Raw genomic sequence first — 56,347 nt, forward strand, 5'->3', positions numbered from 1 at the left:
ACACTCGTCGTACCCAGTGGCGGTCGGCGCGCCCGCCTCACCCAGCTCAGCCACGGTCTCGGCGTCGATGACCCCACACGGATCCACCTTGCGCAGCCTGTCCGGCGCGAACGCCGGATCCACCGGTTTGCCCTCCGGCACCCCGGAGCCACTGCTGCCCCCGGAGGACTCGGCGGCCGGGATGGTCGACCGCGAGAAGTTCGTCTTGGCCAGGTCGACTTCGGCGCCACAGGCGGCCACGCTCGCCAGCAGGGCGAACGCGGCGAGCAGGGAGGGCACGGGCTTCACGCGGGACACGAGGTGCACGGTAGCGAGCCCATGCCAGGCCCGTGTGCCGAACCCGCCGAACAGGGGCGACTCAGGCGAGGGCAGGGGGCGGGCGAGGGGCTGGGCGGCACGGATTCGGCTGGTGGCGGGCGGCGGGTGGTGGGGCGAGGTGAGGTGGGCGCGCCGGGTGGGCGTGGTGTCCGCTCCGCGCAAGCAATACCGACATGTCGTGCTCCTCGACTGGCTGGCACTGGCTGGGGTCCGTGGCTTTCCGCGCCACGGCAACGACGCTGCCAGACCGGCCGCCCCGGCAACAGCGACCTCGCCCCGACCTGTGGACAACCCGTCGGTTGTGGACAACTCGCCCGTTTCCCGGGCCGGAGCGGCGTTCCTGTCGGTGGCGTGTGCTAGCGGCAACCTCGCGATCCGGTTACCGCAAGTCAACAGACGCGTAAAAACCCCAGCTCACCGGCCGTGCGCCAGATCACGGACCGTTTCGGGAACGATCCAGAAGCCTGGAGCGATTAACTAGGTGAGCGGATTGGCCGCTCGACGAAGAGGAACTCGAGAAGGAGAAAGATGAGCGACCGCAACACCAGGAACGCCGCGACTCGCACCCGGCCGGTGCGGGCCAGGCTGGGCCGGGCGGTGCGGTGGGTGGACGCCTGGACGCTGGAGGCGTTCAACCCGGTCTACCCGCACCGCCGGACCAACCGTTGAGCCAGCGGCTAGTGCCCGCCGGCGCCAGTGGCGTCGTCGGCGGCTTCCGCCTCCGTCGGCACCCGCAACGGGCGCGCGACGGTCCAGATCACGAAGAACGCGGTGACCGCCAGCATGGACACGCCGGTCCACAGGTTGATGTTGATCCCGCCGGTCTTGGCCAGGTCCGCGGCCGTGGTGTCGAACAGGCCCACGAAGGTGAGCACCACCCCGTAGATCCCGAACAACAGCGCGATGATCAGGCGCAGGTCGAACAGACCCGCCATCCCGGTGGCGCGCTTGGTCTCGCTTGCTTGTTCAGCCATGGTCCCTCCCTCAGCCGACGAAGATGTTGAGCAGGATGGTCAGCACCAGCACCCCGCCACCCAGCAGCGCGGGCGAGCGGTACCAGCCGGCGTCGTCGCCGGTCGTGGAGTGGGTGCGGGTCTCCTTCGGCGTCAGGCTGTAGACCAGACCGGTCAGTTCGGCGTCCGGCTTGGGCTTGGTGACCAGCGAGACCGCCACGCTGACCAGGATGTCCACCACGAACGCCGCGCCGGCGCCGATGAAGCTCGCGCCCTGGCCGGGCAGGTCGAGCACCTGGATGCCCAGCTTCGGTTCGGCCAGCAGCCACACGGTGACCGCGGCCAGGGTGCCCGCGACCAGGCCGACCCAGCCCGCGGTCGGGGTCATCCGCTTCCAGAACATGCCCAGGATGAACGTGGCGAACAGCGGTGCGTTGAAGAAGGAGAACAGCGCCTGGATGTAGTCCATGATGTTGGACCCGCCCAGGTTGGCCGCGATGAAGGCGGTGCCGATCGCGATCACGCACGCGCCCACGGTGGCCAGCCGGCCGATCCGCAGGTAGTACTCGTCCGGCCGGTCCTTGCGGACGTAGTCCTGCCACAGGTCGTAGGTGAAGACCGTGTTGAACGAGCTGACGTTGGCCGCCACACCGGCCATGAACGAGGCCAGCAGACCGGCGATGGCCACGCCCAGCACACCGTTGGGCAACAGGTCGCGCATCAGGTACAGCAGCACCTGGTTGTACTCCGCGCCCGAGCTGTGGTCACCGGCCTTGATCGCGGCGATGTCCGGCACCAGCACCGCGCCGATGATGCCGGGGAGGATGATGATCGCCGGGATGAGCGCCTTGGGGTAGGCGCCGATGATCGGGGTGCGCCGGGCAGCCGACATGCTCTTGGCCGACATCGCGCGCTGGACCTCGGCGAAGTTCGTGGTCCAGTAACCGAAGGACAGCACGAAGCCGAGGCCGAAGACCAGCCCGATCACGCTGAGCGTGCCGTTGGCGATACCGGTCAGATCGCTGGCGGGCCAGGTGGAGAGGTTGTTCGCGCCGCCGGTGCTGGCGGTGACCTTGGCGACCAGGCCCTCCCAGCCGCCGATCTTGTGCAGCGCGATGATCGTGATCGGCGCCAGCGCGGCGACGATGACGAAGAACTGCAGCACCTCGTTGTAGATGGCCGCGGACAGCCCGCCCATGGTGGTGTAGGCGAGCACGACCACCGCGGCGATCACGATGGACAGCCAGATCGGCCAGCCGAGCAGCACGTTGATGATCACCGAGAGGGCGAACAGGTTGATGCCCGCGATGAGCACCTGGGCCACCGCGAAGCTCAGCGCGTTGACCAGGTGCGCGGGCCTGCCGAAGCGGCGCCGCATGAACTCGGGAACGCTACGGACCTTGGAGCCGTAGTAGAACGGCATCATGACCAGGCCGAGGAAGACCATGGCCGGGATGGCGCCGATCCAGTAGTAGTGCACCGTGGCCAGGCCGTACTGGGCGCCGTTGGCCGTCATGCCCATGAGTTCCAGGGCGCCCAGGTTGGCCGAGATGAAGGCCAGGCCGGTCACCCACGCCGGCAGCGAACGGCCGGAGAGCAGGAAGTCGAGGCTGGTCGACACCGAACGCCGGGCCATATACCCGATTCCCAGCACCAGCACGAAGTACACCGCGAGCAACGCGTAGTCGAGCAGGCTTGCGTCTAGACGCAGGCTCGAAGCGGCGAGCGCTTCCACCCGGGCTCCACCTCCAAGGTCAGCACGGTCGTCATCCGACGTGACGGCGGTACCGTAATCCCTCCTTGACAAAGCAGCGACACAGAGGTCAGAGGCATCTCCATCGATGCAGGTGAGAGCGCTTTCAATTTTTTGCCCGGTGGATGCCTCCACCACATACGCGCCAAAGCTGCGTAACCTTGCATATGTGATTTGTCCGAAGTGCCAGAACGTGATGCAGACCGTGGACCGCGGTGGGGTGCACATCGAGCAGTGCCAGGGCTGTCGGGGGATCTTCCTCGACCGCGGCGAGCTCGAGCAGATCGCCGGCGCCGAGCGCACCTACTACGCCGCCGCACCGGTCCCGCCGCCGCCCCCGCCGATGCCGGGCTACCGGCACGACTCGCCGCCGCCGTATGGCCACCGCGGCAGTCACGGCCACCGTGACTCGCCCCCGCCCTACGGCGGACACCGGCCAGGCCACCGCGATTCGCCGCCCCCCTACGGCGGCCACGGCTACGGCCACAAGCGGAAGAAGAGCTTCCTGGAAGGGCTGTTCGACTGATTCCCGGCCCCAGCCCCGTGGACCTCAAGATCTGCGTCAACTGCGGCGACAAGGCCGAGGTCCCGGTGGTCCTGCCGGGCGACCCGGTTTTGCTCTGCGTGCGGTGCGGGCATCGGCAGCCGTTCCTGCGGCTGCCGATGTTCGCGCTCACCGGCCCCAGCGGCACCGGCAAGTCCACCGTGGGCAAGATGCTGACCGCCGAACTGGGTGACGCGGTCGTGGTGATGGAACAGGACGTGCTGTGGTCGGCCGGGTTGCAGGACCCGGCCGATGACTACCGGGTCTTCCGCGCGACCTGGCTGCGCATGGTGGCCATGGTCAACCAGAGCGGCCGCCCGGTGGTGCTGTGCGGCACCGTGGTGCCGGTGCAGTTCGAGCGGCTGCCCGAACGCGCCTTCCTCGGCGACATCCACTACCTGGCGCTGACCTGCGCGCCGGACCTGCTGGCCAAGCGGTTGCGCGCGCGACCGGCCTGGCGGGAGTGGGACGACGCGGACCGGATCAGCGAGATGCTGGAGTTCAACGAGTGGGTCCGGGCCACCGCGGCCACCATGGAGCCACCGATGGAACTGCTGGACACCACCGACATCAGCCTGGCCGAGTCGGTGCGGGTGGTGGCCGACTGGGTGCGGCGCGGGCTGGCCGAAAGCTGAGTCCTCAGCTCCGCCGGGGCACGCGCGAGCGGCGCCCCGGCGGAGTTGTGGTCAGAACAGGCGGAACTCGTCCGATTCGATGCCGCGCAGCGCGTCGTAGTCCAGCGTGACGCAACGGATCCCGCGGTCCTCGGCCAGCGTGCGGGCCTGGGGCTTGATGATCTGGGCCGCGAACACGCCCTGGACCGGGGACAGCAGCGGGTCCCGGTTGAGCAGCTCCAGATACCTGGTCAGCTGCTCCACGCCGTCGATCTCGCCGCGGCGCTTGATCTCCACGGCCACCGCGCCGCCCTTGCCGTCGCGGGCCATGATGTCCACCGGGCCGATCGCGGTCGGGTACTCGCGGCGGACCAGGGTGTAGCCGTCGCCGAGGGTCACGATGTGCTCGGCCAGCAGCTCCTGCAGGTGCGCCTCGACGCCGTCCTTGACCAGGCCGGGTTCGGGGCCCAGCTCGTGCGCGGAGTCGTGCATGACCTCCTCGAGGGTGATCACCAGCTTCTCCCCCGCCTTGTTCTGCACGGTCCACACGCCGGGGTCCTGGATCAGCCAGCAGGGCGGGCTCATCCAGTTCAGCGGCTTGTACGCGCGGTCGTCGGAGTGGATCGACACCGAACCGTCGGCCTTGATCAGCAACAGCCGATTGGCCATGGGCAGGTGGGCGGTCAGCCGTCCGACGTAGTTGACCTGGCAGCGGGCGATCACAAGGCGCACCGCGACAGGTTAGTGACTGCCTGGCACAGCCGTTCCACCGGCGCTCCGGTGGGGCTCGCCGCACCCTGGATCCACCGGTCTGCCACATGGTTCCGGAACCGGCCGGCGGCCAGGCTGAGCTGCCATGACGACACGATTGGGCAGGCGGGCCAAGCGGTGGTGGGACATCCTGCACCTGGGCAGCGGGGTGGGCTGGTTCGGCGTGGCGCTGTGCCAGCTGGTGCTCAACATCATCAGCCGGACGACCGCGGACGCCGGGGTGCGGGTGGCCGCCCACAAGATCGGGCACACGCTGGACATCTGGCTGCTGATCCCGCTGGTGCTGCTGGCCCTGGTCTCCGGCGTGGTGCTGGCCTGGCGGTCCAACTGGGGTGTGTTCCGGCACTGGTGGATCGTGGTGAAGCTGGTCGCGACCATCCTGCTGATGGTCTTCAGCGCGATCTGGCTGGGCGGCTGGATCGGCGCCGCGGTCGAACTCGCGCCGGCCCAGGGGCCCGCCTACTTCGAGGTGCGCAACAAGCTGCTCGGCGGATCGATCTTCAACAACGTCTCCATCCTGCTCATGGTGGTGATCTCGGTGTTCAAGCCCTGGGGCCGTATTCGACAAGTCACACCGGACTGGAAGGCGGCCCGGACCGGCCGGTAGGTTCGCGCCTCGTGCCGCCAAACAGTCAGCGCAGCCTGTTGCGCACCAAGCCGGTCGAGCAACTCACCAGCGAGGGCGCGCACAGCGGCCTGCGCCGCAGCATGGGCCTGATCTCCCTGGTCTCGCTGTCGGTGGGGGCCACCCTGGGCACCGGGATCTTCGTGGTGCTCGGCGAGGCCGCGCCCAAGGCCGGGCCCGCGGTGGTGGTCTCCTTCGCGCTGGCGGCACTGGCCGCGTTGTTCTCCGCGCTCTCCTACGCCGAACTGGCCGGCGCGGTGCCGGTGTCCGGTTCCGCCTACTCCTACACCTACGCCACCCTGGGCGAACTCATCGCCTGGGTGTGCGGCTGGTGCCTGTTGCTGGAGTACGGCGTGTCGGTGGCCGCGGTCGCGGTGGGCTGGGGCGGCTACCTGAACGTGTTCCTGGAGGCCACCGTCGGGGTGCGGATCCCGGAGGAGCTGGCCGCACCGCCCGGCGCCGGTGGCGTGGTGAACATCCCGGCGGCCGTGGTGGTGCTGCTGGCCACCGCGGTGCTCATCGCCGGGGTCCGGGAGAGCGCGCGGGCCACCACGGTCACCACGATGATCAAGGTCGGAGTGCTGATCTTCTTCGTCGCGGTGGCGGCCACCGCGTTCAACTCCGGCAACATGACCCCGTTCGCGCCGGAGGGCCTGGCCGGCATCGCCGGTGGCGCCTCGGCGGTGTTCTTCTCCTTCATCGGCTTCGACGCGGCCTCCACCGCGGGCGAGGAAGCGCGCAACCCGCAGCGCGACCTGCCGCGGGCGATCATGATCTCGCTGGGCATCGTGACCTTCGTCTACGTGGCGGTCGCGCTCACCGCGATCGGCGCGATCGGGGTGGACCGGCTCAGTGCCAAGGGCGCCTCGCTGTCCACGGTGATGGCCGAGGTGACCGGGTCCAGCTGGGCCTCCACCGTGCTCGCGGTGGGCGCGGTGATCGCGATCGCCTCGGTGGTGCTGACCGTGCTCTACGGCCAGACCCGGGTGCTGGTCTCGATGTCCCGGGACGGCCTGATGCCGCCGGTCTTCGCCAAGGTCGGCGCCCGCTCGGTGCCCACCACCAACATCCTGGTGGTCGGCGTGCTGGTCGCGGTGCTGGCCGCGCTGGTCCCGCTGGGCGAGCTGACCAACGCCACCAGCATCGGCACCCTGGTCGCCTTCGGACTGGTCAACGTGGGTGTGCTGGTGTTGCGCCGGACCAAACCGGACCTGCCGCGCTCCTTCCGCACCCCGCTGATGCCGGTGGTCCCGCTGCTCGGCCTGGCGCTGTGCGTGATCCTCATCGTCGGCCTGGGCGCCAAGACCTGGATCGCCTTCCTGATCTGGACCGCGGTCGGCCTGGTGGTCTACTTCGGTTACGGCAGGCGGCGTTCGCGGCTCAACCAGGACGCCTAGTCTGGGCGGCGTGGACAAGGTCGACACCCGCGAGGTCTACGCGAACGCCTGGATGACGGTGCGCGAGGACGGCATCCGCCGCGCCGACGGCTCCCTCGGCATCTACGGCGTGGTGGACAAGCCCGACTACGCCCTGGTCATCCCACTGGAGGGCGAGCGGCTGCACCTGGTCGAGCAGTACCGCTACCCGCTGGGCCTGCGCCGCTGGGAGTTCCCGCAGGGCACCGCGCCGGACCGGGTCGAGCTGGACACCGCCGAGCTGGCCGCCAGGGAACTGCGTGAGGAAACCGGTCTGCGGGCCGGGCGGATGGTCGACCTTGGGCTGCTGGACGTGGCGCCGGGCATGTCCAGCCAGCGCGGCCGGGTGTTCCTGGCCACCGAGCTGACCGCGGGCGAACCCGCGCGCGAGCTGGAGGAGCAGGACATGCGCACGGCCTGGTTCGCGCGGGCGGAGTTCGAGGAGATGATCGCCTCGGGCCAGGTGACCGACGCGCAGTCGATCGCCGCGTACACCTTGCTGCTGCTGCACGAGCACCGCGGCTAGTACACGCCGATCGGTTGCTCCAGCGCGACTTCCTCGATCTCGGTGAGGCTGACCGAGACCCAGTGTCCGGGTGCGTAGATCGCCACCACCACACCGCTGGCGTCGGAGATCAGCAGATGTCCGTCGGCGACGCTGGCGGTGACGCCGTCCTCGATGACGGCCCGGTGGTACTTGCTGACGCTCACAGTTGCGGCCATGCGCTCCAGCGAAGCAGGCGAAACTCGCTGTTACCAGCGACGATACCCAACCGAGTCGGCAAAGCGGACCTGGCCGCAACAGGTCACGACTTCATGTCCGGCGCTAGGCGCCAGGGCCTAGTCCGGCCAGACCGGTTTGCGCTTCTCCAGGAACGCGGTCATGCCCTCCTTGGCGCCCTCGGTCTGCGAGGCGGCGGCCATGACCTCCAGCGCGATCGCGTAGGCGTCCGCCTCCGGCCGGTCCAGCTGGGCGTAGAGGGTCTGCTTGCCCAGTGCCTTGCTGGCCAGACTTCCCCTGGTGGCGCGGGAAAGCAGGTCGAGCACGGCCGCGTCGAGTTCGGCGTCGGGCACCACCCGGTTCACCAGGCCCCAGGACTCGGCGGTGCGGGCGTCGATGGCATCGCCGGTGAGGGCCAGTTCCATCAGGCGTTTGCGGCCGACCGCGCGGGCCACCGGCACCGCCGGGGTGTGGCAGAACCAGCCGCCTTTGCCGCCGGGCAGGGCGAATCCGGCCGATTCGGCGGCCACCGCCAGGTCACAGGAGGCGACCAGCTGCGCGCCAGCGGCGGTGGCCAGGCCGTGCACGCTGGCGATCACCACCTGCGGGATGGACTGCATGGTGTGCATCAACTTCGTGCACAGCCGCAGCATTTCCCGCACGCCCAGCAGATCCCGGTCGACCAGGTCGGCGAAATCGTGGCCGGCGGAGAACACCGGGCCGTTGCCCGCCAGCACGATGCCGGTGGCCGCGGTGTCCGCGACGCTGACGAAGGCGTGCTGCAACTCGGCCAGGTGCTCGCCGGAGAGCGCGTTGCGCCGGTCCGGCCGGTTCATGGTGATCCGCGCGATGTTCCCGTCCAGCGAGACCAGCAGGTTGCGGTAGTCGGCCATGCCGCCGACGGTAGCGCCTCAGCCCGCCGCGGTCAGCGTGGCGCCGAACCAGGTGTCCAGCGCGGTCAGCAGGCCCTCCTGGTCCGGCCGGTCGCGGTCGGCGGCCCAGGCCACGTAGCCGTCCGGGCGGATCAGCACCGCGGCCAGTTCCGGCCGGAGCGGATCGCGGGCGGGGAACACCCTGATCTCCCGGCCGGCCAGCTCGGCCAGCGCCGGATCGCCGGTCAGGTCGGCCAGCACCCAGCCCGGGTGGATCGGCAGGTCCAGCGGCGGGGCGAACCGGCCGGTCAGCTCGTGGCCGCCGCCCAGGTCGTAGCGGGTGTGCTGCCCGGCGATGAACTTGGTCAGGTACTGGTTGCCGTCCACGGTGTCCATCAGGTCGGTGATCACCTCGCGCAGCGCGCCCGCCTGCGGGGTCGGCCGCATGGCCGCGACCTGCGCCCTGGTCATCCGCAGCACGAACGCGGCGGCCGGGTGGCGCTCGGCGGTGTAGGTGTCCAGCAGCGCGTCCGGGGCGGTGCCGGTGGCCACCGCGGCCAGTTTCCAGCCCAGGTTGGCCGCGTCCTGCAGGCCCAGGTTGAGGCCCTGGCCGCCGAAGGGCGCGTGCACGTGCGCGGCATCGCCCGCCAGCAGCACCCGGCGGTCGCGGTAGTCCGGGACCTGGCGGGCGTTGTCGGTGAACCGGGTGGCGGTCTTGACCCCGGTGACGGTGACCTCGGTGCCGCTGACCCGGCGCACCGCCCTGGTCAGCTCGGCGGCGGTGATCGGCGCGTCCCGGTCGGCGGGCGGGCCGTCCAGCTCCACCGTGAGCAACCGGCCCGGGGTCGGGCCCCAGACCAGCACGCCGCCCGGAAGGTGTTGCCAGCCAAGGGAAAGCGCCGCCGGATCGTCCAGTTCGACCATGGCCTGGTAGGCAGTGATGGTCGCCGGCGTGCCGGGGAAGGCGAAGCCGCCCTGCTTGCGCACCTGGCTGCGACCGCCGTCGCAGCCGACCAGGTGACTGCCGCGCAGCCGCTCGCCGGAGGCCAGCGTCACGGTCACCCCGTCGGCGTCCTGGCTGAACCCGGCCAGCTCCACACCCCGGCGCACCGGCACGCCGAGCCGGGCCGCCCAGCCGCCGAGGATGGCCTCGACCTCCTGCTGGGTCATCGGATACACGCCCTCGGCCGACCGCGGGCTGAGGTCGGGATCGGTGAGATCCAGCCGGGCGAGGTCCAGCCCGGTCAGCCCGGCGAAGTGACCGCCGAAGGCGGGTGGGCGGTAGTCCTCGGGCAGGTCCGGATCACGCGAGCGCAGCAGCTCGATGAACTTGGCCAGGTTGACCGCGACGGCCCTGCGCACCTCGCTCAGCAGACCGTGCCTGGCCAGGGTGTCCGCCGTGCGGGTGTTGATCGCGCCCGCCTTGATCACCTGGCTCGGCTCGGCAAGCCGTTCCAGCACCAGCACCTCCGCGCCGTGCGTGCGCAGCTCGCAGGCGAGCATCAGTCCGGTCGGGCCTGCGCCGACCACGATCACCGGTTCGGTCATGTGCCCAGAGTCCAGCGAAACTTTTACCGAGTCAAATTATATGTTTGGTACATTTCCGGCATGGACATGGGGCTGCGGGAGCGAAAGAAGCGCGAGACCCGGCAACGGATCTCCAACGTCGCCACCGAGTTGTTCATCGCGCGCGGCTTCGACGCGGTGACCGTGGCCGAGATCGCCGAGGCGGCCGAGGTGTCCAAGATGACCGTGTTCAACTACTTCCCGCGCAAGGAAGACCTCTACCTCGATCGGCACGAGGAGATCATCGAGGTGCTGACCACGGCCATCACCGGCCGCGGCGAGCTGTCGGTGACCGCCGCGGTGCGCCGGATGTGCCACCAGCTGACCGCGGCCAACCACGCGCTCTCCGGCGCGGTGGACGGCTTCGGCCGGTTCTGGAGCGTGATCAACGCCAGCCCCGCACTCCAGCTGCGGCTGCTGGAGCACCTGCGCGACACCGAGGAGGCGCTGGTGGATCTGCTTGGCGGGCAACGGGATCCGCGCGCCTGGCAGATCGCGGGCATGCTGCTGGCCACCGTCCGCGCGGTGTTCTACGCCAACGCCAGGGCGATCCTGGACGGCACCCCGGCCAAGACGGTGGCCCGGCGGCGCGCGCACATCGACCGCGCCTTCGACCTGCTGGAATCCGGGGTGGGTCAGGACACCTGATGGGTCCGGCGATACGCGGCCGGGCCCACGCCCAGTTCGGCGTGCAGGCGGCGGCGCAGGTTGGCCGCGGTGCCCAGGCCGGCCCGCTGCGCCACCCTGGCCACCGGCAGCCCGGTGGTCTCCAGCAACTGCCGGGCGAAGCGCAGCCGCTCGGCCAGCAGCCAGCGGCCCGGCGTGGTGCCGGTGGCGGCGGCGAACGCGCGGTGGAAGGTGCGCTCACTCATCCCGGCCCGCTCAGCGAGTTCCGGCACACCAAGGGGTTCGGCCAGCCGCCGCCGCGCCCAGTCCACAGTGGACGCGATGTCCGGCCCCTCCGGGCGGCGCGGCAGCGGGGTGTCCACGAACTGCCGCTGCCCGCCGGAACGCGCCGCGGGCATCACCATCCGCTTGGCCAGCCGGGCGGCCTGCGCCGCGCCGTGCACCCGGCGGACCAGGTGCAGGCACAGGTCGACCCCGCCGACCACACCCGCCGAGGTGAGCACGTCGCCGTCGTCGGTGAAGAGCACCTCCGGGCGAAGTTCGGCCGCCGGCGCGCGTTCGGCCAGCGCGGCCAGGAACCGCCAGTGTGTGGTGGCCGGGCGGCCGTCCAGCAATCCGGCGGCGGCCAGGGTGAACGCGCCGGAGCACAGCGAGGCCAGGGGGATCCCGGCCGCGTGCGCCTGGCGCAGCACCCGGATCGCGCTCGGCGGCACCGGTGCGTGCGGGTCGGCCCGGCCCGGCGCGAGCACCAGATCGCAGTCCAGCAGGCCGGAAAGCCCATGCGTGGCCCGGATTTCACCGACCGGGTGCATGGTCACCGGCTTGCGACCAGGGGTGCAGGTGCGCAGCGCGAACGGACCGATCGCGCCGTCCATCCGATCCACGCCCCACACCTCGGCGGGCACCGCGACGTCGAAGGTCCGGGTGCCGGGCAGCACGAGCAGGCCGACGGTGTACATGGCAGAAAAGTAGCGCATCGTGCCAGTTCTGCCACTCCCCTCGGGAAGCGCCCGCCCCGCAGACTCGATGCCATGACCACCGCACTCATCCTGATCGACGTGCAACGCGGCTTCGACGACAGCGCCTACTGGGGCCGTCGCAACAATCCGTCCGCCGAGGCCAACATCCGCGCGCTGGCCACCGCCTGGCAGGACGCCGGACTGCCGATCGTGGTGGTGCACCACGATTCCGCCGTGCCGGGCTCACCGCTGGCGCCCGGCACTCCCGGCAACGCGCTCAAGCCCGAACTGGACGGCATCGTGCCCACGCTGACCGTGCGCAAGAGCGCGCACTCGTCCTTCCACGGCGATGTGGACCTGCACAAGTGGTTGCAGGACAACGGGATCCAGCAGGTGGTGACCACGGGCGTGCAGACCAACCGGTGTGTGGAGACCACCAGCAGGGTGGCGGGCGACCTGGGTTACCGGTTGCGGCTGGCCCTGGACGCGACCTTCACCTTCGACGAGACCGCGCCGGACGGTTCGGCGATCACCGCGGCGGAGTTCACCAGGGCCACCGCGGCCAACATCCACCACAACTTCGGCGAGGTCACCACGACCGCCGCGGTGCTGGCGAGCCTGTGATGGAACCGGTGGCCTCGTCGGCCTGCGAGCCCGACGAGGCCACCGGAGTTCGTTACCTGGCAGGCAATCCGTGCGCTTCCCGGACCACCGAGACGATCTCGTCCATGATGTCGGTCAGCTCGTAGTCCTTGGGGGTGAACACCCTGGCCACGCCCTTGCTCACCAGGATCTCGGCGTCCGCGGGCGGGATGATGCCGCCCAGGATCACCGGCACGTCCTCCGCGCCGGCCGCGCGCAGGCCCTCGACCACCGCGGGCACCACCTCCAGGTGCGAGCCGGAGAGCACGGAGAGCCCGACCACGTGCACGCCCTCCTGCACCGCGGCGGCCACGATCTGCGCCGGAGTGAGCCGGATCCCTTGGTACACCACCTCAAAGCCGACGTCCCGAGCGCGCACCGCGACCTGCTCGGCGCCGTTGGAGTGCCCGTCCAGGCCGGGCTTGCCGACCAGGATGCGCAGCCGGGAACCGATGTCCTCGCCCGCGGCCAGCACCCGCTCGCGCACCTTGGCCAGTGCCGCGCCCGCCGGTCCGGCGGCCGAGGCCGCGGCCACCCCGGTGGGCGCCCGGTACTCGCCGAAAACCTCGCGCAGCGCACCGGCCCACTCGCCGGTGGTGGCCCCGGCCTTGACGCAGGCGATGGTGGCCGCCACCAGGTTGGTCTCGGTCTTGGCCGCGTCCCGCAGCTCGCCCAGCGCTTTGTCCACAGTGGACTGATCGCGGTCCGCCCGCCAGGCCGCGACCGCCTCGGCCGCGTGCCGCTCGACCTCGGGGTCGATGGACTCGATCGCCTTGGCGCCCTCGGCCTGCAGCGGACTCGGCTCGGTGGTGGTGAACTTGTTCACCCCGACCACCACGTCCTCGCCGGACTCCACCTTCCGCCGCCGCTCCACCAGCGAACTGACCAGCGCGGACTTCATGTAGCCGCTCTCCACCGCGGTCACCGCGCCACCCATGGCCTGCACCCGGTCGATCTCCGCGCGCGCCCCGCTGACAATCTCCGCCACCTTGGCCGCCACCACCGGCGAACCGTCGAAGAGGTCCTCGTACTCCAGCAGATCGGTCTCATAGGCCAGCACCTGCTGCATGCGCAGCGCCCACTGCTGGTCCCAGGGCCGCGGCAGGCCGAGTGCCTCGTTCCAGGCGGGCAGCTGGATGGCGCGGGCGCGGGCGTTGCGGGACAGGCTCACCGCGAGCATCTCCAGCACGATCCGCTGCACGTTGTTCTCCGGCTGCGCCTCGGTCAGCCCGAGCGAGTTGACCTGCACGCCGTAGCGGAACCGCCGCTGCTTGGGATCGGTGATCCCGTAGCGCTGCTCGGTGATCTCCTCCCAGAGCTGGCCGAACGCGCGCATCTTGCACATCTCCTCGACAAAACGCACCCCGGCGTTGACGAAGAAGGAGATCCGCGCGACCACCGCGCCGAAACGCTCCGGCGGCACCTGCCCGGAATCGCGCACCGCGTCCAGCACCGAGATCGCCGTGCACATCGAGTAGGCGACCTCCTGCACCGGCGTCGCGCCAACCTCCTGCAGGTGGTACGAGCAGATGTTGATCGGGTTCCACTTCGGCACGTGCTGCACCGTCCAGGCCACCATGTCGGTGATCAGGCGCAGGCTCGGCCCCGGCGGGAAGACGTAGGTGCCGCGGGAGAGATATTCCTTGATGATGTCGTTCTGCGTGGTGCCGGACAGCTTGCCCAGCACCGCCGCCGGATCCTCACCCGCCTCGACCGCCTGCTCCTGGGCGACCGTGACGTACATGGCGAGCAACCACATCGCGGTGGAGTTGATCGTCATCGAGGTGTTCGCGGTGTCCAGCGGGATGCCGTCGAAGAGCTGCCGCATGTCGCCGAGGTGACTGACCGGCACACCGACCTTGCCGACCTCGCCCTTGGTCAGCTCGTGGTCCGGGTCGTACCCGGTCTGGGTCGGCAGGTCGAAGGCGACCGAGAGCCCGGTCTGGCCCTTCTCCAGGTTCCGCCGGTAGAGCGCGTTGGACGCCGCCGCCGAGGAGTGGCCCGCGTACGTGCGCATCACCCACGGACGGTCGCGCTCGCGATCGGTCGGGTACGGCATCTCGCCACCTCGCTCACCACTGTGTGTGCGAGTTAGCGTACTGGCCGGTAACCACGCTGCACCGTGCAATTCCTCACAGCGGGTGACACGGCGGAGCGGTGCGGCGCCGGGCTCAGCGCTCTGGGTCGGCGCTGACCCGCTGCACGTCGGCGCCCAGGCGCTGCATGTTCTCCACGAACCGGGGGTAGCCGCGGTCGATGTGGAAGACGTCCCAGACCTCGGTCACGCCCTCCGCGACCAGACCGGCGATGACCAGGCCGGCGCCCGCGCGGATGTCGGAGGCCCAGACCGGTGCGCTGGAGAGCTTCTCCACGCCGCGGACCACGGCGTGGTGGCCGTCGGTGCGCGCGTCCGCGCCCAGCCGCATCATCTCCTCGATGAAGCGGAAGCGGGCCTCGAAGACGTTCTCGGTGATCATCGAGGTGCCCTCGCAGACCGCGGCCAGCACCACGGCGAAGGGCTGGTTGTCGGTGGCGAAGCCCGGGTAGGGCAGCGTGACGAAGTCGACCGCCTGCGGGCGGCCGTCCTGCACCACCCGGAAACCCTCATCGGTCAGAGTGACCTCGGCGCCCGCGGCGCGCAGCTTCTCCAGCACCAGGTCCAGGTGGTGCGGGTCCACGCCCTTGATGTGCAGGTCACCACGGGTGGCAACGGCGGCAAGGGCCCAGGTGGCGCCGACGATGCGGTCACCGATGACCCGGTGCTCGGTGGGCTCCAGCTTCGAGACGCCGTGCACGGTGAGGGTGGAGGTGCCCGCGCCCTCGATCTTGGCGCCCATCTGCTGCAGCATCACGCACAGGTCGACGATCTCCGGCTCGCGCGCGGCGTTGTCGATCAGTGTGGTGCCCTCGGCCAGCACCGCGGCCATCAGGATGTTCTCGGTGGCGCCGACGCTGGGGAAGTCCAGCCAGATCTGCGCGCCGTGCAGGTTCTCCGCCTCGGCCACCACGCAGCCGTGCTCGATGCCGCTGGTGGCGCCCAGCTTGCGCAGGCCGGCCTGGTGCATGTCCAGCGGCCGGGAGCCGATCGCGTCCCCGCCGGGCAGCGCGACGACCGCCTTGCGGCAGCGGGCCACCAGTGGGCCCAGCACGCACACCGAGGCGCGCAGCTTGCTCATCGAGGCGAAGTCCGCGCGGTGGTTCAGCTCCGCTGGCGTGGTGATGGTGGCCACGTCGCCCACGATCTCCACCTCGCAGCCGAGGCCCCGCAACACATCGCCCATCAAGGGGACGTCCAGGATCTCCGGGCAGTTCGTGATCGTTGTTGTGCCCTCGGCCAGCAACGCGGCCGCCATGAGCTTCAACACGCTGTTCTTCGCGCCTACGACGTCGACCTCGCCGACCAGTCGTGCGCCACCCGTCACCCGGAAATGCTCACCCACGATGACCCATCGTATGGGCAACCCGGAGCGTGACCGAAACCCGTACTGTGCAGGACATGTCGGTGCACCTCACGCGTATCTACACCCGTGTCGGCGATGACGGCACCACCGCGCTCGGCGACGGCGCCCGGGTTCCCAAGACGGACCCCCGGCTGGCCGCCTACGCCGATGTCGACGAGACCAACGCCTCGCTCGGTGTGGCCCTCGCTCTCGGCAACCTGGCCGAGGACGTGGCGCCGGTCCTCCAGGCCATCCAGAACGACCTCTTCGACGTCGGAGCGGACCTGTGCGCCCCGATCGTGCCCGATCCGCCGTACCCCCCGTTGCGCATCACCCAGGCCTACGTGGACCGGCTGGAGGGCTGGTGCGATGAGTTCAACGGCAGGCTGGGCAAGCTGAACTCGTTCATCCTCAACGGCGGCACCCCCGGCGCGGCCCTGCTGCACCAGGCCCGCACCGTCTCCCGCCGGGCCGAGCGCAGCACCTGGGCGCTGCTGGAGGTCGACGCGGAGCGCACCAACAAGCTGGCCGCCAAGTACCTGAACCGGCTCTCCGACCTGCTGTTCATCCTGGCCCGGGTGGCCAACCCGGACGGCGACGTGCTGTGGGAGCCCGGCAAGAACGGCTGACCCCCGGCGAGTTGGCCCAACTCGTACGCCAAATTGGCCCAACCGGGCGTACCGGTTGGGCCAACTTGTCAGTGCGGGTGGGTCAGGAGGCCCAGGGGATGGAGCGGCCGGGTGGGGCCGATTCCAGCCAGGACAGGAAACCGGTGAGCGCGTCGGCCGGCATGGCCAGCTCCAGCTCCAGGTCCTCGCCCCGGCAGCGCAGCACGGTGGACCCGGCCGGGACCACGTAGGTCTCCGACCCGGTCGGCTCGCGCCGGGTGTCGATCTCCAGTCCGGCCCGGCTGATCACCTTGTCCGGACCGGACCGCAGGCTGAGCACCCGGTACCAGGTGAACTCGTCCCCGCGGTACTTGCCGATGCCCAGGTGCCAGCCACGTTCTTTCTCACCCAGCTGGTCGCGCAGGGCCACATCGATGCCGCCCTGGCGCAGCAACCGCAGTCGCCGCCAGGCGAGCAACGCGATGGCGATGGCCACCGCAGCCAGGACCAGTCCGATGATTTCGGCGATGTCCACGGCTGCGTCCACCCGTCCGTTCGCGCGTCAGACCGGCTGGCCGGCGGCCTTGAGGCGGGTCGCGGCCCGTGCCCTCGCCTGCTCGTCGGAGTGGCTGAGGTCCTCGCGGGCCTGATCCACGTCAATCTCGTGACCCAGCTCGGCGCTCTCGGCCAGAATGCTCACCGTGTCACCGGTGACGGAAAGGAAACCGCCGTGCACGGCGGCGGTGACGGTCTCACCATCGGTGGTGGTGACTCGCACCACACCACCCTCGACCAACTGACCCAGCACCGGCTCGTGGCTGGGCAGGATGCCGATCTCGCCCTCGGTCGTCTGCGCGACCACCATTTTCGCGGTCCCGGACCACAGGCGGCGCTCGACAGCGACCAACTGGACGGACATCTCAGCCACGGGCATCTCCTTCGCGTGCTCGTTGGAGTTCAGTTTAGTCGGTGCCTTGGCAACTTGGTGGGGCGGGCCGGTGTCAGAAGTACTGAGGAGACGAAAGAACTGGGGAGGGGGGCTCATGAGGCAGGCCGAGGAGGGCTTCGACGCGTTCGTCGAAACCCGTTCGACCGCCTTGCTGAGGACGGCGTACCTGTTGTGCGCCGGTGACCGGGGAGCGGCCGAGGACCTGTTGCAGGAGGTGCTCGAACGCACCTACGGGAAGTGGCTCAAGATCAACTCCGCGCCGGAAGCCTACGTGCGCGCCGCACTGGCCAACGCGGCGGCCAACCGCTGGCGGCACCGTTCCCGCCGGGTGCGGGAAGCGCCGCTGGAGGAGGTGATCCCACCGAGCGAGCCCGGCCACGAGGAACAGGTCGCCGACCGCGACGCGCTGTTGCGGGCACTGGCCGAGCTGCCGCAGAAGATGCGGGCCGCGGTGGTGCTGCGGTACTTCGACGATCTGACCGAGGCCCAGGCCGCGCACGCGCTCGGCTGCGGCGTCGGCACCATCAAGAGCCAGACCTCCCGCGGTCTCGCCCGACTCCGAGACCTGCTCGCCCCCGTGGGGGCCGACACCACCGCCGAACAAGACCGGGGTAGCCGATGCGCACCGACGAGCTGAAGGAAGCACTTACCCAAGTGGCGTCCACTGTGGACACTCTGCCCGGGTTCACCGAGCGGGTGGTCCTCGGCGGCCGTCGGCGCAAGCGCCGCAGACTGGTGGTGCTGGCCACCGCGCTGAGCACGGTCGCCGCCCTGGGCTTCGGCACTCTGGCGTGGAGCTTCCTGAACCAGTTCCGCCCGGAGCAGTTCACCGCCGACGCCCGCTTCGGCCAGAACGCGCTGGGCCCTCGGGCCGGGGACGACCCGCTGCGCACGGAGGCGCTGGCCGTCTTCGCCAGGGACTGGGCCAAGAGCCTGCCGCAGCCAGGACCGGCGCTGATCCTGCACGGCCAGCCGCACGTCTACTGGGCGGGCGAGACACCCGCCGGACCGGCCGTGGTGCTGCTGCAACGGGTCGTCCGGAGCAGCGGGGAGATCACCATGCCCGCGCTGGTCGGCCGGGTGCCGGGCGACCCGGCGCTGCGGCTGCTCGCGGTGGACCTGCCCGCCAAGGAGGGCGCGCCGGCCGGCGCGTTCCTGTTCGGTCAGGGGGACCGGACCCTGCTCGCGCTGGCCCAGCAGCACGAGGTGCGCTGGTCGCCAGGACTCCGGGTGGCCGGGGACGGCAAGGTGAGCCGGGACTTCCAGCGGCTGGACCTCGTCGACGGGGTCGCGCTGGCCCAGGTCCCGCCGGAGACGCACCCGGCCGGCGCGGTGGTCACCACCGTGGGACAGGCGGACCAGCTCGTCTCGCTGCGTCCCCGGCTCGCCTCGGCGCATCCCCGCGAGCTGGCCGGCCTGATCGGACCCGCCGGCCGGGCGGACGACGCGGATCCAGGGACCGGCACCGGCATCCGTCCGGACGGGGCCCGGCCGCGCAGGCTCATCGCGGCGCCGATCCTCCGGCCGCCGGATGAGATCAGCGCGGCGGGTGTGGTCTCGCTGATGCACACGGACTACCTGGACAAGTTCCTGCCGAAGAAGCGGAATGCCTGGGAACTGCTGGCTGGACTGCCCAGCGGCCGCTCGCTCTACCTCAGCGAGGTCGACGAGGGCGGCCCGACCCGGCTCTACGGCGTGCTGATGGGCGCACGGAACAAGACCGAACAGGTGATCTACGGCGGCCCCGGCGAGCCCTCGGCGCTGCCGGTGCGGGTCCGGCTGCCAGGGGAGGACGGCTGGGTGGTCGCGGGGCAGGACGTGCGGCTGAGCTGGCGCACCGGGCCGTCTGCGGCCTGGCAGGACGCCGGCCAGGACGCCGCGATCCTGCCCGCCACCGCCACCGAGGTGCAGGCCGTCACCAACGGCAAGACCGCCGAGTTCAAGCTCGGCTAGTCGGGGACACACGAAGACCGGGCCTCCTAGGGGGGAAGCCCGGTCTTCGTGGTGTTCAGGGTGCTACCGGTCAGCCCTTGAGCTTCTGGTAGTTCGCCTCGAGGTCCTCAAGGCCACCGCACATGTAGAAGGCCTGCTCCGGCATGTGGTCGAAGTCGCCCTTGGCCAGCTTGTCGAAGGCCTCGACGGTCTCCTTGACCGGCACGGTCGAACCGGCCTGGCCGGTGAACTGCTCGGCCGCGTACATGTTCTGGGACAGGAACCGCTCGATCCGGCGGGCCCGGTTCACCAGCACCTTGTCCTCTTCGGACAGTTCGTCCATGCCGAGGATGGCGATGATGTCCTGCAGGTCCTTGTACTTCTGCAGGATCCGGATGACCTCCTGGGCGACGCGGTAGTGCTCGTCGCCGACGATCGCGGGGTGCAGGATCGTCGAGCTGGAGGCCAGCGGGTCCACCGCCGGGAAGATGCCCTTGGAGAACACCGCGCGAGAAAGCTCGGTGGTGGCGTCCAGGTGGGCGAAGGTGGTGGCCGGCGCCGGGTCGGTGTAGTCGTCGGCGGGCACGTAGATCGCCTGCATCGAGGTGATCGAGCGGCCCCGGGTGGAGGTGATGCGCTCCTGCAGCTCGCCCATCTCATCCGCCAGGGTGGGCTGGTAACCCACGGCCGAGGGCATGCGGCCCAGCAGCGTGGAGACCTCGGAACCCGCCTGGGTGAACCGGAAGATGTTGTCGATGAACAGCAGCACGTCCTGGTTCTGCACATCGCGGAAGTACTCCGCCATGGTCAGCGCGGACAGCGCGACCCGAAGCCGGGTGCCCGGCGGCTCGTCCATCTGGCCGAAGACGAGCGCGGTGTCCTTGAGCACGTTGGACTCGGTCAGCTCGGCGATGAGGTCGTTGCCCTCACGGGTGCGCTCGCCGACACCGGCGAACACCGAGGTGCCACCGAAGTTCCGGGCGATACGGGTGATCATCTCCTGGATGAGCACCGTCTTGCCCACGCCCGCGCCGCCGAACAGACCGATCTTGCCGCCCTTGACGTACGGGGTCAGCAGGTCGACGACCTTGAGGCCGGTCTCCAGCACCTCGGTGCGCGGCTCGAGCTGGTCGAAGGCCGGGGGCTTGCGGTGGATGCCCCAGTGCTCGGCGTCCTTGGCGTAGCCGGGGGTGTCCATGCACTCGCCGAGCGCGTTGAACACGTGGCCCTTGACCGCGTCACCCACGGGGACCGAGATCGGCTTGCCGGTGTCGGTCACCGCCGCGCCGCGGACCAGACCGTCCGGCGGCTGCATGGAGATCGTGCGGACCATGTTGTCGCCCAGGTGCTTGGCGACCTCCAGGGTCAGCGTCTTGGCCATCGCCTCGTAGGTGATCTCCACCTTGAGCGCGTTGAACAGCTCGGGCACCGAGTCCCGCGGGAACTCAACGTCCACGACCGGGCCGTTGACCCGGACGATCCGGCCGGTGCCGGCAGCGGTAGCAGTCGTCATCTCACTCATCACTTCCTGCGGCGCCAGCCAGAGCGTCGACACCGCCGACGATCTCGCTGATCTCCTGGGTGATCTGGGCCTGGCGGGCCTGGTTGGCCTCACGGGTGAGGACACGGATCAGCTCGGTGGCGTTGTCCGTGGCCGCCTTCATGGCCCGCTGGCGGGCCGCCGACTCCGAGGCCGCGGACTCCAGCAGAGCCGCGAACAACCGGGTCTTGATGTACTTGGGGAGCAGTGCGTCGAGCAGGGTCTCGGCGTCCGGCTCGAAGTCGTAGACCGCGCTCGGCGTCTCGGACTTCTCCGCGAACTCGACCTCCAGCGGGGCGACCCGCTTGGCGATCGGCGTCTGGGAGAGCATCGAGCGGAACTCGGTGTAGACCACGTGCAGTTCGTCGAAGCCACGCACACCGTCGGGGCCGGGGCCGTCCACGGTGTCGTCGGCGCCTGCCAGGAAGGCGGGCACCAGCTCGTCGCCGATCTCGACCGCGTTGCGGTAGACGGGGGATTCGGTGAATCCGACCCACGAGTTGGCGACCGCGCGCTGGCGGAACCGGTAGAACGCCTGACCCTTGCGACCGATCACGTACAGCACCGGCTCCTTGCCCTGCTGCTTGAGCAGGGTCTGGAGCTCCTCCGCGGCCTTGATGACCGAGGAGTTGAAGCCGCCGCACATGCCCTTGTCACTGGTGACCACGAGCACCGCGGCCCGCTTGGGCTGCGGCCGCTCCACCAGCAACGGGTGATCCAGGGTGGTCGCGTCGGCGAGGGCGGTGAGGACGGTGGTGATCTCCTCGGCGTAGGGGCGGGACTCCGCCACCTTCGCCTTCGCCTTGCCGATGCGGGAGGTGGCGATCAGCTCCATCGCGCGCGTGATCTTCTTGGTCGACTGGGTCGCCCTGATCCTCTGCTTGAGGACACGAAGTTCAGCAGCCATGGGTCACGTCACTTCTTCGCGGGGTCGGGACGGTTCACCTTGACCGACTCGGCGCCCAGCTTGTCGGCGTCGATCGCACCAGCCGCCGCCTCGTTGACGACCCGGGAGCCGTCGGAGGCGGTGAACTCCTGCTTGAACTTGGTGATCGCGTCGACCAGGCGCTCCTCGTTCTCCTTGGAGAAGTCCTTGGTGTCGCGGATCTCGTCCAGGATGCCCTTGTGGTTGCGGCGGATCGAGTCCAGCAGCTCGGACTCGAAGCGGCGGACATCGCCCACCGGCACCGAGTCGAGGTGGCCACGGCTACCGGCGAAGATCGAGACGACCTGCTCCTCGACCGGGAACGGGCTGTACTGGGACTGCTTGAGCAGCTCCACCAGCCGCGAGCCACGCGCCAGCTGGGCCTTGGAGACCGCGTCCAGGTCGGAGGCGAAGGCCGCGAAGGCCTCCAGCTCGCGGTACTGGGACAGCTCCAGCCGCAGCGAACCCGCGACCTTGCGCATCGCCTTCACCTGCGCGGAGCCACCGACCCGGGAGACCGAGATACCGGTGTTGACCGCGGGGCGGACACCCTGGTTGAACAGGTCCGACTCCAGGAAGCACTGGCCGTCGGTGATGGAGATGACGTTGGTCGGGATGTAGGCCGACACGTCGTTGGCCTTGGTCTCGATGATCGGCAGACCGGTCATCGAACCCGCGCCCAGCTCGTCGGAGAGCTTCGCGCAGCGCTCCAGCAGCCGGGAGTGCAGGTAGAAGACGTCACCCGGGTACGCCTCGCGGCCCGGCGGGCGGCGCAGCAGCAGCGAGATGGCGCGGTAGGCCTCGGCCTGCTTGGTCAGGTCGTCGAAGACGATCAGGACGTGCTTGCCCTGGTACATCCAGTGCTGGCCGATGGCCGAGCCGGTGTAGGGCGCCAGCCACTTGAAGCCTGCCGCGTCGGAGGCGGGGGCCGCGACGATGGTGGTGTACTCCATCGCACCGCGGTCCTCCAGCGCCTTCTTCACCGCGGCGATGGTGGAGCCCTTCTGGCCGATCGCGACGTAGATGCAGCGGACCTGCTGCTTCGGGTCGCCGGTCTCCCAGTTGGCCTTCTGGTTCAGGATGGTGTCCACGCAGACCGCGGTCTTGCCGGTCTTGCGGTCACCGATGATCAGCTGGCGCTGGCCGCGGCCGATCGGGGTCTGCGAGTCGATCGCCTTGATGCCGGTCTGGAGCGGTTCCTTCACGCTCTGCCGCTGCACCACGGTGGCCGCCTGGAGTTCCAGCGCGCGCCGGGTCTCCGAGACGATCTCGCCGAGGCCGTCGATGGGGTCGCCCAGCGGGTTGACCACGCGGCCGAGGAAGCCGTCGCCGACCGGCACGGAGAGCACCTGGCCGGTCCGCTTGACCTCCTGGCCCTCTTCCAGACCCTCGTAGTTGCCGAGGATGGCCGCACCGATTTCGCGGACGTCCATGTTCAGCGCGACACCAAGCACGCCGCCGGAGAACTCCAGCAGCTCGTTGGTCATCGCCGAGGGCAGGCCCTCGACAGTGGCGATGCCGTCACCGGTGGTGGCGACGACCCCGACCTCTTCCCGGCTGACCTCCGGGGAGTAGCTGGAGACGTAGTTCTCGATCGCACTGCGGATCTCGTCCGACGAGATCGTCAGCTCCGCCATTGTCGTTCCTGCTCTCGCTTCGATCTTCAAAGAAGGGGGGTGCTTCGTCGTGGGGGATCCGGGTCCCGGATCCCCCTGCCCTGGCGTCAGCCGGCCAGGGTTCGGCGCAGCGCCTCCAGGCGGCCTGCCGCGCTTCCGTCGATGACCTCGTCACCGATCTTGATCACCAGACCACCGGACACCGACGGATCCAGCTCGACGTGCAACGCGATCGGCCGCGAGTAGATGCGCGTCAGGGTGGCGGTGAGCCGGTCCTGCTGCGCCTCGGTCAGCTCGAACGCGGTGCGGACGTGGGCGACCGAGCGCTCCCGGCGCTTGGCTGCCGCGTCGGCCAGCTCCTCAAGGCCGGTCACCACGCCACGGCCGCGCAGGCTCGTGGCGAGCTGCTCGACCAGTGCGAGGGTGACCTTCTCGACCTTGCTGCCGAGCAGCCCGCGCAGCAGCGCGCGCTTGCCCTCGACGTTGCCGGTCGCATCGGAGAGCAGCCGGTCGAGCTGACCGTCCGCGGCCACGATGCGGCCGAGCCGGAACAGCTCGTCCTCGACCGCGTCCAGCCGCTCGGCCCGCTCGGCCTGCGTGAGCAGCGCGGTGCGGCCGAGCGTCTCGATGCCGTCCACCAGCTCACGCGGGCTGGACCAGCGCGCGGTGACCACCGCGGAGAGCACGTTCATCGTCTCCGCGGCCACCTTGCCGCCGAGCAACTGGCGGACCAGCTGCTCCCTGGCGGCCGGGTCGGTGGCCGGATCGGCCACCGTCCGCCGCAGCGCGGGCTCCTTGCCGAGCAGGCTGACGACGGCGAACAGCTCGTCGGCGAGCGTGCCCAGCGTGTCGCCGCTGGCGTCGGAGGTGACCTGGGACAACCGCGTTTCCGCGGCGGCGAAGGCCTCTCGGCTCGCGGCGTGCTGCATCGCAGTCATCGTCCCGCTCACTTCCCGGCCGGAGCCGACGTGGCGTCCAGCTCGTCCAGGAAGCGGTCGACAGTGCCGCGCCGGCGGGCCTCGTCCTCAAGGGACTCGCCCACCACCCGACCGGCCAGGTCGACCGCGATCCGGCCCAGGTCACCGCGGAGTTCCGCGACGATCTGCGCCCGCTGCGCGGCCAGCGCGGCCTGGCCCTGAGCCACGATGCGCTCGGACTCGGCCTGTGCCTGCTCCCGCAGCTCGATGACGATCTGCTGGCCCTCGGCCCGCGCGTCGTCCCGGATGCGAGCCGCCTCGGCCCGCGCGTCAGCGAGCTGCGCGCGGTACTGGTCAAGCGCTTCCTGCGCCTGCGCCTGGGCCTTCTCGGCCTTGGCGATGCCGCCCTCGATCGCCTCGGTGCGAGCCGAGTACGCCTTCTCGAACTGCGGGAAGGCGTACTTGTTCAGCACCCAGAGGACGATGCCGAAGGCGATCAGGCCGAGGATGATCTCGCCGAGGGGCAGGCCCAGTGGGCTCAGCTCGCCCCCGGCGGCCAGCACAGTGGCTGCCGAAACCTCAGTCATCACGACTCCTACGGATCAGCTGGGCGTTGGTCAGACCGTGTTCTGCACGAAGGCGAGCACGAAGCCGAGCAGGGCCAGCGCCTCAACGAGGGCCATACCCAGGATCAGCCAGGTCCGGTTGAGGCCGGCGACCTCGGGCTGGCGAGCGTTGGCCTGCAGGTAGGCGGCGAACACGAGGCCCACGCCGATGCCGGGGCCGATCGCGCCAAGGCCGTAACCGATGGTGTTGAGGTTGCCCTCGATCGCGGCGAGGTTGGCAACGACGTCGATCATCTGGATCGGTGTCCTTTCGGTTCTTTACTTGCCGCACCGAGTGCGGAAGATCTTGCTGGGCGACTCAGTGCTCGTCGGCGAGAGCACTCTGGATGTAGAAGGCGGCCAGGACCGTGAAGACGTATGCCTGGAGACCCGCCACCATCAGCTCGAAGAAGGTCATGATGATCAACATGCCTGCGGACAGCGGCGCCACCACGCTGACCAGGCTGGCCTGGTCGATCATGTACAGGGTGGCGGTGCCGAAGATCGTCAGGATCAGGTGACCGGCGAAGGTGTTCGCGAACAACCGGACCGCCAGGGTGAACGGGCGGATCAGGAAGTTCGAGGCGAACTCGATGGTCATGACCAGCGGCAGCACCGCGACCGGCACGCCCTGCGGGATGGTCATCAGCTTGAAGTAGCCGACGAAGCCGTGCTTGCGGATGCCGACCACGTTGTAGATGACGTAGACGATCCCGGCCAGCACGACGGGGATGGCGAAGTGGCTGGTCACCGGGAACTGGGCCAGCGGCACGATGCCGAAGAGGTTGAGCACCAGGATGAAGATGAACAGCGAGGCCAGGAACGGCGCCCAGCGCAGCCCGTCCCGCTTGCCCATCATCTCCACGGCGATGGAGTTGCGCACAAAGCCGTAGAGGCTCTCGCCGAGGAACTGGAGCTTGCTCGGCACGATCTTGACGTTGCGCGAGGACCAGATCATGAACGCGATGATCAACACCACGCCCAGACCCAGCAGCGTCATCGCCTTGACCGACGCGATCCAGGACCCGTCGCCAATCTTGTCGAAGAAGAAGGCGTGTTCGACGGTCGGCGGCTTGTACTTGTCGCCCTCGCCGGTCGCGGCCAGCAGCATCTGGCTCACCCTTTGTCCTCCGTGTCGTCAGTCCTACTAGGCGGCACGTCAGCCTTGGGGGAACCTGGGAGGTCGCCCTGGCGGCCGTACTTCATCATGATCAGGTAGATCGATCCGGCGAAGCCCAAGAGGACGCCTACCGGGGTCAGGAACCTGGTGCCGAACAGTTGGTCGAATGCCCATCCGACGCCGCCCCAGAAGATGAGACCGGCAAACAGGACGGAGATCACGGACCATGCTTGGCCGACTCCCGCGTGACCGGCTGGGGATCTATCCTCATCGGTCGAAGGCACCATATCAGGCGATTGCGGGCCGCCCGGACGGGGGTTTTCGGTGTTGTTCATTACTTACCGGAGCCAGGTCGCACGCCGCCGAGCCCCGGTCGCATGCGCACCACGGTGATCGTCATCGAGACGCACCAGCCGATCACGGCCGCGACCACGCCGACGCCGATCCACATGGGCGGCAGACCGACCGCACGCAGCAGGAACAGCGCCCCGAGCACCGCGAGCAGCCGGAAGATGTAGGAGCCGAGACCGACCGCGAGGACCATCTCGGGCATGTGCCGGGCGACCCGGGAGACCACCCAGGCGCCGGAGAAGAAGAACAGCACCGTGATCAGCGCGCCGATCAGCGGGGACAGCGCACCCAGCGGACCGGCCACGAACCAGCCCACCACGGCGACCGCCACGGCAAGGCCCCCGACGACGAGGATCGTCGGCCTTGTCTTCGGTTCCACCCAGTTGACCTGGACCTCTTCGCTCACGGGCACCAGTGTGTCAGCTACGTTAAGCCGCCCTAACAGGGGGGTTGACCCGGGGCCGGAACAGGCGTATCTAGACGATCTTGGTGAGCCCCCGCGGGCGGTCCGCGAACGACTTCCGGACGAATTTCCCCGCGATTTCCGGCGTACCGGACATTTGACCCCGCCGAGCCTTGACACAAAAGGCCGTCGCGCATTTCCCCGAGGGCCCCGGAAAAATCACCCAATGGAATTTATCGGTGAATTCGCCGCCGGGTTGTCCGGCGGCCCGCGCCAGACAAGCCGGTCAGACCACGGGTCGCGCCCAGGTCGGCCCGGCGGACGTCCGCCGGGGGACGCGACGGCCCCGCGGTCGGCCGGATCCGCGCAATTGGCGGCTCACACCCCGTCTCCGGACGCGGAAAAACGGAAACCGGGGTGTCAGACAGTGATTTCCGCGGCCAGACTGAGCACTCTTCCGAATGAATCGGAGCGGCAGTCGATCACCGCACGCGACGGATGTCCCGCAGTCGGGGGACGGCCGAGGCGAGCAGCGCGAGCAGCAGTCCGATGCCCACCCCCCAGAGCACCGTGGTGATCTCGAACAGGCTCAGCGAGACCGCGCCGAAGGCCAGCAGGGCGGCCCACAAGTAGATCAACAGCACCGCGCGCCGGTGCGAGTGGCCGATCTCCAGCAGCCGGTGGTGCAGGTGCATCTTGTCCGCGGAGAACGGGCTGCGGCCGGCCCTGGTCCGGCGGATCACGGCCATCACCAGGTCCAGCAGCGGCACGAAGAGCACCGCGGCCACCACGACCAGCGGGGACAGCATCGCGATCAGGTCGGATGCCTTGTAGGCGCTGTAGTCCATCTTGCCGGAGGCGGTGGTGCTGGCCGCGGCCAGCATCAGGCCGATCAGCATGGATCCGGAGTCGCCCATGAAGATCCGGGACGGGTTGAAGTTGTGCGGCAGGAAGCCCATGCAGGCCCCGGCCAGCACCGCGCCGATCAGCGCCGGCGAGTAGACCTGCACGTCGCCGTTGCGCTCGACCAGCAGTCCGATGGAGAAGGCGCAGGTGGCCGCGGCCGCGATCAGGCCGATCCCGGCGGCCAGCCCGTCCAGCCCGTCCACGAAGTTCATCGCGTTGATCATGGTCACGGACAGGAACACGGTCAGCAGCGCGCCCTGGTCCGGCCCGAGCGAGAGCACCCCGCCGCCGTTGGCCTCCCACGGCACCCAGAAGTAGAACCAGGAGACCCCGAAGAGCACCAGCAGCCCGGAGGCGGTGATCTGGCCGGCCAGTTTGGTCAGCGAGTCCAGCTCGAACCGGTCGTCCAGCGCGCCGACCAGGACGATCACCCCACCGGCGACCACCACCGCGACGATGTCGGAGGAGTAGTCGAAGGCCCGGCGCAGCGCGGGCAGGTGGAAGGCGAGCACCATTCCGGCGAGCACCCCGCCGTACATCGCCACCCCGCCCATCCGGGGCATGGGTTTGGCGTGCACGTCGCGTTGCCTCGGGTAGGCCACCGCGCCGACCTTGCGGGCCAGCAGCCGGATGAGCCCGGTGAGCAGGAAGGTCACCGCGGCGGTGACCAGGCAGACGAGCAGGTACTCCCGGATGGGGAGTCCGGCTGCGATGGCAGGCATCGGGCCCACTTCGGAGACAAACCTCGCGGATCGGGGGCGCGGGTTGGGAGGACCTTCGGGGAGATGATCTTCCCAGCCGTGCGACGGGGGTGTGCGGGGTGGCTGGCTGCGCTCCAACGTTACTCGCCTGAGATGCGGCGGCCGGAGCGAGGCCAAGCGTAGGGGCAGGCGTGGTTGGCGTCTGAAGAGGGGACGCCCGAGGGGCGGGCGGGGTTGCATGGGCGGGGTGGGTTCGGGGGCCGGGAGGCGAGCGGGCGGGGCAGCTCGGCGGGGGTGCCCGGGTTCGGCCTCGATGACCGATCAGGTCGGGCGGGCGTGGCGGGGAACACGTTCCGGCTAACAACCGATCACCCTGGCATGCGTCTGAACCCATGTGAGGGACGCACGATGGATGACTTTGGTCGCTCTGGGTATCGCCGCCGCCGCGCTGGTCGCCTGTGGTTCTCCGGATCGGGTGGCACAACCGGCCCCGTCGGCGACCTCCGACGCCCCTGATCCGGCCGGTCGGCCGCTGCCGCCGATCCCGCCGCCCAAGCCCGGCGATCCCCAGGTCGTGCGCAAGGGGCCCGCCGAGGCCGGGAACCGGTTCGCGCTCACCATCGACGACGGGACCTGCAAGGAGTGCGTTGGCGGGTACGTGGCGCTGGCGGAGAAGGGGCTGCACCTGACCTTCTGTCCCAACGGGCAATACCACGCCAACTGGGAGCCCTTCGCCGAGCGGATCCGCAAGCTGGAGGCGGCCGGGGTCATCCAGCTGTGCAACCACACCTACAGCCATCCCAACCTGCTGAAACTCTCCGATGAGGAGATCGGCAAGGAGATCGAGCGCAACGAGGCGTGGATCCAGAAGACCTTCGGGGTCACCGCGCGGCCCTGGCTGCGGCCGCCCTTCGGGAACCGGGACGCGCGGGTGGACCGGGTCGCGGCCAAGCACGGGTACACCCGGATGGTGCTGTGGAACGGGTCGTTCGGGGACTCCGGGAAGCTGGCGCCGGAGGTGCTCTACGCGGAGGTCGAGAAGTGGCTGCGGCCGGGATCGATCATCCTGGCGCACGCCAACTTCCCGACCGCGATCCACGAGTTCGACCGGATCCAGGCGCTGATCACCCAGCGCGGGTTGCAACCGGTCACGCTGGACGAGCTGTTCGGCACCTCCCGGGCCGCCGGCTAGCCGCCGACGTAGGCCGCCAGGTGTTCGCCGGTGACGGTGGAGCGGGCGGCCACCAGGTCGGCGGGGGTGCCCTCGAAGACGATCTGGCCGCCGTCGTGGCCCGCGCCGGGGCCCAGGTCGATGATCCAGTCCGCGTGCGCCATCACGGCCTGGTGGTGTTCCACCACGATCACCGACTTGCCCGCCTCGACCAGCCGGTCCAGCAGGCTGAGCAGGTGTTCGACGTCGGCCAGGTGCAGGCCGGTGGTGGGCTCGTCCAGCACGTACACGCCGCCCTTGTCGCCCATGTGGGTGGCCAGCTTGAGCCGTTGCCGCTCGCCGCCGGAGAGCGAGGTCAGCGGCTGGCCCAGGCTGAGGTAGCCGAGGCCGACGTCGGCGAGCCGGTCCAGGATGGCGTGCGCGGCCGGGGTGGCCGCCTCGCCGGTGCTGAAGAACTCCTTGGCCTGGGTGACCGGCATGGCCAGCACCTCGCTGATGTTCTTGCCGCCCAGGCGGTAGTCCAGCACCGCGGCCTGGAACCGCTTGCCCTCGCACTCCTCGCAGGTGGTGGCCATGCTGGCCATGATCCCCAGGTCGGTGTAGACCACGCCGGCGCCGTTGCAGTTGGGGCAGGCGCCCTCGGAGTTGGCGCTGAACAGGGCCGGTTTCACGCCGTTGGCCTTGGCGAATGCCTTGCGGATCGGCTCCAGCAGGCCGGTGTAGGTGGCCGGGTTGCTGCGCCGGGAACCGCGGATGGCGGTCTGGTCGACCGAGACCACGCCCTCCTCGGTCGGCATCGAGCCGTGGATCAGCGAACTCTTGCCGGAACCGGCCACGCCGGTGATCACCACCAGCACGCCGAGCGGGATGTCCACGTCGACCTTGCGCAGGTTGTGCTTTGTCGCGCCGCGGATCTCCAGCTTGCCGGTGGGCGTGCGCACCGACTGCTTCAGCGCGGCCCGGTCGTCGAAATGCCTGCCGGTGACCGTGCCACTGGCCCGCAGTCCGTCCACGGTGCCTTCGAAGCACACCGTGCCGCCCGCGGTGCCCGCGCCAGGCCCCAGGTCGACCACGTGGTCGGCGATCGCGATGGTCTCCGGCTTGTGCTCGACCACCAGCACCGTGTTGCCCTTGTTCCGCAGCCGCAGCAGCAGGGAGTTCATCCGGGCGATGTCGTGCGGGTGCAGGCCGATGGTGGGCTCGTCGAAGACGTAGGTGACATCGGTGAGCGAGGAGCCGAGGTGCCGGATCATCTTGACCCGCTGCGCCTCGCCGCCGGAGAGCGTGCCCGAGGGCCGGTCCAGCGAGAGGTAGCCCAGCCCGATCTCCACGAAGGAGTCCAGGGTGTGCCGCAGCGCGCCGAGCAGCGGGGCCACCGAGGGCTCGGTCAGCCCGCGCACCCAGTCGGCCAGATCGCTGATCTGCAGCGCGCACGCCTGGGCGATGTTGATCTTCTTGATCTTCGAGGACCTGGCGCCCTCGCTGAGCCGGGTGCCCTCGCAGTCCGGGCAGATCGTGAAGGTGACCGCCCGCTCCACGAACGCCCGGATGTGCGGCTGCATCGCCTCCTTGTCCTTGGCCAGGAAGGACTTCTGGATCTTGGGGATCAGGCCCTCGTAGGTGAAGTTGCCCCCGTCAATCTTGATCTTGGTCGCTTCCTTGTACAGGAAGTCGTTCATCTCCCGCTTGGTGTACTTGCGGATCGGCTTGTCCGGGTCGACGAAGCCGGACGCGGCGTAGACCCGCACCGTCCAGTGGCTGTCGGACTTCCAGCCCGGGATGGTGAAGGCGCCCTCGGACAGCGACTTGGAGTCGTCGTAGAGCTGGGTCAGGTCGATGTCGTTGACCTTGCCCCGGCCCTCGCAGCGCGGGCACATGCCACCGGTGACGCTGAAGCTGCGCCGTTCCTTCAGGGTCTGGCCGCCGCGTTCGATGGTGACCGCGCCCGCGCCGCTGATCGAGGCCACGTTGAAGGAGAAGGCCTGCGGTGAGCCGATGTGCGGTGTGCCGAGCCTGCTGAACAGGATGCGCAGCATGGCGTTGGCGTCGGTGGCGGTGCCGACGGTGGACCGCGGATCCGAGCCCATCCGCTGCTGGTCCACGATGATCGCGGTGGTCAGCCCGTCCAGCACGTCGACCTCGGGCCTGGCCTGCGTGGGCATGAAGCCCTGCACGAAGGCGCTGTAGGTCTCGTTGATCATCCGCTGCGACTCCGCCGCGATGGTGCTGAACACCAGCGAGGACTTGCCAGAGCCGGAGACACCGGTGAACACCGTCAGCCTGCGCTTGGGAATCTCGACGCTGACGTCCTTGAGGTTGTTCTCCCGCGCGCCGTGCACCCGGATCAGGTCGTGGCTGTCCGCCTCGTGCGGCTCGGTCACGGTCCTCTTGGCCTTGCTCATCGTGTCTCCATCGGTCACCGGAGGTTCAGCGGGCTTGCTGGATGCGGATCATGTTTCCCGCGGGGTCGCGCAGCGCGGCGTCGCGCACGCCGTAGGGCTGGTCGGTCGGCTCCTGGATGACGTCGGCGTCACCGGCCTGCAGCTGCTCGAAGAGGCCGTCGATGTCCTTGGTGGACAACACGATGCCGCCGTAGGTGCCCTTGGCCATCATCTCGGCGATGGTGCGGCGCTCCTCCTCGGTGATGCCGGGGTCGGCGCCGGGCGGGTGCAGCACGATGGAGGTGCCGGGCTGGCCGGGCGGGCCGACGGTGATCCAGCGCATCCCGTTGTAGCCGACGTCGTTGCGGATCTCGAAGCCGAGGGTGTCGCGGTAGAAGGCGATCGCGGCCTCCGGGTCGTCCTGGGGCAGGAAGCTCGCGTGAATGCTGATGTCCATGCCGGTCACGTTAGGTCGGGTTCACCGACCGCGCTTCTTGATTCCTGACCGGTCGGGTGACCTGCTTGGCCACGCAGGACGGGATGCCTGCGGTGGCCCTGGTGGCCTCGCGGCGGTAGGCGCTGGGCGGCATGCCGACCAGCTCGGTGAAGCGGGTGCTGAAGGTGCCCAGCGAGGAGCAGCCGACCGCGAAGCAGACCTCGGTGACGCTGAGGTCGCCCCGGCGCAGCAAGGTCATGGCCCGCTCGATCCGGCGGGTCATCAGGTAGCTGTACGGCGATTCGCCGTAGGCGCGGCGGAACTCCCGGCTGAGATGCCCGGCGGAGAGGTGCACGCCGCGGGCGAGCGCCGCGACGTCCAGCGGCTGCGCGTACTCCCGGTCGATCCGGTCCCGGACCCGGCGCAGCAGCTTGAGGTCGCGCAGGCGCTGCGCGTCGGTGGAACCGCTGGTCACCAGCGGATCGTGCCACGTCAGGGCGGGTCGGCCCAACAGCGCCGAGGTCACGGGTCGGCTTCGGGCAGTGCGGCTCAGTCCGGCAGGACCGCCACCGCGCGCACCGGCAGGGTGGCCATCCCGGCCACCGGGGCGGGCAGCGCGGTGAACCGGGCGCCGCGGGCGGGCAGCCGGTCCAGGGCGGTGAGGTGTTCCACGATCGGGATGCCCGCGCCGAGCAGGCCGTGGTGGGCCGGGCGGGCCGGGTCGGTGTTGTCGTCGATGTTGAGCGAGTCGATGCCGACCAGCGCCGGCCCGGCCGCGATGAGCGTGGCGACCAGGTCGGCGGTCAGGAACGGGTGCCCAGTGAAGTAGGCCTCGCCGCCCCAGTGCCGGGACCAGCCGGTGTGGATGAGCACCGCGCACCCGGCGAGGTCGCCCGCGCCGTCAAGCAGATCGGAGCCGATGCCGTCGGTGGCGTCGAGCACCACCGCCGGCACGTCGACCACCCGCTCCAGCGGCAGGTCCGCCAGGTCGTAACCGTCGGGGTAGAAGTGCGCCGGGGTGTCGAGGTAGGTGCCGGTGTTGCCGACCAGCTCGATCCGGCCGATGGCGAAGCTGACGCCGGGGGCCATCCGGGCCGCGGTCTCGGCGAAGCTGACCTCGGTGCTGATCCGCGGCGGGGCCATTCCCGGGTAGGTGCGCAGCCCGTCGGTGATCCGGTGGCTGAGGTCAATGATCATCGGGGCCGCCGGTCACTGGGCGAGCTGGACGTCGAAGCCCAGCACCTCGGTGATCTCGGCCAGCTTGACCGCGCCCTCGCGCAGCACCAGCGGGTCCGAGCCGGTCAGGTCGACGATGGTGGAGGGCACCGCGTGCTCGCACGGGCCGCCGTCGAGGTAGATCGGCACCAGCTCGCCGAGCTGGTCCCTGGCCTGGGCTGCGGTGGTGGCAGGCGAGTGCCCGGAGCGGTTGGCGCTGGAGACGGCCATCGGGCCGACCTCGCGCAGCAGCTCGATGGCCACCGGGTGCAGCGGCATCCGCAGCATCACCGTGCCCCGGGTGTCACCCAGGTCCCAGGCCAGTGAGGAGGCGTGCGGCAGCACGATGGACAACCCGCCCGGCCAGAACGCCTCGATCAGCGAGCGGGCCTGGTGCGGCACCGAGAGCACCAGGCCGTCGATGGTGGACCAGCTGCCGACCAGCACCGGGACCGGCATGTCCCGGCCCCGGCCCTTGGCGTCCAGCAGGCCCTGTACGGCGTTGGCGTCGAAGGCGTCGCAGCCGATGCCGTAGAGGGTGTCGGTCGGCAGGACCACGAGCTGGCCGGCGCGCAACGCGCCGGCCGCCGCGGCCAGTCCGGCCACCCGGGACTCCGGCTGGCCGCAGTCGTAGACGGTGCTCACACCGTGCAGCCTACGAGACCGGCGTCAGCGCCGGACGCGGCTCCTCCACCTTGTCCGCTTCCGCCTCCGTCTTGGCCGGCTGGCGCGGCTTGAGCACCTTGCGGCCCACGTTGATCATCGGCACCTCGACCGTGCGGTAGAGCACGCTGGCCAGCACCAGGGCCAGGGCCACCACGCTGAGCGCGAGCGGCCAGCCGCCCAGGCTGGGGAAGAGGAAGTGCAGCGGGGCCGCGGCGATGGACTGCACCAGGTAGAGGGAGTACGAACGTTCGCCGACGTAGGCCATCGGGCGGACCGAGAGCACCTTGGCCACCGGGCCGGGCGCGATCACCGCGGGCAGCAGCAGGGTGACGGCCACCGGGTAGAAGGCCATCAGCCAGATGAACCCCGGCACGCCGGCGACCTGGTTGAGCGCGTCGCCGATCGGCTTGAGGAAGCTGTGCAGCGTGACGACCGCGATGGCGATGCCCACGCCGACCGCCGGGTGGGTCAGCGGCTGGATCAGCCGGTAGGTGCGCGGATTGTGCATCAGCATCGCCAGCACGCAGCCGAGCAGGATCGAGACGTAGTGCACCGGCCAGCCGGAGGCGTGCGGGCCGAAGGTGAACGGGGTGGCCACCAGCGCGCCGACGATCAGCAGTCCGGTGATGCCCAGGCGGCGGCGCAGCGGCAGCACGCCGAAGGCGAACGCGACCAGCGGCCAGACCAGGTAGAACTTCTGCTCGATGCCCAGCGACCAGGACTGGCCGAACGGGTTGGAGCCGGCGAACTCGTTGAAGAAGGTCAGGTACAGCGGCATCGCCTCGCCCAGGTGGCTGCTCTGGTAGATGCCCAGGACCAGGGTGGCCACCGCGAGGAAGGCCAGCACCACGAAGTAGACCGGCAGGATGCGGAAGACCCGGCGCAGGTAGAACGCCTTGAGCGCGACCCGGCCGGTGCGGGCCTCCTCACGCAGCATCAGCGTGGTGATCAGGTACCCGGAGAGCACGAAGAAGACCTGCACACCGATCCAGCCCTGGAGCCGGTCCGGACCGCCGTAGTGGAAGACCACGACCATGACCGCGGCGATGGCGCGCAGTCCGTCCAGGCCGTCGAACCGGCGCATGGCCATGTACCCGGCGTGCGTTAGTGACTTCATTCAGCTTGCTCCCCGACGTTGGTGCCTTCGGAGAGCAAGTTGCCCGAACGGGCTACGGAGTTGCAAAAAACGGCGAAAAGTGACGACGATCACGACCGGATGCGCGGGTCAACTTAGGCCATTTGGGGCAAACAACCCTCAAAGTGTCCTTCGCGCGGTGACAAATCGTGGACGATCGGTGAGGTCCAGGTGACCGGTCACCTCGGCCAGCACCCGGCGGGTGGCCAGCAGCGCCACCGCGGATTCGCCCTGGGTGTCGTCGTGTTCCACCGCCAGCGCGCCGCCGGGCTTGAGCAGCCGGGCCGCGCAGCGCACCACGTGCCGGATCACCGCCAGCCCCTCGTCCGCGGCGAAGACCGCGGCGTGCGGGTCGTGCTCGGCCACCTCCGGCGGCACCGGGGTGCCCTCCGGCACGTACGGCGGGTTGCACAGCACCAGGTCCACCGCCCCGTCCAGCTCGGCCAGCAGCCCGGGATCGGCCACATCGCCTGCGTGCAGCCGGACCGGGGTGTCGCCCCGGTCGGCCTGGGCGTCGGCGTTGCGCCGGGCCCAGGTCAGCGCGGCCGGATCGCGTTCCACCGCGTGCACCAGCGCGTCCGGCCGCTGGTGCGCCACGGCCAGCGCCAGCGCGCCAGAGCCGGTGCACAGGTCCACCACCACCGGCCGCGCCACGCCGGTCAGCGCGTTCAGGCCCCACTCCAGCAGCAGTTCGGTCTCCGGCCGCGGGGTGAACACCCCCGGCCCCACCGCCAGCTCCAGCGGGCCCAGCCAGGCCTTGCCGAGCAGGTGCTGCAACGGCACCCGGCTCGCCCGCCGCCGCACCAGCCGGTGGAACGCCTCGATCACCGGCGGGTCCACCAGTGGGATGAGGCCCAGCCTCATCCGCTCCACGCCGAGCACGTGCGCGGCGAGCAGTTCGGCGTCCACCCGGGGGCTGGCCACCCCGGCCTCGGTCAGGATCCGCTCGGCGTCCATGACCGCGAGACGCAACGGCTGTCGGTTCACAACGCGCGAGGTTACCGACTACCCGGTATCACTCGATTGATCGACGCGTTGCGCCGATCAGCAGTCAGTCCCCCGGAGGACCGCTCACTAGCTTCAGCACCGGTTCATTCGTTCCGGGGAGGGGACATCGAACGTGCGTAATTCACTCGCGCTCATCACGATCACCGGGGCCCTGCTGCTGGCTGGTTCACCCGCCCAGGCCGCGCCCGTCATCACCGACCTGGGCGCGTTGCCCGGGTATCACCTGTCCTGGGCCAACGATATCGGCCCGGACGGCGTGGTCGGGGCGTCCAGCACGCCCGGCCAGGTCCAGGGGGTGTTCTGGCCCAACGACGGCGTCGCGGTGCAGCTGCGGCCTGCCGCCGCCGGCTGGGCGACCGCCGAGGCGATCAACAACAGCCGGGTCATCGTCGGCACCTCCGGCGACCAGGCGGTGCGCTGGGCCCATCCCGGCGCCGCGCCGGTCCTGCTGCCCAGCCCGGCGGTCTACACCAGGACCACCGCGAAATCGATCAACAACAAGGGCCTGATCGCGGGCAACGGCGATCACCCGGAGACCTACCAGACCAGGGCCCTGCGCTGGAGTTCCGGCCGGGCGCCCAGGGTGCTGCCGCCGCTGCCCGGCCACCAGGAGAGCGAGGTCGGCTCCGCGGGCGCGGTCGGGGAGAACTCCGTCGTGGTCGGCAAATCCGACGACGACGCGGTGTTCTGGGACGCCGCCGGGAACGTGCACAAGCTGCCCCAGCTGGCCGGCTGGGCCCGCAGCACGGCGCACGCGATCAACCGGCACGGGGTGATCGTCGGCTCCTACGACCTGCCCGGTGGCGGGGGCGGGGCGGTGCGCTGGGAACGTGGCCGGGTCACCGTGCTGCCGAACCTGCCCGGCGCCGACCACAGCGGCGCCTACTCGATCAACGACTCGGGCGTGTCGGTCGGCGCCTCCAGCGGGCGCGCGGTCCGCTGGGACGCCGCGGGCGTGGCGACCGAGCTGCCCAAGCTGAGTGATCAGCTGCCAGGGCACGCCAAGGCGATCAACGAGCGTGGCCAGGTCACCGGGACGAACAGCCCGCAGTGGCGGCAGGACCACGCGGTGCGCTGGACGCCCTGACCGGTAAGCGTCAGGCAGTCGCTCCGGCCGCGGCGAGGCGTTCCGCCTTGTCCGCGGCCGAGAGCGCGTCCAGCACGCCGGTCAGCTCGCCGTCGAGCACCTGGTCCAGGTTGTATGCCTTGTAGTTGACCCGGTGGTCGGAGATCCGGTTCTCCGGGAAGTTGTAGGTGCGCACCCGCTCGGAGCGGTCCACCGTGCGGACCTGGCTGCGCCGGTCCGCCGAGGCCTTGCGGGCGGCCTCCTCCTCGGCCAGCGCGACCAGCCGGTTCTGCAGCACGGCCATCGCGCGGGCCTTGTTCTGCAGCTGGCTGCGCTCGTTCTGGCAGGAGACCACGATGCCGGTGGGCAGGTGGGTGATGCGCACCGCGGAGTCGGTGGTGTTCACGCTCTGGCCGCCGTGGCCGGAGGAGCGGAAGACGTCCACCCGCAGGTCCTTCTCGTCGATCTCGACCTCGACGTCCTCCTGCTCGGGGTAGACCAGCACCCCGGCCGCGGAGGTGTGCACGCGGCCCTGGGACTCGGTCACCGGCACCCGCTGCACCCGGTGCACGCCGGCCTCGTACTTCAGCCGGGCCCACACCCCGTCCAGCTCGGCCCCGCCCTTGCTCTTGACCACCACGGTGACGTCCTTGAACCCGCCCAGGTCGGACTCCACCGAGTCGAGCACCTCGGTCTTCCAGCCCTGCCGCTCGGCGAAGCGCAGGTACATCCGCAGCAGGTCCCCGGCGAACAGCGCCGACTCCTCGCCGCCCTCGCCGGACTTGATCTCCATGACCACGTCCGCGGCGTCGTGCGGGTCCCTGGGCAGCAGCAGCTCGGTGAGCTTGCGCTCCAGCGCCGGGATGGTCTCGGCCAGCGCGGCGGCCTCGGCGGCGAAGGCCGCGTCCTCACTGGCCAGCTCCAGCGCGGCCTCCCGGTCGGACCGGGCCTGGTCCAGCTCGCGCAGGGTGCGCACCACCGGGGTCAGCTCGGCGTAGCGGCGGCCCAGCTTGCGCGCCGCGGCCTGGTCGGCGTGCACCGCGGGATCGGCCAGCCGACCCTCCAGCTCGGTGTACTCCACGAGCAGGGTGTCCAGCGAGGCGGTGTCCACGGCGTCCTCTTCCCGGTAAGACCTTCAGGCCGACACGACAACGGCGCCCACCCCAGCGGGATGGGCGCCGTGAAGTCGGCTACTTGTTGCGCTTGCCGTAGCGGGCCTCGAAGCGCGCCACGCGGCCACCGGTGTCGAGGATCTTCTGCTTGCCCGTGTAGAAGGGGTGGCAGTTGGAGCAGACCTCGACCGTGATCTGGCCGGTCTTCTTGGTGCTGTGGGTCTGGAAAGAGTTGCCACAGCCGCAGTTCACCTGGGTGACCACGTAGTCGGGGTGGATACCGCTTCTCACCGTCTTGTTCCTTTCTCAGGGGCCGCCGGGTCCCCACGAGCCGTACAACGGGGTGAACCGGAGCCTTATTCCGACCCCTGAGTATGCCAGGTCTTCGGCGGTGCTCTCGCCGTGGGACCGCTCACCTTCAGAAACCGACCTCCGGGCGCAATGGCCGGACCATCGGGCGCATTGCCAGCGCAGACTGCTGATATCGGTCACAGGCCGCAGCAAAATCATCACGTGCTGTGTGCGGCGAGCTGGCGAGTACCCATGCTGACCTGGCTGGGCATCCCGCTGCTGGTCATCGGATCGATGATCGGCATCGGTGGTCTCGGCCTGCTGGCCTTCGGCTCCCCCACCCAGCTCTACAGCGCGACCTTCGGCGTCGCCGCCGCACTCGGCCTGGTCACCAGCCGCAACGTGGTCTGGCAGGCCGGCTGGCAGCGGCACGGCCTGCGCTGGCCCTACCTGCTGGCACTGGTGGCCGCCGGGGTCGCCCTGGACGGTCAGGAGCTGCCTTCCTGGCTCGCGGTCACCCTCGGCGTGCCCTGCCTGCTGCTGCTCGTGCGCACGCTGCGCACATTGCCCACCCTGGACGCCGATGGCGGCTGCGCCGAGACCAGGGATCTGATCAGCACCTGATGAGCCCGCTCCCCTGCTGAAACGGAAACGGCGCGTCCCCCGCAGGCCCGGGGACGCGCCGTTTCCGTGTGCCTGAGGGGCTCAGCTCTCCCAGCTCTTGGCGACCAGCACCGCGTTGTGCCCGCCGAAGCCGAAGGAGTTGCTCATCGCGTACCGCACCTGGTGCTCCTGCGGCGCGTTGGGCACGAAGTTCATCTCCGGGTCCAACGGGTTGTGCAGGTTGATCGTGGGCGGCACCACGCCGGTGCGCATGGCGAAACCACAGGCGATCAGTTCGATCGCGCCTGCCGCGCCGATCATGTGCCCGGTCATCGACTTGGTGGAGCTGACCGGGATCTTGGTGGCGTGCTCGCCCAGCACGTTGCGGATGGCCTGGGTCTCGGTCTTGTCGTTCAGCTCGGTGCTGGTGCCGTGCGCGTTGATGTAGTCGATCTGCTCCGGCGCCACCCCGGCGTCGGCCAGCGCCCTGGTCATCGCCCGCCGCGCGCCCGCGCCCTCCGGGTGCGGGGCGGTCCAGTGGTGCGCGTCCGAGGTCGAGGCGTACCCCACGATCTCGGCCAGGATCGGCGCGCCCCGGCGCAGCGCGTGATCCAGCGATTCCAGGATGACCACGCCGGAACCGGCGGCCATCACAAAGCCGTCCCGGTCCGCGTCGAAGGGCCTGCTGGCCCGCTCCGGGTCGTCGTTGCGCCGGGACAGCGCCCTGGCGTTGGAGCTGGAGGCGATGTCCAGCGGGGTGACGCTCATCTCCGCGCCGCCGGCGATGACCACATCGGCCTCGCCGTACTGGATCCAGCGGGTGGCGGTGCCGATCGCGTCGGTGCCGGTGGCACAGGCCGAGTTGAGCGCCAGGGTCGGTCCGGCCGCGCCGAACATCAGGCTGACCTCGCCGGTGGCCGAATCGTGCGCGCCGGTGATGGCCTGGTAGGCCCCGACCGCGCGACCGCCCTTCTCGGTGAGCAGCTTGACCGAGTCCTGCATGTACTTCATCGCGCCGTAGCCGGTGCCGATGAGCACACCGCAGCGCGGGGCCAGCTCGCTGTCGATGGTCAGCTTGGCGGCCTCGACCGCCTGGATCGAGGCGGCCACCCCGTACTGGGCGAAGAGGTCCATCCGCCTGCTGAGCTTGCGCGGCATGTGGTCCTCGGCCACGAATCCCTTGACCTCGCCCGCGATCTGGGACGGGAAGGGCTCGGCGTCGAAGGTGGCGATCCGGGCGATCCCGCTGCGCCCGGCCATGAACGCGGACCAGGTGTCCTCCGCGGTCAGGCCGACCGGGCTGATCGCACCCCAGCCGGTCACCACCACCCGCGGCCGGTGCTTCCGGAACTCTGCTACCGACATTGGCTTTTCTCCACCTCGTATGTCCGGACGGTCAGGCGTTGGCCATGCGGGTCTTGCGGGCCGCGGGCAGGTGTTCGGCGACGGCCTTGGAGATCAGCAGCGGCTCGGCCACCCGCTGTCCCTGATACGCCACGTAGTTGGCGGCCACGCCGTACCCACCGAACGGCTTGTTGCCGTCGTCGGTGTCCAGCACGGTGAGGTTCACCGACACGTAGTGCCGCTTGCCCAGCGCGGACACGACATCCGGCGCGTCGCCGTAGACCATCGCGCCCATCGCCCGCTCGTTCACCGTGGGGTGGTTGGCGAAGGCCCGCAGCTGCTGGGTGTTCTGGTAGACGACCACGTTGAAGATCGGCGCGAACGTCTCCTCGATGGGCATCTTCTTGTTGTAGGGCCGCACCAGCACCGCGGGCTCCAGGTGCCGGGAGCGGAAGTCCAGCCGCCCGCCGGCCACGATGTGCTCGCGGTTGAGCCGCAGGTAGTCCGCGGCCGCCTCGATCGCGGTCTCGTAGTACAGCGGGCCGTAGTCCGCGCCGGGGTCGGTGTAGCTGCCGTAGCGCAGTTCGCCGACCCGCTTGGTGAGCTGGTCCACGAACGCCTCGGCCTCACCGGCGTGCACCAGGAAGACGTCCGGGGCGAAGCAGTCCTGGCCGGAGTTGAGCATCCGGATCCGCACCGCGTCGGTGACCGCGAGGTCGATGTCCGCGCCCTCGGCCACCACAAACGGGTTCACGCCCTGGCCGTAGAACAGCAGCATCTGGTCATCGCGCAGCTGGGCCCGGACCAGTTCGGCGTTCTGGTAGGCGCCGGTGAACACCAGCACGTCCGCCTCGGCCACCGGGACCTCGACGAACTGCCGCTGGCTCAACGTGGTCAGCTCGATGGACTCCAGCTTGTGCACCGGCGCGAGCAGCTCGTGCAGCCGCTTGGTGGTGCCGGTGACCTGGCTGGACGGCCGGAAGATGATCTCGTCGGTGTAGAGCGACGGGATCAGCGTGTAGAGCACGTAGGAGTAGAACAACACGTTGGAGGACATGAACACGGCCATCTTCGGCACCCGGCCGGGCCGGTAGGCCGAGACCTCTTCGAGGGCCCCTTCCAGCGCGCTGAGTCCGGCCTCGATCTCGTCCAGCACGGCCTTGTGGTTGGAGATCTCGGTCAGCACGTCGATCAGCGGCTGCGGATCGCTGCGGATGTGCTCGGCCACCGCGCGCAGGGCGGCCAGTCGCGCCGGGTGCGGCACCGCGGCCAGGTCGGTGAGCCGGGTCAGGTCGGGCTTTCCGTTGTTGTTCAACGGGAACTCGGTCACCACCAGCACCTGGTTGGGCTGCTCGTAGGAGGGCAGCAGCGCACAGATCTTCTCCCGCCAGTACCGGGCCTCGCGCAGGTCGGGGTCGGCCACCACGAACACCAGCTGACTGCCGCGGCGCTCGTCGTCCAGGGCGACCACCTTGACCGCCGCCCCGGCCTCCTCGGCCTTGCGCGCCAAGGCTTCCGGGTAGAGCGTGTGGCCCATCCGGTGCACCGCGTACTTGCGGCCGACCACGTAGAGGTTGCCCTCCTCGTCGGTGTAGCCGATGTCGTTGGTGCGGTAGACCTCCTCGGCGTGCTCGGTGATCGAGCCGTCCGCGGCCAGGTAGCCGGTGAGCTGACCGGGCGAGCTGACCAGGATCTCGCCGATCTCGCCCGGCGGGACCGCGTTGCCGTCCTCGTCCAGGATCCGCACCACGACCCCGTCCAGCGGCTGGCCACAGCCGATCGCGTTGCCGGGCGCCGCGAGGGCGATGTTGCCGACCTCGGTGCTGCCGTAGCCGTCCAGCAGGGGCTGGCCGGTGGCCACCACGAACTTCTCGGCCAGCGCCCGGTCCAGCGGCGCGCCGCCCACACACCACATGCGCACGTCGCGCAGGCCCTCGGCGGATTCCGGCCGGCGTTCCACCAGCTTGAGCATGGTGTGGTAGGTCGCGGGAGTCGCGTCCACCACGGTCGCCCGGTACCGGCCGGCCATGTCCACCGCGTGGTCCAGCCGGGCGTACGGCGCCACGATCAGCGAGCAGCGCGCGATCCACCACAGCAGCACCAGGGAGAGCCCGTACTGGTGGGAGAAGGGCAGCAGCGGCATCAGCACGTCGGCCTCGGTGTAGGCCATCCGCTGCTGGGTGCGTTCGATGTTGCCCAGGAAGGACTTGCCCGAGCGCACGATGCCCTTGGGTTCGCCGGTGGTGCCGGAGGACCAGGCGATCAGCGCGTCGGAGCGGGTGAACCAGTCCACGAAGGACAGGGAGCCGCCCAGGGCCGGAATGGCCGCGGCGTCCTCCAGCAGGCCGTCCAGGCTGATCACCCGGTCGGCGTCGAGCACGGTCAGGTCCTGGCTGACCTCCGGGCGCACCAGCGCCCAGCCCGCCCTGGCGAAGGCGGTGATCCGCGCCGTCTCCTCGGGGGTCTGCCGGTGGTCCACCAGCACGATCGAGATGTCCAGATGCACCAAGGCCAAGAGCACGGTGACGTATCCAGCCGAGTTGTCCGCCTTGAGGATCACCCGGTTCCCTGGACACAGCCCGCGAGCGCGCAGTGCGGCCGCCACCCGCAGTGCGTCCTGCTCGACCTCAGCCGTGGATCGCACGGAGTTCGCTGTCACCAACCTGGCTGCCACAGGTTCCACCGCTGGTCTCCCACCCCTCGCCCGGATTCACCCCGCCGATGGCCATGCCCACAGCTCGCGGCGAGCGCACGCGATTGCCATCCGGGGTTTAGCTGCCCTACTTGTGCTCACTTTGTGTGTCGGACCACTGACGGTGGGTTCACACCCGGGTCAGTCGCCCCTGTGCCTCGTGGCCCGCCACCGGCCACGGTTCCGTTCCGCCAATTCCAGTATTGGTCGGAACACCCACTCAAATTACCGGGGCGTAGTCATGTTTCGACAATGAGAACTTTCTGACGTTCTTCCGGCTAGATAAAACTTCCTGAAGCAGGTCTCCAGCTGCGTCCGGCCGGGGGCTGCGTTCGAGCGGCACGCGAGGTACCACCCGATCTACGCAACGACCCCAGTATGCCTGACCGGTCCCGGCACACCCTGGCTGATCTGCCGCGATCAGGAGGATTTCCACCCACCCGGCCGCCCGATCAGGCTGGTCGGGGCCGCGTGGACCGAGTCACGCCGCCTAGTCCCGATCACCCGCGAGCTAGCCCGAACAGGCTATCAATCGCACCGCCGAACGGCTGAGCACGGACTGTTCGCGCGTCCGGGAGAGCGGGCAAAGGGGCCGGTTGACACAGAGCGCGCCAACTCCGGCAAACCATTCCCTCAGTCTTGCGACCTACGTGAAGTTATTATCGAACAGTCGACCGAATTAACCTGTTACGAGGGAAAAGACGTCAAGCCAACGCAAAGTGCGACGGTGAATAACCGACCGCGTTCTGGAAGAACCACAGAGGTGCCAGTGGCCGGAAGCGCGCCCGCACCGCCGCGCCGCCGGGTGCACCCCGCCCCGCGTGGTACCGGTCTCACGCGTCCGACCTGCGGCGAAGCCGGGTCCGGGGGACGGGGGCCGGGGTGACCCCGGGCACAGCACGTGCGGGCCCGGAAGTCCAGCGGCAGCGCGATCCGGGATCAGCGAACTGAGAGTCCCCGAGGCGGGCTGCGGGCACCGCACAAGCCGCTCGAAGCGGAGCAGGGGGCAACAGGATGTCGATGCCAGCGGGGTGCACCCCCGGAATAAGGTCGGGGGATGCTCCCGGTCGCGGCGAGAGCATCCCCCGATGGCACACAGGGTGTGCGGTGTGTCACCAGCAGATCAGCAGACTCAGCGTGCTGATCAGGCCCGCGCCGAACTCGGCGGGGCCGTCGACCTCGGCAGGCTCGATCGCCTGCAGGTCCAGTACGTCCATCCGGGTTGTCACCTCCCCTCGTGCGCTCGGGCGAACAGCGGCAACGCCCCGGTGGTCACGGCGTGCAGCGCGAGCAGCACGCCTGCCGAACCGGTGGCGAGATCGTGGGACAGCCGCAGCAGCGCGTCACCGGGGAAGGCCAGCCCGCCCCCGTGCGGCACCGCGTGCCAGGCCAGCCTGCTGACGTGACCGCGCAGCGTGTCCTGCACCCGGTCACCGTCCACCCCAGGCAGGCCGCGGAGCGCGGCGAGCGCGCACACCAGTCCGGCCCGGCCGGTGAATAGTCCGCTGTGAATGGTGAACTCTGCTTCCAGTGCCCGCTGCACAGCGGGCAGCGCCCCGGTGAACACCGGGTCCGGCCGCAGCCGCAGCAGTTCGGCCATGGCCAGGGCGATCCCGGCGGTGCCCGCGGCCAGGTAGGGCAGCAGCCGGCGACCGGCGCGGACCTGCAAGGCCCCGGCCGCGGTCAGCTCGGCGTGCTGAAGATCCCGGTGCAGGGCCCGGCCGGCCGCGTCCAGCAGGTGGTCCGCGCCGCCCTCGGCGTGCGCGCGGCTGAGGAACAGGGCCGCGCCCGCGCCGCCGCGGGTGAGTCCGGGCAGTCCGAAGGGCACCGCCTCCACCCCGGCCAGCACCAGGGCGGCCACCCGGTCGGCCAGGTCCAGGCCCCATTCGGTGAGCCAGCTGCGGCCGATCACCCGGCCCAGGTGCAGCAGGGTCAGCCCGATGCCGGAGAGACCCTCGTACAGATCGGCGCCCGTGCACGCCTCGGTGGCCGCGGCCAGCCGCTCCAGGACTTCCCGCGCGGTCTCGACATGCCCGAACTCGGCCAGCACCAGCGCGATGCCGTGCCCGCCCGCGAACAGCCCCGGCCGCCCGGCGCCGCGCCGGGCCAGCGCCCGCAGCAGCCAGTCCTCGTACTCCGGGAACCGGCCGGATCCGCTGGTGTGCAAGGCGTAGAGCACGCCGGCCGCACCGTGTGCCAGGCCGAGGCCGTCCTCGGCGAACTGGGCGATGTCGCCGGGGAAGAGCCGGTCGGACCGCTGCGGGGTGGCCGCGGCCACGATCGCCGCGGTGATCCGCTCGCGCAGCCGGGCCAGGTCGGCCGGGCCGGTGGCGAAGGCGGGCGGCACCGGGTCCCGGGTGCTGGGTGGCGGGGACCCGGCGCCGGCACAGAGTCGCGCCAGGATCGGCCGCACGTACTCCGGCGGCAGCGGGAACCGGGCCAGCACCGCGGCGCAGAGCGAGCGGACCTTGCCGGGGGCCAAGGCGCACAAGGAGTTCAGCGGCAGGAACAGCGCGAGGCGGAGCGCGGCCAGCGCGTAGTGGTCCACGTCGAAACCGCCCACCCCCGGCGGGGCGGTGTAGCCGGGCGCGCCCAGCGGGGCGCGGGTGGCCGCCGAGACCGGGGCGGCCAGCTCGAAGTCCAGCAGGGTGATCCGGCCGTCCGGGCCGACCATGATGTTCATCGGGTGCAGATCGCCGAAGACCACGCCGCGCTCGTGCAGCGCGGCCACTGCCGCGGTCACCTTGGCCACCACGTCCAGCGCCCACTGGGTGTACCCGGCCACGGCGGCGTCATCGGCCCCGGCGGCGGCCAGCGGGTAGCGGCGGACCAGTTCGGTGGCCAGCGGCACGCCCTCGACGTGGCTGAGCGCGAGGAACTCGTGCTCCCAGCAGGTGAAGCGGCCCAGCACCGTGGGCACCCCCGGCAATCCGGCCAGCAGGGTGAGCATGGCGTGCTCGTTGGCCAGCCGGTGCACCGCGTCGTGCCCGTCCACGTCCAGCCCGGCGTGCGGGCGGGCCTCCTTGAGCACCAGCTGCCGCGAGCCGTCCGGCTCCTCGGCCAGGTAGACCCCGCCCGCGTTGGAGAAGTGCAGTGGGCGCAGCACCCGGTAGGGCAGTCCGGCCCGCGCGCGGCGGCGGTCCAGGTGCGGTCGCAGCACCTCGGGCAGGGCCACCCAGGACGGCGGGCTGAACTTCGGGCCGCGCTGATCCGGCACCAGGTTGCCCTCGGGATCGGCCAGCGCCGGCACCAGTTCGCCCTCGGCGGTGAGGCAGTAGCGCTCGGTGAAACCGCCGTAGCGCACGTAGAGCGGGCCCTGGCCCCAGCGCAGGTCGTTGAGGATGTACGGACCGGGTCTGCCGGCCAGTTGCGGGTCGAGCCGGTGCAGCGCCCTGGCGAACTGGGTCTCGTCGGCCGGGTAGAGGGTGATGAACTTGCCGCTGGCGCCGCGGGCGGCGTACTTGGCGTTGTGCGCGAGCACCGCGGCCCGGCTGTCCAGGAACTTGAACGGCACCCGGTGCAGCAGGCAGTCGGCGGCGACGATCTCCAGGACCTCGGCTGCTCCGTCGGGAGTGGCGGAGACGTGGATCTTCCAGCCCTGGTCCGGGGTGGGCGCGCCCTGGGGGTGCAGGACCACCCAGGACTCTCGCCTGCTGCGCCGCCAGTGCGGCGGCAACGGCGCGCTGACCAGCGGGTACCGCTCGACCGCCGCGGTGCGGTGCGCCGGAGAGTCGTAGAAGTAACGATCGACGAAACAATACTTCTCGTATTCGACTTCAATCACGCCGGCACACCTCCCCACTTTTTTGAACTTTCCCCTCGATCCCAAAAGAACCCTACCCGCACCACGCATTTCCTCAATACGCTAAGCGGTCTACCTTTTCCGCCACGAAAGTCGCAGGAAAGGATTGGCCCGCAACTTTAGTCGCGGGCAATCCGTTGCCTACTCCGGAGAAATCGAGACCAGCCCGGTCCGATACGCGAAGATGGCCAGCTGAACGCGGTTATCCAGCCCCAGCTTGGCCAGTACCCTGGTCACCCGGCTCTTGACCGAGGACTCGGTGCTCTCCAGTTTTTCCGCAATGGCGGCATTGGACCAGCCGGTCGCCACCAACTTCACCACATCGATCTCCCGCTCACCGAGCAGACCAATTCCCCTGGCGACCGCCGGATCGGGCTGCACCATCCGGTGCACGGTGTGCTCGATCAGGCGCAGGGTCACCGCGGGGGACAACATGGCATCGCCCCGGGAGACCACCCGGACCGCGTGCGCCAGCTCCTCCGGCGAGGTGTCCTTGCGCAGGAACCCGCTGGCCCCGGCGGCCAGCGCGGAGTAGACGTGGAAGTCGGAGTCGAAGGTGGTCAGCATCAGCACCCTGGGCCGCGGCGCCGGGCCGGTCCACTCCCCGATCAGCCTGCGGGTGGCGCCGATGCCGTCCAGTTCGGGCATGCGCACGTCCATCAGCACCACGTCCGGGCACAGCTCGGCGGCCTTGGCCAGCGCGGCCACCCCGGTGGCGGCCTCGCCGACCACCTCAAGATCGGGGCGCAGCGAGAGCAGGGTGGACAGCCCCGCCCTGACCACCGCGTCGTCGTCGACGAGCAGCAGGCGAATGGTCACGAAACGCTCCGCAGCGGGATCCGCGCGTCCACCACGTAGCCGCCGTCGGGCGCGGCCGCCGAACTCAGCTGGCCACCCAGCCGGGCCACCCTGGCCTGCATGCTGAGCAGCCCCAGCCCGCTGCCGGGCACCGCGGGCAGCCGGGCCGCCCTCGGCGGCTCGTTGACCACCCGCAACCGCAGCGCGTCGGTGGCGGTGTCCACGCCCACCTCGATGCTCACCCTGGTCGGCGAGGCGTGCTTGACCACGTTGGTCAGTGCCTCCTGCAGCACCAGGAATCCCTCCGCGCCCACCTCGGGGCTCATCGAACGCGGCAGCTCGGCCACCGAGAACTCCACGTCGTTGCCCGCGTTGCGCACCGCGGAAGCCAGCCGGGTCACCCCCTCCGGCCCGCAGTCGGCGCCGTCCGGGCCGTCCGCGATCCCGCGCAGCAGGTTCTGCAGCCGGACCATCTCGGTCATCGCCTGCCTGCTGGACTCGCGGATCTGGTTGGCCGCCAGCACCGCCTGCGGATCATGCCGGGCCAGCAGCTCCTCGAAGACGTGCGTTTGCACGGACAGCGCGCTGAGGTGGTTGCCCACCACGTCGTGCAGGTCCAGCGCGATCCGTTCGCGTTCGGCGCCCACCGCCGAGCGCACCTCGCGGCTGCGCCGCTCGCGCTGCCGGTGCACGCTGCGGCGCAGCGAGCCCACGTGCGCGGCGAAGCGGTGCTGGTGGCTGCCGATCATGTAGGCCAGGCCCACCGCCAGCGCCACCACCAGCCAGTCGGCCAGCTGGATGTGCTTCTCATACATCAGGCTGACGATCACCGCGTGCGCCCCGCCCCAGCCGGCCACCACCCAGGCCACCCACGGCCGGTGCCTGCGCGCGCCGTAGCGGCCCAGCGCGTGCGCGGCGATGAGCAGCGGGATCCCGCCGGTCATCTCCGGCACCCCGAGCACGCCGCGGACCAGCACCATCGCGCCCACGATCAGGAAGATCACCACCGGCCTGCGCCTGCGCAACAGCAGCGGCAGGGTCACCCCGTAGGCCGCCAGCGCACCCGCGGCCAGCCGCCAGGGTTCGGCGGGGACCAGGAACAGCGCGAGCAGGTCCAGCGCCCCGAGCGCGCCGACCAGCAGCACGTCAGGGGCGCTTTGCCGTGCGCCACGCGACCACACCGACAGCCGCCTCCCATTAGACGCCCGTGTCACCGTTCCGCCCACCACTCCCAGTAGGTAAATACCTGGCATCCGCGCCGCTCAACCACCCAGGACAGAAGCCGTCACCTAATCGGCCCAATGCCCTTATTGTCTGCGCAACGACAGCTGCCGCCTTTCGGTCAGGACTATTACGCCCACCGGACTACTGCACACGGAGCCAACCGATCGCGTCAGCGGCTGACTCCCGGACAGCGCTGTTGGCGATCGGCTAACCTGGCGGATTTCTTGACTCCCAAAGGGATCGTTCTGGGGCAACAGCGCGATCCGGTCACAAACGGAACGTCCCTTTGGCGACAAAAAGCGGGCGCCCCCGGCCATCGGCCGAAAGCGCCCGCTTACTTACCGACGAGTATCAGTCGTCGTTGCTGCCTGGCGTGTTCTTCGAGACCGTCATCAGGAACTCGATGTTGGTCCGGGTCTTGCGGAGCCGGTCCAGCAGCAGGTCGATGGCCTGCTGGTCGTCCAGCGCCGCCAGCACCCGACGGAGCTTGATGGTGACCGCCAGCTCGTCCGGAGAGAGCAGCAGCTCCTCCTTCCGGGTGCCGGAGGCATCCACGTCGACCGCCGGGAAGGTGCGCTTGTCGGCGATCTTGCGGTCCAGCTTCAGCTCCGCGTTACCGGTGCCCTTGAACTCCTCGAAGATGACCGTGTCCATGGTGGACCCGGTCTCCACCAGCGCGGTGGCGAAGATGGTCAGCGAACCGCCACCCTCGATGTTGCGCGCGGCGCCGAGGAAGCGCTTGGGCGGGTAGAGCGCGGTGGAGTCGACACCACCGGAGAGGATCCGGCCCGAGGCGGGGGCGGCCAGGTTGTAGGCGCGGCCCAGCCGGGTGATCGAGTCCAGCAGCACGACCACGTCGTGCCCCATCTCCACCAGGCGCTTGGCGCGCTCGATGGAGAGTTCGGCCACGGTGGTGTGGTCGCCCGGCGGCCGGTCGAAGGTCGAGGCGATGACCTCGCCCTTCACCGAACGCTGCATGTCGGTGACTTCCTCAGGGCGCTCGTCCACCAGGACGACCATGAGGTGGCACTCCGGGTTGTTCGTGGTGATCGCGTTGGCGATCGCCTGCAGCACCGAGGTCTTGCCCGCCTTGGGCGGGGAGACGATCAGCGCGCGCTGTCCCTTGCCGATCGGCATCACCAGATCGATGACGCGCGTGGTGAGGATGTGCGGCTCGGTTTCGAGGCGCAGTCGCTCGTTCGGGTACAGCGGGGTCAGCTTGGTGAATTCCGGGCGGCCGCGCACGGCCTCCGGCTCCAGGCCGTTGATGGAGTCCACCCGCACCAGCGGGTTGAACTTCTGCCGCTGCGCCTCCCCGTCCCGGGGCTGGCGCACGGCGCCGGTGATCGCGTCACCACGGCGCAGGCCGTAACGGCGGACCAGCGACAGCGAGACGTAGACGTCGTTCGGGCCCGCCAGGTAACCGGAGGTGCGCACGAAGGCGTAGTTGTCCAGCACGTCGAGGATGCCGGCCACCGGCAGCAGCACGTCGTCCTCGCGGACCTCGGTGTCGCCACCGCCGCCGCCACGACCGCCCCGCTCGCCACGGTCACCGCGATCTCCACGGTCACCCCGGTCCGTGCCGCCACCCTCGCCATCCCGGCCACGGTTGCGCCGACGGTCCCGGAAGCGGCGTCCGCGCCGTCCCCTGCCGTCCTCGTCCTCGTCGTCCTCGACGCCCTGCGGCTGACTCTGGGCCGCCGCGGCACGTTCGCCCCGGTCCCCGCGGTCATTGCGGTCGTTGCGGTCGTTGCGATTGCGGTTGCGGTCGTTCCGGTTGCCCCGGTCTCCCCGCTCACCGCGGTCGCCCCGCTCACCGCGTTCCTGCCGCTCGCCGCGCTCGGCCCGCTCCTGGCGCTGCTCGGCCGGCTTCTCCCGCTGCTCGGCGGCGACAGCGACAGGCTGCTCCACCTGCTCGACGGGCTTGTCGGCCTGGGGCTGCTCCGGAGCGCGCTCGCGGGGGTTCCGCTGCTCGCCCTCCGGGCTCCCGGCCGGACGGGTGGCCGCCCGACGGCGGCGGTTACGCCGGGCATTATCGCCCCCGGCGTCGCCCTCACCAGCCGCGTTGTCCGCGGCGGCGGGGGTTGCGGCGGGCGCCGGCGGGGCGCTCTCCACCGCGGTGGCCTTGGGCGCGGGGGTGCTTTCGGCACCCAGCGCCAACTGACCGGTCTCGGCCTTGGCCGGCTTGGCAGCCTCGGCGCGTGGCGCCGAACCGCCGCCTTGCCGCTCCTTGATGGCGGCGATCAAGTCGCCCTTGCGCATCCCACTGGTGTTGCCGATGCCCAGCTCACCAGCGAGCTGACGCAGCTCGGCGAGCACCATCCCGGAAAGGCCGCCACGACGTCGAGTCGCCGTGCCATTGGCCGAAGGGCTGGCAGCGGTCGTCTCGACCGCGTCGCCGCCCAGTAGTTCGGTTTCGCTCACGAATGTCCTTCCTGACCGGTCCCCGCCTCCTACGTGGACCAGCGGACTTGCCGCCCGACGGAACGCGGGACAGCAGGTCGTCCAGTACCGGTGGGAAGACTCGGTACGGGACTGTCAATCACCGCCTCGGTGTACCCGTCAGCGTGGATCCCGTCCTGGAGGGGATCGAGACCTAGCTTCAACGGGGATGCGACCCAGGAACGAGGCCCGGGAACGGCACCGGCGACCGTGCGCGCGGTGACTGATTGCCTCTGAGGGTAGACCCCGGGTCAACGGGGTGCAACAACCGGGTGGGTCCTGGCGTGGCGGGAAGGGCCTTGGCTACCTCGGCTTTGCTCCCTCAGACGGGTTCGCAGACCCCCCGATCGGTTCCACCACCACCCCGCCCTGGTCAATGGGCAGGGCCATCGGGGTGAACCCGGACAGGTCCGCCTCGTCAGGCAGGTGACCCCCGCGCGGGAAGGCGATCACGGTGGGTCCCGCTCCGGAGACCATGGCCGGGATCCCGGCCGCCCGCAACGAGTCCACCAGCGCCATCGTCGCCGGGAAGGCGGGCCTGCGGTACTCCTGGTGCAGCCGGTCCGCGGTGCCCGGCAGCAGCAGCCAGGGATCGGTGGTCAGGGCGTAGACGGCGAGCGCGGAGCGCCCGGCCGCGAAGGCCGCGTCCCGCAACGGGACCTGCTCCGGCAGCAACCCGCGTGTGGTCTTCGTCTCGGATTCGGTCTCCGGCACGAACACCAGCGGCGCCAGCTCCTCATGCGGCTCCAACCGGATGGCCTGGTAGTCCTTGCCGTCCTGCCAGGCGATCACGATCCCGCCGTAGACACTGGCCGCGGCGTTGTCCGCGTGCCCCTCGAACTCCGCCGCGAGCTGCAACACCCCGTCATCCAGCTCCCGGTCCGCCAGCGCGAACCCGGCCGCCACCCCGGCGACCGCCGCCGCCGCAGAGGACCCGAGCCCACGGGCGTGCGGAATCCGGTTCCGGCACACCAGATCCAGCCCCAGCCCGGCAACCCCACAACTGGACAAAGCGGACCGCACCGCCCGCACGACCAGATGCCGCTCATCCGTCGGCACCCGCCCCGCGCCCTGGCCCTCGACCCGCACCCGGATCTCCCCCGCCGGCGCGACCCGCACCTCGACCTCGTCGTAGAGGCCCAGCGCCAGCCCGAGCGAGTCGAACCCCGAACCGAGATTCGCCGTCGACGCGGGCACCGTGACCCGCACACCACTACCGATCCGCACCAGCACACCCTAGATCAGGGCATCCGGGCCCAACCGGTCCTCGCGACCTCGCGCACCCGCTTGTCCAGGCTCTGCACGACCGAGCGCGGCACATCGCCGAACAGACAGACCGGGAGCACTCCGAACACCTGGAACCAGACCAGACCGGGCAGGCCGTGGCGACCCAGCATCCAGGGCAGCAGGATCGAGATGGTGGTGATCAGCACGCCGCAGGACAGGATGATCAGACTGCCGATGACCGCGGTCCGCCGCCACCCGGGCAGCGCCGCCACGTCGACCAGCTCGCCGTAGAACAGCGCGCGGCCCTGCCACAGGAAGGCCGCGGTCCAGCCGAAACCGAGCGCGTACAAGGGGAGCTGCCCCAGCAGGACGACGAAGAACTCCAGGTTGGCCCGGTTCAGCTGTGCCATCAGGAAACACCACAGGCCGAGGAAGAACACCGCCCCACCGGTCTGGACGACGCCGTTCACGGCCCAGGCACGCCTGCTGCGGGCCGCGCCGGGTACCAGCTGCCACCGCGGCAACCCGCTTGACCCCGGCGGCACTGGGAACTGGCTGTGCTGATCGCGGCCGACGAACGGCATCCGCTCCCCCTGCGGTCCGGGCCGGCGCCTCCCCCAGCCCGGCCCACACCCGAACCTAGAGGATCAGCGATCGGCCCGCACCCGAACCCGGCAACCTCGCCGGGTCAGTGCTCGACGACCTCGCCCAGCAGGCTGTCCAGCTGTTCGATCACCTTGCGGTTGTCCACGCCGAAGAAGTTGATCCACCCGTTGCGTTCCCGGCTGCCGCAGCGGCCGGCCTGGATGTCGAAGACGTTGAGCACGCTGCTCGCGCGCACGCTGCGGCCGTACTGGTCCCGCGCGGTGGCGCCGAACTGGGCGTACAGGGTGCGGTCGGCGTCGCCGATTTCCCAGAGGAGCTGGGCGTCTTCCTGGCGGACGCCGCGGGAGGTCAGGATCTGGACGAAGACCTTGCCGGCTTCGGCGGCCTGGCTGACGGCGGATTCCAGCACGTCGGCGGCGACGGTGACCGAGCCGATGCGGCCGGGTGGGGGCTGGGGCAGCAGGCCGGCGGCCGCGGGGGCCAGGCCGGTGCTGCGGACCCAGCCGAAGCGGTACCGGTCGCCGTCGTGCACGGCCAGTACCCCGGTGTCGCCGACGGCGGAGCAGATCGCCTTGATCTCGGGCAGGATCTGCTCGCCGACCCGCCAGGAGAAGCGGATGTCGATGGACCGGTTGGGGCGGGCCAGCAGGACCAGCAGGTCCTCCAGTTCCACGTCCAACCGGCCGTCCTCGGCGCGGCCACGCTGTTCCAGGGAATCCCAGGCCCGGCGGCGGAAATGCGCGCGTTCCTCGTCGGTGACGCCGTGGGACAGCGTGTTCAGCTCGGTGGGCTTGTCGCCCAGTTGCAGGTGCTCCCAGAGCACCTCGAACTCCAGTGCGTTCAGTTCGAGGTCGAGTGAAACAGTCACAGGCCCGGATTCTCGCCAATTACCGGCGGCGCGACCAGCATGCCGTCGCCGAAGATGTCGTCGGTCTCGATGAGGTAGTCAGGACGCTGGTGTTCCTTGTCTTCCTCGCCGTTGGCGCGTGCGCCACCGCCCATGGGGCCGCCCATGCCGCCGGCGCCGCCCCGGCCACCGGGACCGAAGCCACCCGCGCCGCCGGGACCGCCGAGGCCACCCGCGCCGACCCCGCCCATGCCGCCGGGACCGAAGCCGGGCCGCATGCCCGCCGCGTTCGCGCCGAAGCCGCCGGGCATCCCGCCCATCGGCATCCCGCCGCCACCGAAGGGGCTGGGGCCGCCGCCGGGGCCGACCGGCACCGGGTTGCTGGGCAGCGGCTGGTTGAGCACGGGAGTGGGGGTGACCCGGTTCGGGTCGACCTGGTCGTTGGGCAGCTCGATCGGGAACCGGTTGTCGACCGGGTCCCGGTCGTCGGGGATGCCGTCGCCGTCCTTGTCCCGGCCGGGGTTGCGGTCGTCGACCGGGTCGCGGTCGTCGACCGGGTCGCGGTCGTCCGGGATGCCGTCGCCGTCCCGGTCGCCGACCCCGCCGCGGTCGCGGGTGGTGTTGTTGTTGCCGGTGCTGCCGCGCCGGGTGGGCGTGCCGGTGGTGCCGCCGATCTCGGTGGTGCCACCGCCGGAGCTGGTCACGCCGACGTCGATCGGGTCGGGCGCGATGAAGGTGGGCAGGTTGGTCGTGGAGGAGAGCACCGTGGTCTCGTAGCCGCGCATGGTCTCGCGGGCCTGACGCTCGGCGTTGTCCTTGTTCTGCTGCTCCTGCTGCCTGTCGGTCATCCCGCCGGTGAGCGAGGCCCAGCCACGGGAGATCACGTTGTCGCTGGAGGTGACCTGTTTAGGCGGCTCGATCTTCTTCTGGGTGTCCACAAAGGTGTTGGTGCTGGTCTGCGACGTGCTGCGCATCGTGCCGGCCATTGTGGAAGCCTGCGTGGCCCACTGGTGCGCGGGCGAGACCCGCTCCTGCATCTGGTCGAAGGACTTGCCCTGCATGACACCGGTGGCCGCCTCGAACGCCTTCTTGACGTTGTCGCCGATCCGGCTCAGGCGCTCGGCCTGCTTCTCCCAGAGCAGATCACGACTGCTGAGGGCATAGTGCCCACGGCCTTCGTTGATCATCTTGTGGATCTGCTCGTGGCTGTACGCGTCCCAGTTGGTCATGTCCTCACCCCAGTTGTGCCCGTGCGCCCTCAGGCCCGCTTCATGGTGGAGCGGTTCGCCTGCTCCTGGCGCTCGTAGTCCGCGAGACCGTTCTTCAAGTTGGTGATCATGGCCTCCAGGGAGGCGATGAGCTTGTCAGCGGCGGCCACGAGCCCGGCGGGGCCGGTGGCAGGCACGTCGAGGCGCTTGGCCAGCTCGACGCTCGCGGGGTCCTTGGCGGGAGCTTCCTGGGTGCCGATCGCGGAGGTGTACTCCTTGAGATCCTTGGCCTCCAGCAGCTCGGCCTCCAGCTTGGCGATCAGGCCCGGCACCTGGTCCGGCTTGATCATCACTCGGTCCGCCATGGGTTCCCTCCAGCAACGTTCTCCCAGACAGGACCTAGGATGTCACACGGCATGACGCCGGTTCCCCGCTTTGCCTACTCGTGACCCAGCTCACATGGCAAACGCAAACGCACCGAATCAGGCAGCTGCCGGGAGCTTCTCGATCACGGCGGTGAGCACCTGCTCCGCGAGGCCGCAGGCGTCCTGGGTGACTTCGGGCATGCTCCGGTACGAGCTGAAGTACGACCGGAGCGTCTCCTTGGCCGAGATGGCCACGAAGACCATGCAGCCGCGCTGGTCCTTGCCCTCCACCGAGCGGACCGCCGGATAGCCCGC

58 protein-coding genes (2 of these 58 cut by a window edge) are annotated in these 56,347 nt (G+C 70.1%); 14 read left to right on the forward strand and 44 right to left on the reverse strand.

Annotated elements, in window-relative coordinates:
• Positions 1–297 carry the 5' portion of a hypothetical protein gene (locus MZC64_RS44335; protein ID WP_247765597.1) on the reverse strand. It extends 708 nt beyond the left edge of the window, so only the first 297 of its 1,005 coding nucleotides appear in the window; it begins with the start codon at positions 295–297; its stop codon lies off the left edge, out of view.
• Positions 298–846: 549 nt separating this feature from the next.
• Here MZC64_RS44335 and MZC64_RS44340 point away from each other — a divergent pair.
• Positions 847–987: a hypothetical protein gene (locus tag MZC64_RS44340; protein ID WP_247765595.1), complete on the forward strand. Its 141-nt coding sequence runs from the start codon at positions 847–849 to the stop codon at positions 985–987.
• An 8-nt stretch (positions 988–995) separates the two neighbouring features.
• Here MZC64_RS44340 and MZC64_RS44345 read toward each other — a convergent pair whose 3' ends face one another.
• Positions 996–1,292 (reverse strand): hypothetical protein, encoded by a 297-nt coding sequence (locus tag MZC64_RS44345; protein ID WP_247765593.1) that lies wholly within the window; start codon positions 1,290–1,292, stop codon positions 996–998.
• Between the two features lie 10 nt (positions 1,293–1,302).
• The gene (locus MZC64_RS44350) at positions 1,303–3,006 is read right to left on the reverse strand and encodes a sodium:solute symporter family protein (RefSeq protein WP_247765592.1); all 1,704 of its coding nucleotides are present in this window, start codon (positions 3,004–3,006) and stop codon (positions 1,303–1,305) included.
• A 187-nt stretch (positions 3,007–3,193) separates the two neighbouring features.
• Here MZC64_RS44350 and MZC64_RS44355 point away from each other — a divergent pair, with 187 nt between their 5' ends.
• Together MZC64_RS44355 and MZC64_RS44360 are read left to right on the forward strand one after the other, a co-directional pair.
• Entirely contained in the window at positions 3,194–3,550 is a 357-nt protein-coding gene (locus tag MZC64_RS44355) for a zf-TFIIB domain-containing protein (RefSeq protein WP_308301139.1), read from the forward strand.
• Positions 3,551–3,567: 17 nt separating this feature from the next.
• Positions 3,568–4,203, forward strand: a complete 636-nt coding sequence (locus tag MZC64_RS44360; protein WP_247765590.1) for an AAA family ATPase — start codon at positions 3,568–3,570, stop codon at positions 4,201–4,203.
• A gap of 51 nt (positions 4,204–4,254) precedes the next feature.
• Here MZC64_RS44360 and nucS read toward each other — a convergent pair whose 3' ends face one another.
• On the reverse strand, positions 4,255–4,914 hold the full coding sequence (gene nucS, locus MZC64_RS44365) for an endonuclease NucS (RefSeq protein ID WP_247765589.1): 660 nt from the start codon (positions 4,912–4,914) through the stop codon (positions 4,255–4,257).
• Positions 4,915–5,038: 124 nt separating this feature from the next.
• Here nucS and MZC64_RS44370 point away from each other — a divergent pair, with 124 nt between their 5' ends.
• From MZC64_RS44370 to MZC64_RS44380, 3 genes are read left to right on the forward strand one after another with little or no spacing between them, the layout of a single operon-like run.
• A complete protein-coding gene (locus MZC64_RS44370) occupies positions 5,039–5,560 on the forward strand; it encodes a hypothetical protein (RefSeq protein WP_247765587.1) in 522 nt (173 codons plus the stop codon).
• Between the two features lie 11 nt (positions 5,561–5,571).
• Positions 5,572–6,975: an amino acid permease gene (locus tag MZC64_RS44375; protein WP_247765585.1), complete on the forward strand. Its 1,404-nt coding sequence runs from the start codon at positions 5,572–5,574 to the stop codon at positions 6,973–6,975.
• A gap of 52 nt (positions 6,976–7,027) precedes the next feature.
• Positions 7,028–7,519: an NUDIX domain-containing protein gene (locus MZC64_RS44380; protein ID WP_374205888.1), complete on the forward strand. Its 492-nt coding sequence runs from the start codon at positions 7,028–7,030 to the stop codon at positions 7,517–7,519.
• Here MZC64_RS44380 and MZC64_RS44385 read toward each other — a convergent pair.
• The 3 genes from MZC64_RS44385 to MZC64_RS44395 form a co-directional block, all read right to left on the reverse strand.
• Entirely contained in the window at positions 7,516–7,716 is a 201-nt protein-coding gene (locus tag MZC64_RS44385; protein WP_247765582.1) for a hypothetical protein, read from the reverse strand. The two genes, MZC64_RS44380 and MZC64_RS44385, sit on opposite strands and share 4 nt — an antisense overlap.
• A 117-nt stretch (positions 7,717–7,833) precedes the next feature.
• The gene (locus MZC64_RS44390; protein ID WP_247765580.1) at positions 7,834–8,607 is read right to left on the reverse strand and encodes an enoyl-CoA hydratase-related protein; all 774 of its coding nucleotides are present in this window, start codon (positions 8,605–8,607) and stop codon (positions 7,834–7,836) included.
• Positions 8,608–8,625: 18 nt separating this feature from the next.
• Complete coding sequence (locus tag MZC64_RS44395; protein ID WP_247765579.1) at positions 8,626–10,134, reverse strand: FAD-dependent monooxygenase; 1,509 nt, start codon at positions 10,132–10,134, stop codon at positions 8,626–8,628.
• 60 nt (positions 10,135–10,194) lie between these two features.
• On the opposite strand from MZC64_RS44395, the gene MZC64_RS44400 reads away from it, so the two are divergent.
• On the forward strand, positions 10,195–10,800 hold the full coding sequence (locus MZC64_RS44400; protein ID WP_247765578.1) for a TetR/AcrR family transcriptional regulator: 606 nt from the start codon (positions 10,195–10,197) through the stop codon (positions 10,798–10,800).
• Here MZC64_RS44400 and MZC64_RS44405 read toward each other — a convergent pair.
• Positions 10,788–11,738, reverse strand: a complete 951-nt coding sequence (locus tag MZC64_RS44405) for a GlxA family transcriptional regulator (RefSeq protein WP_247765577.1) — start codon at positions 11,736–11,738, stop codon at positions 10,788–10,790. The two genes, MZC64_RS44400 and MZC64_RS44405, sit on opposite strands and share 13 nt — an antisense overlap.
• Positions 11,739–11,810: 72 nt before the next feature.
• Between MZC64_RS44405 and MZC64_RS44410 the strand changes: the two genes are divergently transcribed.
• Positions 11,811–12,362, forward strand: coding sequence for an isochorismatase family protein (locus MZC64_RS44410; protein WP_247765576.1), 552 nt, complete (start codon positions 11,811–11,813; stop codon positions 12,360–12,362).
• 52 nt (positions 12,363–12,414) lie between these two features.
• On the opposite strand, the gene MZC64_RS44415 is transcribed toward MZC64_RS44410, so the two are convergent.
• Positions 12,415–14,508 carry a protein meaA gene (locus MZC64_RS44415; protein ID WP_374205883.1) on the reverse strand — a complete coding sequence of 698 codons (2,094 nt, stop codon included), beginning with the start codon at positions 14,506–14,508 and terminating at the stop codon, positions 12,415–12,417.
• 43 nt (positions 14,509–14,551) lie between these two features.
• Positions 14,552–15,820 carry a UDP-N-acetylglucosamine 1-carboxyvinyltransferase gene (gene murA / locus MZC64_RS44420; RefSeq protein WP_247765574.1) on the reverse strand — a complete coding sequence of 423 codons (1,269 nt, stop codon included), beginning with the start codon at positions 15,818–15,820 and terminating at the stop codon, positions 14,552–14,554.
• Positions 15,821–15,876: 56 nt separating this feature from the next.
• Between murA and MZC64_RS44425 the strand changes: the two genes are divergently transcribed.
• Positions 15,877–16,449 (forward strand): cob(I)yrinic acid a,c-diamide adenosyltransferase, encoded by a 573-nt coding sequence (locus tag MZC64_RS44425; RefSeq protein ID WP_247765573.1) that lies wholly within the window; start codon positions 15,877–15,879, stop codon positions 16,447–16,449.
• Between the two features lie 82 nt (positions 16,450–16,531).
• Here MZC64_RS44425 and MZC64_RS44430 read toward each other — a convergent pair whose 3' ends face one another.
• Positions 16,532–16,963 (reverse strand): DUF2550 domain-containing protein, encoded by a 432-nt coding sequence (locus MZC64_RS44430; protein ID WP_185009515.1) that lies wholly within the window; start codon positions 16,961–16,963, stop codon positions 16,532–16,534.
• A gap of 27 nt (positions 16,964–16,990) precedes the next feature.
• Complete coding sequence (locus MZC64_RS44435; protein WP_247765571.1) at positions 16,991–17,356, reverse strand: F0F1 ATP synthase subunit epsilon; 366 nt, start codon at positions 17,354–17,356, stop codon at positions 16,991–16,993.
• A 115-nt stretch (positions 17,357–17,471) separates the two neighbouring features.
• On the opposite strand from MZC64_RS44435, the gene MZC64_RS44440 reads away from it, so the two are divergent.
• Both MZC64_RS44440 and MZC64_RS44445 read left to right on the forward strand, forming a co-directional pair.
• Positions 17,472–18,014 carry a SigE family RNA polymerase sigma factor gene (locus MZC64_RS44440; protein WP_247765569.1) on the forward strand — a complete coding sequence of 181 codons (543 nt, stop codon included), beginning with the start codon at positions 17,472–17,474 and terminating at the stop codon, positions 18,012–18,014.
• Complete coding sequence (locus MZC64_RS44445) at positions 17,996–19,330, forward strand: hypothetical protein (RefSeq protein WP_247765568.1); 1,335 nt, start codon at positions 17,996–17,998, stop codon at positions 19,328–19,330. Before MZC64_RS44440 ends, MZC64_RS44445 begins: the two co-directional genes overlap by 19 nt.
• A 70-nt stretch (positions 19,331–19,400) precedes the next feature.
• On the opposite strand, the gene atpD is transcribed toward MZC64_RS44445, so the two are convergent.
• From atpD to MZC64_RS44495, 10 genes are all read right to left on the reverse strand, one after another.
• Positions 19,401–20,831, reverse strand: a complete 1,431-nt coding sequence (gene atpD / locus MZC64_RS44450) for a F0F1 ATP synthase subunit beta (RefSeq protein WP_374205884.1) — start codon at positions 20,829–20,831, stop codon at positions 19,401–19,403.
• Positions 20,824–21,756: a F0F1 ATP synthase subunit gamma gene (locus MZC64_RS44455; protein ID WP_247765565.1), complete on the reverse strand. Its 933-nt coding sequence runs from the start codon at positions 21,754–21,756 to the stop codon at positions 20,824–20,826. Before MZC64_RS44455 ends, atpD begins: the two co-directional genes overlap by 8 nt.
• A gap of 8 nt (positions 21,757–21,764) precedes the next feature.
• Entirely contained in the window at positions 21,765–23,411 is a 1,647-nt protein-coding gene (atpA, locus tag MZC64_RS44460; RefSeq protein WP_247765564.1) for a F0F1 ATP synthase subunit alpha, read from the reverse strand.
• Positions 23,412–23,497: 86 nt separating this feature from the next.
• Complete coding sequence (locus MZC64_RS44465; RefSeq protein WP_247765563.1) at positions 23,498–24,328, reverse strand: F0F1 ATP synthase subunit delta; 831 nt, start codon at positions 24,326–24,328, stop codon at positions 23,498–23,500.
• An 8-nt stretch (positions 24,329–24,336) separates the two neighbouring features.
• Positions 24,337–24,894, reverse strand: coding sequence for a F0F1 ATP synthase subunit B (locus MZC64_RS44470; RefSeq protein WP_247765560.1), 558 nt, complete (start codon positions 24,892–24,894; stop codon positions 24,337–24,339).
• A 30-nt stretch (positions 24,895–24,924) separates the two neighbouring features.
• Positions 24,925–25,167, reverse strand: coding sequence for an ATP synthase F0 subunit C (atpE, locus tag MZC64_RS44475; RefSeq protein ID WP_247765559.1), 243 nt, complete (start codon positions 25,165–25,167; stop codon positions 24,925–24,927).
• Between the two features lie 64 nt (positions 25,168–25,231).
• Positions 25,232–26,023, reverse strand: coding sequence for a F0F1 ATP synthase subunit A (gene atpB / locus MZC64_RS44480; RefSeq protein WP_247765667.1), 792 nt, complete (start codon positions 26,021–26,023; stop codon positions 25,232–25,234).
• Positions 26,024–26,028: 5 nt separating this feature from the next.
• A complete protein-coding gene (locus MZC64_RS44485; RefSeq protein ID WP_247765558.1) occupies positions 26,029–26,253 on the reverse strand; it encodes a hypothetical protein in 225 nt (74 codons plus the stop codon).
• A 113-nt stretch (positions 26,254–26,366) separates the two neighbouring features.
• Positions 26,367–26,789, reverse strand: coding sequence for a hypothetical protein (locus MZC64_RS44490; RefSeq protein WP_247765557.1), 423 nt, complete (start codon positions 26,787–26,789; stop codon positions 26,367–26,369).
• A gap of 479 nt (positions 26,790–27,268) precedes the next feature.
• Positions 27,269–28,414 carry a glycosyltransferase family 4 protein gene (locus MZC64_RS44495; RefSeq protein WP_247765556.1) on the reverse strand — a complete coding sequence of 382 codons (1,146 nt, stop codon included), beginning with the start codon at positions 28,412–28,414 and terminating at the stop codon, positions 27,269–27,271.
• Positions 28,415–28,805: 391 nt separating this feature from the next.
• Between MZC64_RS44495 and MZC64_RS44500 the strand changes: the two genes are divergently transcribed.
• Positions 28,806–29,585 (forward strand): polysaccharide deacetylase family protein, encoded by a 780-nt coding sequence (locus MZC64_RS44500; RefSeq protein WP_247765555.1) that lies wholly within the window; start codon positions 28,806–28,808, stop codon positions 29,583–29,585.
• Here MZC64_RS44500 and MZC64_RS44505 read toward each other — a convergent pair.
• The 7 genes from MZC64_RS44505 to prmC form a co-directional block, all read right to left on the reverse strand.
• Positions 29,582–31,966, reverse strand: a complete 2,385-nt coding sequence (locus MZC64_RS44505; RefSeq protein WP_247765552.1) for an excinuclease ABC subunit UvrA — start codon at positions 31,964–31,966, stop codon at positions 29,582–29,584. The genes MZC64_RS44500 and MZC64_RS44505 overlap by 4 nt on opposite strands.
• Positions 31,967–31,991: 25 nt before the next feature.
• Positions 31,992–32,402, reverse strand: coding sequence for a VOC family protein (locus MZC64_RS44510; protein WP_247765551.1), 411 nt, complete (start codon positions 32,400–32,402; stop codon positions 31,992–31,994).
• A 10-nt stretch (positions 32,403–32,412) separates the two neighbouring features.
• Positions 32,413–32,856, reverse strand: coding sequence for a helix-turn-helix transcriptional regulator (locus tag MZC64_RS44515; protein WP_247765550.1), 444 nt, complete (start codon positions 32,854–32,856; stop codon positions 32,413–32,415).
• Positions 32,857–32,930: 74 nt separating this feature from the next.
• The gene (locus MZC64_RS44520; protein WP_247765548.1) at positions 32,931–33,578 is read right to left on the reverse strand and encodes a cyclase family protein; all 648 of its coding nucleotides are present in this window, start codon (positions 33,576–33,578) and stop codon (positions 32,931–32,933) included.
• Between the two features lie 12 nt (positions 33,579–33,590).
• Positions 33,591–34,241 (reverse strand): L-threonylcarbamoyladenylate synthase, encoded by a 651-nt coding sequence (locus MZC64_RS44525; RefSeq protein WP_247765547.1) that lies wholly within the window; start codon positions 34,239–34,241, stop codon positions 33,591–33,593.
• Between the two features lie 10 nt (positions 34,242–34,251).
• Positions 34,252–35,379, reverse strand: a complete 1,128-nt coding sequence (locus MZC64_RS44530; RefSeq protein WP_247765546.1) for an acyltransferase — start codon at positions 35,377–35,379, stop codon at positions 34,252–34,254.
• A gap of 138 nt (positions 35,380–35,517) precedes the next feature.
• Positions 35,518–36,384, reverse strand: a complete 867-nt coding sequence (gene prmC / locus MZC64_RS44535; protein WP_247765543.1) for a peptide chain release factor N(5)-glutamine methyltransferase — start codon at positions 36,382–36,384, stop codon at positions 35,518–35,520.
• Between the two features lie 133 nt (positions 36,385–36,517).
• Between prmC and MZC64_RS44540 the strand changes: the two genes are divergently transcribed.
• Entirely contained in the window at positions 36,518–37,492 is a 975-nt protein-coding gene (locus MZC64_RS44540; RefSeq protein ID WP_247765541.1) for a hypothetical protein, read from the forward strand.
• A gap of 10 nt (positions 37,493–37,502) precedes the next feature.
• Here the strand turns inward: MZC64_RS44540 and prfA are convergent, their stop codons facing one another.
• Together prfA and rpmE are read right to left on the reverse strand one after the other, a co-directional pair.
• Complete coding sequence (prfA, locus tag MZC64_RS44545; protein ID WP_247765540.1) at positions 37,503–38,582, reverse strand: peptide chain release factor 1; 1,080 nt, start codon at positions 38,580–38,582, stop codon at positions 37,503–37,505.
• Positions 38,583–38,661: 79 nt separating this feature from the next.
• Positions 38,662–38,874, reverse strand: coding sequence for a 50S ribosomal protein L31 (gene rpmE / locus MZC64_RS44550; protein WP_185009561.1), 213 nt, complete (start codon positions 38,872–38,874; stop codon positions 38,662–38,664).
• Between the two features lie 252 nt (positions 38,875–39,126).
• On the opposite strand from rpmE, the gene MZC64_RS44555 reads away from it, so the two are divergent.
• Positions 39,127–39,498: a hypothetical protein gene (locus MZC64_RS44555; RefSeq protein ID WP_247765539.1), complete on the forward strand. Its 372-nt coding sequence runs from the start codon at positions 39,127–39,129 to the stop codon at positions 39,496–39,498.
• Between the two features lie 81 nt (positions 39,499–39,579).
• On the opposite strand, the gene fabF is transcribed toward MZC64_RS44555, so the two are convergent.
• From fabF to MZC64_RS44620, 13 genes are all read right to left on the reverse strand, one after another.
• Positions 39,580–40,842, reverse strand: a complete 1,263-nt coding sequence (fabF, locus tag MZC64_RS44560) for a beta-ketoacyl-ACP synthase II (RefSeq protein WP_247765538.1) — start codon at positions 40,840–40,842, stop codon at positions 39,580–39,582.
• Positions 40,843–40,873: 31 nt separating this feature from the next.
• Positions 40,874–43,465, reverse strand: a complete 2,592-nt coding sequence (locus MZC64_RS44565; RefSeq protein WP_247765536.1) for an aldehyde dehydrogenase family protein — start codon at positions 43,463–43,465, stop codon at positions 40,874–40,876.
• Positions 43,466–44,625: 1,160 nt separating this feature from the next.
• Positions 44,626–44,730, reverse strand: coding sequence for a SapB/AmfS family lanthipeptide (locus MZC64_RS44570; RefSeq protein ID WP_247765535.1), 105 nt, complete (start codon positions 44,728–44,730; stop codon positions 44,626–44,628).
• A gap of 8 nt (positions 44,731–44,738) precedes the next feature.
• Positions 44,739–47,297, reverse strand: a complete 2,559-nt coding sequence (gene lanKC / locus MZC64_RS44575; protein WP_247765534.1) for a class III lanthionine synthetase LanKC — start codon at positions 47,295–47,297, stop codon at positions 44,739–44,741.
• Between the two features lie 159 nt (positions 47,298–47,456).
• Positions 47,457–48,134: a response regulator transcription factor gene (locus tag MZC64_RS44580; protein ID WP_247765527.1), complete on the reverse strand. Its 678-nt coding sequence runs from the start codon at positions 48,132–48,134 to the stop codon at positions 47,457–47,459.
• Positions 48,131–49,258, reverse strand: a complete 1,128-nt coding sequence (locus MZC64_RS44585; RefSeq protein ID WP_247797793.1) for a histidine kinase — start codon at positions 49,256–49,258, stop codon at positions 48,131–48,133. The genes MZC64_RS44580 and MZC64_RS44585 overlap by 4 nt, the downstream gene beginning before the upstream one ends.
• A gap of 430 nt (positions 49,259–49,688) precedes the next feature.
• Positions 49,689–51,761, reverse strand: coding sequence for a transcription termination factor Rho (rho, locus tag MZC64_RS44590; RefSeq protein ID WP_247765524.1), 2,073 nt, complete (start codon positions 51,759–51,761; stop codon positions 49,689–49,691).
• A gap of 321 nt (positions 51,762–52,082) precedes the next feature.
• Entirely contained in the window at positions 52,083–53,012 is a 930-nt protein-coding gene (thrB, locus tag MZC64_RS44595) for a homoserine kinase (protein WP_247765520.1), read from the reverse strand.
• Between the two features lie 8 nt (positions 53,013–53,020).
• On the reverse strand, positions 53,021–53,590 hold the full coding sequence (locus tag MZC64_RS44600) for a hypothetical protein (protein ID WP_247765517.1): 570 nt from the start codon (positions 53,588–53,590) through the stop codon (positions 53,021–53,023).
• Positions 53,591–53,694: 104 nt separating this feature from the next.
• On the reverse strand, positions 53,695–54,480 hold the full coding sequence (locus tag MZC64_RS44605) for an ESX secretion-associated protein EspG (RefSeq protein ID WP_247765515.1): 786 nt from the start codon (positions 54,478–54,480) through the stop codon (positions 53,695–53,697).
• Positions 54,477–55,688, reverse strand: coding sequence for a PPE domain-containing protein (locus MZC64_RS44610; RefSeq protein WP_247765514.1), 1,212 nt, complete (start codon positions 55,686–55,688; stop codon positions 54,477–54,479). Before MZC64_RS44610 ends, MZC64_RS44605 begins: the two co-directional genes overlap by 4 nt.
• A gap of 29 nt (positions 55,689–55,717) precedes the next feature.
• Positions 55,718–56,032: a hypothetical protein gene (locus MZC64_RS44615; protein ID WP_247765513.1), complete on the reverse strand. Its 315-nt coding sequence runs from the start codon at positions 56,030–56,032 to the stop codon at positions 55,718–55,720.
• A gap of 117 nt (positions 56,033–56,149) precedes the next feature.
• A protein-coding gene (locus tag MZC64_RS44620) for a DUF3558 domain-containing protein (protein ID WP_247765511.1) crosses the window boundary here: on the reverse strand, positions 56,150–56,347 show its 3' portion. Its footprint extends 390 nt past the window's final position; only the last 198 of its 588 coding nucleotides appear in the window; its start codon lies beyond the right edge, outside the window — the gene reads right to left on this strand; it ends in the stop codon at positions 56,150–56,152.

Origin of the sequence: Crossiella sp. S99.2 (assembly GCF_023094165.1) — a bacterium.
In the GTDB taxonomy this organism is placed as follows: domain Bacteria; phylum Actinomycetota; class Actinomycetes; order Mycobacteriales; family Pseudonocardiaceae; genus Crossiella.

Excerpts from the sequence above, each read along its gene's own strand:
- MZC64_RS44615 (WP_247765513.1), bottom strand. The coding sequence starts at position 56,032 with ATGGCGGACCGAGTGATGATCAAGCCGGACCAGGTGCCGGGCCTGATC.
- atpE (WP_247765559.1), bottom strand. The coding sequence starts at position 25,167 with ATGATCGACGTCGTTGCCAACCTCGCCGCGATCGAGGGCAACCTCAAC.
- MZC64_RS44390 (WP_247765580.1), bottom strand. The coding sequence starts at position 8,607 with ATGGCCGACTACCGCAACCTGCTGGTCTCGCTGGACGGGAACATCGCG.
- MZC64_RS44465 (WP_247765563.1), bottom strand. The coding sequence starts at position 24,328 with ATGACTGCGATGCAGCACGCCGCGAGCCGAGAGGCCTTCGCCGCCGCG.
- MZC64_RS44530 (WP_247765546.1), bottom strand. The coding sequence starts at position 35,379 with ATGAAGTCACTAACGCACGCCGGGTACATGGCCATGCGCCGGTTCGAC.
- MZC64_RS44445 (WP_247765568.1), top strand. The coding sequence starts at position 17,996 with ATGCGCACCGACGAGCTGAAGGAAGCACTTACCCAAGTGGCGTCCACT.
- MZC64_RS44500 (WP_247765555.1), top strand. The coding sequence starts at position 28,806 with ATGACTTTGGTCGCTCTGGGTATCGCCGCCGCCGCGCTGGTCGCCTGT.
- MZC64_RS44505 (WP_247765552.1), bottom strand. The coding sequence starts at position 31,966 with ATGAGCAAGGCCAAGAGGACCGTGACCGAGCCGCACGAGGCGGACAGC.
- MZC64_RS44395 (WP_247765579.1), bottom strand. The coding sequence starts at position 10,134 with ATGACCGAACCGGTGATCGTGGTCGGCGCAGGCCCGACCGGACTGATG.
- MZC64_RS44495 (WP_247765556.1), bottom strand. The coding sequence starts at position 28,414 with ATGCCTGCCATCGCAGCCGGACTCCCCATCCGGGAGTACCTGCTCGTC.
- atpB (WP_247765667.1), bottom strand. The coding sequence starts at position 26,023 with ATGCTGCTGGCCGCGACCGGCGAGGGCGACAAGTACAAGCCGCCGACC.
- MZC64_RS44510 (WP_247765551.1), bottom strand. The coding sequence starts at position 32,402 with ATGGACATCAGCATTCACGCGAGCTTCCTGCCCCAGGACGACCCGGAG.
- MZC64_RS44455 (WP_247765565.1), bottom strand. The coding sequence starts at position 21,756 with ATGGCTGCTGAACTTCGTGTCCTCAAGCAGAGGATCAGGGCGACCCAG.
- MZC64_RS44610 (WP_247765514.1), bottom strand. The coding sequence starts at position 55,688 with ATGACCAACTGGGACGCGTACAGCCACGAGCAGATCCACAAGATGATC.
- MZC64_RS44385 (WP_247765582.1), bottom strand. The coding sequence starts at position 7,716 with ATGGCCGCAACTGTGAGCGTCAGCAAGTACCACCGGGCCGTCATCGAG.
- MZC64_RS44400 (WP_247765578.1), top strand. The coding sequence starts at position 10,195 with ATGGACATGGGGCTGCGGGAGCGAAAGAAGCGCGAGACCCGGCAACGG.
- fabF (WP_247765538.1), bottom strand. The coding sequence starts at position 40,842 with ATGTCGGTAGCAGAGTTCCGGAAGCACCGGCCGCGGGTGGTGGTGACC.
- MZC64_RS44600 (WP_247765517.1), bottom strand. The coding sequence starts at position 53,590 with ATGCCGTTCGTCGGCCGCGATCAGCACAGCCAGTTCCCAGTGCCGCCG.
- MZC64_RS44440 (WP_247765569.1), top strand. The coding sequence starts at position 17,472 with ATGAGGCAGGCCGAGGAGGGCTTCGACGCGTTCGTCGAAACCCGTTCG.
- MZC64_RS44380 (WP_374205888.1), top strand. The coding sequence starts at position 7,028 with ATGACGGTGCGCGAGGACGGCATCCGCCGCGCCGACGGCTCCCTCGGC.
- atpA (WP_247765564.1), bottom strand. The coding sequence starts at position 23,411 with ATGGCGGAGCTGACGATCTCGTCGGACGAGATCCGCAGTGCGATCGAG.
- MZC64_RS44555 (WP_247765539.1), top strand. The coding sequence starts at position 39,127 with ATGCTGACCTGGCTGGGCATCCCGCTGCTGGTCATCGGATCGATGATC.
- MZC64_RS44425 (WP_247765573.1), top strand. The coding sequence starts at position 15,877 with ATGTCGGTGCACCTCACGCGTATCTACACCCGTGTCGGCGATGACGGC.
- MZC64_RS44410 (WP_247765576.1), top strand. The coding sequence starts at position 11,811 with ATGACCACCGCACTCATCCTGATCGACGTGCAACGCGGCTTCGACGAC.
- MZC64_RS44405 (WP_247765577.1), bottom strand. The coding sequence starts at position 11,738 with ATGTACACCGTCGGCCTGCTCGTGCTGCCCGGCACCCGGACCTTCGAC.
- MZC64_RS44345 (WP_247765593.1), bottom strand. The coding sequence starts at position 1,292 with ATGGCTGAACAAGCAAGCGAGACCAAGCGCGCCACCGGGATGGCGGGT.
- MZC64_RS44520 (WP_247765548.1), bottom strand. The coding sequence starts at position 33,578 with ATGATCATTGACCTCAGCCACCGGATCACCGACGGGCTGCGCACCTAC.
- MZC64_RS44340 (WP_247765595.1), top strand. The coding sequence starts at position 847 with ATGAGCGACCGCAACACCAGGAACGCCGCGACTCGCACCCGGCCGGTG.
- MZC64_RS44470 (WP_247765560.1), bottom strand. The coding sequence starts at position 24,894 with ATGACTGAGGTTTCGGCAGCCACTGTGCTGGCCGCCGGGGGCGAGCTG.
- MZC64_RS44570 (WP_247765535.1), bottom strand. The coding sequence starts at position 44,730 with ATGGACGTACTGGACCTGCAGGCGATCGAGCCTGCCGAGGTCGACGGC.
- atpD (WP_374205884.1), bottom strand. The coding sequence starts at position 20,831 with ATGAGTGAGATGACGACTGCTACCGCTGCCGGCACCGGCCGGATCGTC.
- MZC64_RS44370 (WP_247765587.1), top strand. The coding sequence starts at position 5,039 with ATGACGACACGATTGGGCAGGCGGGCCAAGCGGTGGTGGGACATCCTG.